This is a genomic window from Agrobacterium genomosp. 13 str. CFBP 6927, from assembly GCA_900012615.1.
In the GTDB taxonomy this organism is placed as follows: domain Bacteria; phylum Pseudomonadota; class Alphaproteobacteria; order Rhizobiales; family Rhizobiaceae; genus Agrobacterium.
This window is the reverse complement of record LT009756.1, coordinates 2,481,966-2,539,636: the sequence shown is the minus strand read 5'-3', so window position 1 is coordinate 2,539,636 and position 57,671 is coordinate 2,481,966. Positions and strand designations below refer to the sequence as shown.

At 59.7% G+C, this 57,671-nt stretch carries 50 protein-coding genes (1 of these 50 only partly in view); 34 read left to right on the top strand and 16 right to left on the bottom strand.

Going from position 1 to position 57,671, the window contains the following annotated elements:
- The 3 genes from AGR13A_RS12635 to AGR13A_RS12625 all read right to left on the bottom strand — a co-directional run.
- On the bottom strand, positions 1–1,412 hold the 5' portion of the coding sequence (locus AGR13A_RS12635; protein ID WP_080835985.1) for an O-linked N-acetylglucosamine transferase, SPINDLY family protein. It extends 631 nt beyond the left edge of the window; 1,412 of the gene's 2,043 nt are visible here — the first part of the coding sequence; it begins with the start codon at positions 1,410–1,412; its stop codon lies beyond the left edge, outside the window.
- A 226-nt stretch (positions 1,413–1,638) separates the two neighbouring features.
- The gene (locus AGR13A_RS12630; protein ID WP_080835983.1) at positions 1,639–2,604 is read right to left on the bottom strand and encodes a glycosyltransferase family 2 protein; all 966 of its coding nucleotides are present in this window, start codon (positions 2,602–2,604) and stop codon (positions 1,639–1,641) included.
- Between the two features lie 102 nt (positions 2,605–2,706).
- Complete coding sequence (locus tag AGR13A_RS12625) at positions 2,707–4,479, bottom strand: hypothetical protein (RefSeq protein ID WP_308400213.1); 1,773 nt, start codon at positions 4,477–4,479, stop codon at positions 2,707–2,709.
- A gap of 788 nt (positions 4,480–5,267) precedes the next feature.
- Between AGR13A_RS12625 and AGR13A_RS12620 the strand changes: the two genes are divergently transcribed.
- From AGR13A_RS12620 to AGR13A_RS12590, 7 genes are all read left to right on the top strand, one after another.
- Complete coding sequence (locus tag AGR13A_RS12620; protein ID WP_080835981.1) at positions 5,268–6,083, top strand: DUF2189 domain-containing protein; 816 nt, start codon at positions 5,268–5,270, stop codon at positions 6,081–6,083.
- Between the two features lie 102 nt (positions 6,084–6,185).
- Positions 6,186–6,572, top strand: coding sequence for a c-type cytochrome (locus AGR13A_RS12615; RefSeq protein ID WP_035224669.1), 387 nt, complete (start codon positions 6,186–6,188; stop codon positions 6,570–6,572).
- Between the two features lie 178 nt (positions 6,573–6,750).
- The gene (locus AGR13A_RS12610) at positions 6,751–7,566 is read left to right on the top strand and encodes a cytochrome c oxidase subunit II (protein ID WP_080835979.1); all 816 of its coding nucleotides are present in this window, start codon (positions 6,751–6,753) and stop codon (positions 7,564–7,566) included.
- 55 nt (positions 7,567–7,621) lie between these two features.
- Complete coding sequence (locus AGR13A_RS12605) at positions 7,622–9,400, top strand: cbb3-type cytochrome c oxidase subunit I (protein WP_080835977.1); 1,779 nt, start codon at positions 7,622–7,624, stop codon at positions 9,398–9,400.
- Positions 9,397–10,098, top strand: a complete 702-nt coding sequence (locus tag AGR13A_RS12600; RefSeq protein ID WP_080835975.1) for a cytochrome c oxidase subunit 3 — start codon at positions 9,397–9,399, stop codon at positions 10,096–10,098. Before AGR13A_RS12605 ends, AGR13A_RS12600 begins: the two co-directional genes overlap by 4 nt.
- Before the next feature lie 12 nt (positions 10,099–10,110).
- Complete coding sequence (locus tag AGR13A_RS12595; RefSeq protein WP_080835973.1) at positions 10,111–10,833, top strand: heme-copper oxidase subunit III family protein; 723 nt, start codon at positions 10,111–10,113, stop codon at positions 10,831–10,833.
- A gap of 14 nt (positions 10,834–10,847) precedes the next feature.
- Positions 10,848–11,180 carry a cytochrome C oxidase subunit IV family protein gene (locus AGR13A_RS12590; protein ID WP_080835971.1) on the top strand — a complete coding sequence of 111 codons (333 nt, stop codon included), beginning with the start codon at positions 10,848–10,850 and terminating at the stop codon, positions 11,178–11,180.
- Between the two features lie 71 nt (positions 11,181–11,251).
- On the opposite strand, the gene AGR13A_RS12585 is transcribed toward AGR13A_RS12590, so the two are convergent.
- On the bottom strand, positions 11,252–12,145 hold the full coding sequence (locus AGR13A_RS12585; RefSeq protein ID WP_167377491.1) for a LysR family transcriptional regulator: 894 nt from the start codon (positions 12,143–12,145) through the stop codon (positions 11,252–11,254).
- A 100-nt stretch (positions 12,146–12,245) separates the two neighbouring features.
- Here AGR13A_RS12585 and AGR13A_RS12580 point away from each other — a divergent pair, with 100 nt between their 5' ends.
- Positions 12,246–13,580 (top strand): aspartate aminotransferase family protein, encoded by a 1,335-nt coding sequence (locus AGR13A_RS12580; RefSeq protein WP_080835967.1) that lies wholly within the window; start codon positions 12,246–12,248, stop codon positions 13,578–13,580.
- Between the two features lie 69 nt (positions 13,581–13,649).
- Here the strand turns inward: AGR13A_RS12580 and AGR13A_RS12575 are convergent, their stop codons facing one another.
- On the bottom strand, positions 13,650–14,720 hold the full coding sequence (locus tag AGR13A_RS12575; protein ID WP_080836842.1) for an aldo/keto reductase: 1,071 nt from the start codon (positions 14,718–14,720) through the stop codon (positions 13,650–13,652).
- Between the two features lie 240 nt (positions 14,721–14,960).
- Here AGR13A_RS12575 and AGR13A_RS12570 point away from each other — a divergent pair, with 240 nt between their 5' ends.
- Positions 14,961–15,881: an AraC family transcriptional regulator gene (locus AGR13A_RS12570; protein ID WP_080835965.1), complete on the top strand. Its 921-nt coding sequence runs from the start codon at positions 14,961–14,963 to the stop codon at positions 15,879–15,881.
- Positions 15,882–15,901: 20 nt separating this feature from the next.
- Here the strand turns inward: AGR13A_RS12570 and AGR13A_RS12565 are convergent, their stop codons facing one another.
- Both AGR13A_RS12565 and AGR13A_RS12560 read right to left on the bottom strand, forming a co-directional pair.
- The gene (locus AGR13A_RS12565; RefSeq protein ID WP_080835963.1) at positions 15,902–18,010 is read right to left on the bottom strand and encodes a sensor histidine kinase; all 2,109 of its coding nucleotides are present in this window, start codon (positions 18,008–18,010) and stop codon (positions 15,902–15,904) included.
- Complete coding sequence (locus AGR13A_RS12560) at positions 18,007–18,753, bottom strand: winged helix-turn-helix domain-containing protein (protein WP_080835962.1); 747 nt, start codon at positions 18,751–18,753, stop codon at positions 18,007–18,009. The genes AGR13A_RS12565 and AGR13A_RS12560 overlap by 4 nt, the downstream gene beginning before the upstream one ends.
- Positions 18,754–18,992: 239 nt before the next feature.
- Between AGR13A_RS12560 and AGR13A_RS12555 the strand changes: the two genes are divergently transcribed.
- The 6 genes from AGR13A_RS12555 (at position 18,993) to AGR13A_RS12530 (ending at position 26,094) form a co-directional block, all read left to right on the top strand.
- On the top strand, positions 18,993–19,991 hold the full coding sequence (locus AGR13A_RS12555) for an ABC transporter substrate-binding protein (RefSeq protein WP_167377541.1): 999 nt from the start codon (positions 18,993–18,995) through the stop codon (positions 19,989–19,991).
- 112 nt (positions 19,992–20,103) lie between these two features.
- A complete protein-coding gene (locus tag AGR13A_RS12550; protein WP_003492136.1) occupies positions 20,104–21,129 on the top strand; it encodes an ABC transporter substrate-binding protein in 1,026 nt (341 codons plus the stop codon).
- Between the two features lie 98 nt (positions 21,130–21,227).
- Entirely contained in the window at positions 21,228–23,459 is a 2,232-nt protein-coding gene (locus tag AGR13A_RS12545) for an ABC transporter permease (protein ID WP_080835960.1), read from the top strand.
- Entirely contained in the window at positions 23,456–24,517 is a 1,062-nt protein-coding gene (locus AGR13A_RS12540; protein WP_080835958.1) for an ABC transporter ATP-binding protein, read from the top strand. The genes AGR13A_RS12545 and AGR13A_RS12540 overlap by 4 nt, the downstream gene beginning before the upstream one ends.
- A 157-nt stretch (positions 24,518–24,674) precedes the next feature.
- Positions 24,675–25,403, top strand: coding sequence for a L,D-transpeptidase (locus tag AGR13A_RS12535; RefSeq protein WP_080835956.1), 729 nt, complete (start codon positions 24,675–24,677; stop codon positions 25,401–25,403).
- A gap of 31 nt (positions 25,404–25,434) precedes the next feature.
- Positions 25,435–26,094, top strand: a complete 660-nt coding sequence (locus AGR13A_RS12530) for a DsbA family protein (protein ID WP_308400212.1) — start codon at positions 25,435–25,437, stop codon at positions 26,092–26,094.
- 78 nt (positions 26,095–26,172) lie between these two features.
- On the opposite strand, the gene AGR13A_RS12525 is transcribed toward AGR13A_RS12530, so the two are convergent.
- Complete coding sequence (locus tag AGR13A_RS12525) at positions 26,173–26,778, bottom strand: DsbA family protein (protein ID WP_167377490.1); 606 nt, start codon at positions 26,776–26,778, stop codon at positions 26,173–26,175.
- Positions 26,775–28,625: a protein-disulfide reductase DsbD gene (dsbD, locus tag AGR13A_RS12520; RefSeq protein ID WP_080835952.1), complete on the bottom strand. Its 1,851-nt coding sequence runs from the start codon at positions 28,623–28,625 to the stop codon at positions 26,775–26,777. The genes AGR13A_RS12525 and dsbD overlap by 4 nt, the downstream gene beginning before the upstream one ends.
- A 155-nt stretch (positions 28,626–28,780) precedes the next feature.
- Here dsbD and AGR13A_RS12515 point away from each other — a divergent pair, with 155 nt between their 5' ends.
- Positions 28,781–29,443 (top strand): response regulator transcription factor, encoded by a 663-nt coding sequence (locus AGR13A_RS12515; RefSeq protein WP_035224384.1) that lies wholly within the window; start codon positions 28,781–28,783, stop codon positions 29,441–29,443.
- Entirely contained in the window at positions 29,443–30,801 is a 1,359-nt protein-coding gene (locus AGR13A_RS12510) for an ATP-binding protein (protein WP_080723198.1), read from the top strand. Before AGR13A_RS12515 ends, AGR13A_RS12510 begins: the two co-directional genes overlap by 1 nt.
- Positions 30,802–30,835: 34 nt before the next feature.
- Here the strand turns inward: AGR13A_RS12510 and AGR13A_RS12505 are convergent, their stop codons facing one another.
- A complete protein-coding gene (locus tag AGR13A_RS12505) occupies positions 30,836–32,872 on the bottom strand; it encodes an NADH:flavin oxidoreductase (protein WP_080835951.1) in 2,037 nt (678 codons plus the stop codon).
- 143 nt (positions 32,873–33,015) lie between these two features.
- Here AGR13A_RS12505 and AGR13A_RS12500 point away from each other — a divergent pair, with 143 nt between their 5' ends.
- The 4 genes from AGR13A_RS12500 (at position 33,016) to AGR13A_RS12485 (ending at position 36,831) form a co-directional block, all read left to right on the top strand.
- The gene (locus AGR13A_RS12500; protein WP_035224392.1) at positions 33,016–33,654 is read left to right on the top strand and encodes a TetR/AcrR family transcriptional regulator; all 639 of its coding nucleotides are present in this window, start codon (positions 33,016–33,018) and stop codon (positions 33,652–33,654) included.
- 156 nt (positions 33,655–33,810) lie between these two features.
- A complete protein-coding gene (locus tag AGR13A_RS12495) occupies positions 33,811–34,485 on the top strand; it encodes a response regulator transcription factor (RefSeq protein ID WP_080835949.1) in 675 nt (224 codons plus the stop codon).
- Positions 34,486–34,520: 35 nt separating this feature from the next.
- Complete coding sequence (locus tag AGR13A_RS12490) at positions 34,521–35,918, top strand: sensor histidine kinase (protein ID WP_308400211.1); 1,398 nt, start codon at positions 34,521–34,523, stop codon at positions 35,916–35,918.
- A 283-nt stretch (positions 35,919–36,201) separates the two neighbouring features.
- Positions 36,202–36,831 carry an outer membrane protein gene (locus tag AGR13A_RS12485; protein ID WP_080835946.1) on the top strand — a complete coding sequence of 210 codons (630 nt, stop codon included), beginning with the start codon at positions 36,202–36,204 and terminating at the stop codon, positions 36,829–36,831.
- 106 nt (positions 36,832–36,937) lie between these two features.
- On the opposite strand, the gene AGR13A_RS12480 is transcribed toward AGR13A_RS12485, so the two are convergent.
- The gene (locus AGR13A_RS12480) at positions 36,938–37,324 is read right to left on the bottom strand and encodes a hypothetical protein (RefSeq protein ID WP_080835944.1); all 387 of its coding nucleotides are present in this window, start codon (positions 37,322–37,324) and stop codon (positions 36,938–36,940) included.
- Positions 37,325–37,429: 105 nt separating this feature from the next.
- On the bottom strand, positions 37,430–37,861 hold the full coding sequence (locus AGR13A_RS12475) for a MarR family winged helix-turn-helix transcriptional regulator (RefSeq protein ID WP_080836833.1): 432 nt from the start codon (positions 37,859–37,861) through the stop codon (positions 37,430–37,432).
- Between the two features lie 206 nt (positions 37,862–38,067).
- On the opposite strand from AGR13A_RS12475, the gene graD reads away from it, so the two are divergent.
- The 7 genes from graD (at position 38,068) to AGR13A_RS12440 (ending at position 44,747) form a co-directional block, all read left to right on the top strand.
- A complete protein-coding gene (graD, locus tag AGR13A_RS12470) occupies positions 38,068–38,607 on the top strand; it encodes an FADH(2)-dependent resorcinol hydroxylase reductase component (protein ID WP_035224398.1) in 540 nt (179 codons plus the stop codon).
- 52 nt (positions 38,608–38,659) lie between these two features.
- Positions 38,660–39,889, top strand: a complete 1,230-nt coding sequence (gene graA, locus AGR13A_RS12465; protein ID WP_080835942.1) for an FADH(2)-dependent resorcinol hydroxylase oxygenase component — start codon at positions 38,660–38,662, stop codon at positions 39,887–39,889.
- Positions 39,890–39,934: 45 nt separating this feature from the next.
- The gene (gene tsdA / locus AGR13A_RS12460; protein ID WP_080835940.1) at positions 39,935–40,918 is read left to right on the top strand and encodes a gamma-resorcylate decarboxylase; all 984 of its coding nucleotides are present in this window, start codon (positions 39,935–39,937) and stop codon (positions 40,916–40,918) included.
- A gap of 3 nt (positions 40,919–40,921) precedes the next feature.
- Complete coding sequence (gene graC / locus AGR13A_RS12455; protein WP_080835938.1) at positions 40,922–41,977, top strand: maleylacetate reductase; 1,056 nt, start codon at positions 40,922–40,924, stop codon at positions 41,975–41,977.
- A gap of 40 nt (positions 41,978–42,017) precedes the next feature.
- Positions 42,018–42,905, top strand: coding sequence for a hydroxyquinol 1,2-dioxygenase (gene graB, locus AGR13A_RS12450; protein ID WP_080835934.1), 888 nt, complete (start codon positions 42,018–42,020; stop codon positions 42,903–42,905).
- Positions 42,902–43,240, top strand: a complete 339-nt coding sequence (locus AGR13A_RS12445) for a YciI family protein (RefSeq protein WP_080835932.1) — start codon at positions 42,902–42,904, stop codon at positions 43,238–43,240. Before graB ends, AGR13A_RS12445 begins: the two co-directional genes overlap by 4 nt.
- Positions 43,241–43,460: 220 nt before the next feature.
- Complete coding sequence (locus AGR13A_RS12440) at positions 43,461–44,747, top strand: MFS transporter (RefSeq protein WP_167377489.1); 1,287 nt, start codon at positions 43,461–43,463, stop codon at positions 44,745–44,747.
- A 101-nt stretch (positions 44,748–44,848) separates the two neighbouring features.
- Here the strand turns inward: AGR13A_RS12440 and AGR13A_RS12435 are convergent, their stop codons facing one another.
- The 3 genes from AGR13A_RS12435 to mprF form a co-directional block, all read right to left on the bottom strand.
- Entirely contained in the window at positions 44,849–46,171 is a 1,323-nt protein-coding gene (locus tag AGR13A_RS12435) for a telomere resolvase (RefSeq protein WP_080835927.1), read from the bottom strand.
- Between the two features lie 234 nt (positions 46,172–46,405).
- A complete protein-coding gene (locus AGR13A_RS12430; RefSeq protein WP_167377488.1) occupies positions 46,406–47,791 on the bottom strand; it encodes a virulence factor in 1,386 nt (461 codons plus the stop codon).
- Positions 47,788–50,388, bottom strand: a complete 2,601-nt coding sequence (mprF, locus tag AGR13A_RS12425) for a bifunctional lysylphosphatidylglycerol flippase/synthetase MprF (RefSeq protein ID WP_080835922.1) — start codon at positions 50,386–50,388, stop codon at positions 47,788–47,790. The genes AGR13A_RS12430 and mprF overlap by 4 nt, the downstream gene beginning before the upstream one ends.
- 279 nt (positions 50,389–50,667) lie before the next feature.
- On the opposite strand from mprF, the gene AGR13A_RS12420 reads away from it, so the two are divergent.
- The gene (locus AGR13A_RS12420) at positions 50,668–50,961 is read left to right on the top strand and encodes a hypothetical protein (RefSeq protein ID WP_080835919.1); all 294 of its coding nucleotides are present in this window, start codon (positions 50,668–50,670) and stop codon (positions 50,959–50,961) included.
- A 58-nt stretch (positions 50,962–51,019) separates the two neighbouring features.
- On the opposite strand, the gene AGR13A_RS12415 is transcribed toward AGR13A_RS12420, so the two are convergent.
- On the bottom strand, positions 51,020–52,060 hold the full coding sequence (locus AGR13A_RS12415; protein ID WP_080836831.1) for a dipeptidase: 1,041 nt from the start codon (positions 52,058–52,060) through the stop codon (positions 51,020–51,022).
- A gap of 238 nt (positions 52,061–52,298) precedes the next feature.
- Between AGR13A_RS12415 and AGR13A_RS12410 the strand changes: the two genes are divergently transcribed.
- The 5 genes from AGR13A_RS12410 to AGR13A_RS12390 are packed head-to-tail and all read left to right on the top strand — an operon-like array spanning position 52,299 to position 57,380.
- A complete protein-coding gene (locus AGR13A_RS12410; protein WP_080835916.1) occupies positions 52,299–53,894 on the top strand; it encodes an ABC transporter substrate-binding protein in 1,596 nt (531 codons plus the stop codon).
- Positions 53,895–53,896: 2 nt separating this feature from the next.
- Positions 53,897–54,910, top strand: coding sequence for an ABC transporter permease (locus AGR13A_RS12405; RefSeq protein ID WP_167377540.1), 1,014 nt, complete (start codon positions 53,897–53,899; stop codon positions 54,908–54,910).
- Positions 54,907–55,809: a nickel transporter permease gene (gene nikC, locus AGR13A_RS12400; protein ID WP_059755113.1), complete on the top strand. Its 903-nt coding sequence runs from the start codon at positions 54,907–54,909 to the stop codon at positions 55,807–55,809. Before AGR13A_RS12405 ends, nikC begins: the two co-directional genes overlap by 4 nt.
- A gap of 3 nt (positions 55,810–55,812) precedes the next feature.
- Positions 55,813–56,643, top strand: a complete 831-nt coding sequence (locus AGR13A_RS12395) for an ABC transporter ATP-binding protein (RefSeq protein ID WP_080835913.1) — start codon at positions 55,813–55,815, stop codon at positions 56,641–56,643.
- Positions 56,640–57,380 (top strand): ABC transporter ATP-binding protein, encoded by a 741-nt coding sequence (locus AGR13A_RS12390; RefSeq protein WP_080835910.1) that lies wholly within the window; start codon positions 56,640–56,642, stop codon positions 57,378–57,380. Before AGR13A_RS12395 ends, AGR13A_RS12390 begins: the two co-directional genes overlap by 4 nt.
- The last annotated feature ends 291 nt before the right edge of the window (positions 57,381–57,671 follow it).

Here is a 57,671-nt window from a genome sequence, read left to right as displayed (position 1 = left end):
TTGACGTCTTCATCGCCCGTCAGCAGCCACAATAGGCTGCCTGGCGTCTGCGACAGGATCGTCATCCATCGTGCAAAGCAGTTTTCCGTGATCTTCTGCATGCCGTTGAAGCTGGCATAAACGAATGCGTCCTCCGGCAGTCCGACGTCTGCTCGGCTCGGTCGCTCCGCGATGGGCCGCTTGCGGTCGAGCGGCTGATCGCACGCGATGCGCAGCACCTTTTCGGTGTAATAGATTTCGTTCTCCTCCGGGATCATATACCCGTCGGAGATCAGATACTGATGGAACGGGCTTCCCATCGATCCGGGGTAGCCGCAGAAGCTGACGATGACCGGCGCAGGCCTATAGGCGAAAATTCTTGCGCGTGCGTCCTTGGTGTAGCCGTTCACGTCGATCAGGATATCGATTTCATCGGAGATGATCTGCGATGCGGCAGAGCTGTCATCCAGGCCGTGAATATCTCGCCAGCAATAGACCGCAGCTTTTATCCTCTGCTGGGTGCTGTCCGTATTGCGTACATTGCCGGAATAATAGGCGAAGACCTCAAGACTGTTCCTATCGTGCAACTCCAGAACCTCGCAGAGAGCGAAGCCCACGGCATGATCACGAAGATCCGATGAGAGGTAGCCGACGCGCAGGCGCTGACCGGTCCCGGACTTGTGTTTCGGCAATCTGCGCGGAAAGCGGGTGAGGTCCGGACGTGCGCCAATCAGCGTTTTGCTCAGGCGATATGCCTTGGCAAGCTGGAACATTGGATCGTCAGCGTAGCAACTCAACGTCAGCGAAGACATGGCGTCGAGCATCTTGCGGGCAGGGACGTGGCTCGAGGGTTCAAGCACCGGCCATTTGCATTGGCGCTGTCGCAACGCTGCCCAGTGCTGGCCTGATTCCGGCGCCTCCGGCCGCAGCTCGAACGCCTGCAGCAAAGCGGCTTCAGCCTCCTCAAGTTTTCCGGCACTTTCGAGGACCCGGCCAATGTTCTGCAGGACCAAATGCCGATGCCCAACCGCTTCGGCATCGAGATTTTTCGTGGCCTCGGCATATTGCGACCACTGCTCCACCGCCTGACCGATCAGGCCGGCATCTTCAAGCACGCGACCGAGATTGATGTGGCCGGGAGCGAATTGCGGATTGGCCTTTAAGCAGGCGTGAAACGCCTGGACGGCGCCTGCGCGATCGCCAAGCTGGCTTAGCACGACAGCGTAGTTGAAGTAGGCGACATGGATTGCGGGATTATTGTCGTTGAATGCGACCCAGGTTTTGTAGAGTTCTCCGGCGGCGGTTAGCTGACCGGCGGCACCAAGAGCCTCGGCCAGACGCAAAAGATCCAGAAGACTGAGTTGCTGGTTCCGTGCCAGATCAAGTGCGCTCGGAGCATCGTCGTTTGAAGTAGAGGCGTGGCTGGCGGTCATGGCATCCTGCGGCAAAACGACAAGGTCGAAAGTAGAAGCGGCCCAGACGGGTCATTTTTAGTTATAGTAGATAACTTGCCTGAGGCTGGATGTGTTGCGGCGGTATTATTGTCAGCATCAATGTCGTGCCAAGCTTACGGCTCGCGCGTGGAAGTTTCTTGACAGTCAGACTCCCGGATTTTGAACCGCTGACGCTGTTATTACGGGCCCAGGCTTTTCACATGTTCTAGCGATGGGAATGTTTCATCCTGTAGCTTGCCAGCGCAATTGATGGATTGATCTGATAGACGCTGTCGAAGTCTTCATCCGTGAAGTATTGGTAGGAATGCGCGGCATGTTCCCGAAAAAGGCCGAGCAGATCATGCCGCATCTGCAGGCTTGCCCATTCCAGCAAACCCGCCTTGAAGATGATGAAGATCGGATAATATTTCGCTCTGAAGATCGGGTTATCGTTGAAAAGCTTCTCGGCGTCCTTCAGGGCCGCGAACATGTCCAGGCGGCGCTCGTCGAAGGTACTCGTGTGCTGCTCGCGACCAGGAACAAGACGGTGTGTCGTCAGGCTGCTGTTAATGGCCAGGAATTGTCCGGCATTCATATAGGCTGCCCAGTGCGGCAGGATGTCTTCGTTGATCCGTGCCGTGGAGAAACGCCAGCCTGTCCTGCGGATGAATGACGTCCGCAAAATCTTGTTCCATGGGTAATTGATCGTCACCAGGAACTGTACGGCCGTATCGAGATCGATCAGTGCCCTGTCGCGCTTACCGAGGACGTCGTCCCAGATATTCCTGTCGATAGGGGGCATCTCCCCGGGTGGGCCATCGGCCGTTCTGAGCACATTATATCTGAATGCCGCGACATCGACATTCGTCTCATCCATCAGGGGCAGGACGGTATCGATGGCTCCTGCAGCCAGGAGGTCGTCGGCATCGTGAAACAGGCAATATTCGCTGTCGATGGTCGCCAGCGCCCTGTTGCGGGCGACGCCCGGCCCGGTGTTCATCTCATTGCGCATCAGCCTTATATTGGCGTATTGCGCCACATATTGCTCAACGATGTCGCAAGTATTGTCGGTGGAGGCATCGTCGATGACGACGATATCCATATCGGTTTCATTGCGCAGAACGCTGTCGAGCGTCTCGCCGATGAGACTGGCTATGTTGAAGGCCGGAATGATGACGGATATCTTTGTCATGATGGAAACTCGATGTCCTCTGGGCGCATTCTGGAATTAAAATGCATCCATGCTACGACGCGACCTTGAGCCGCGTCGTAGATTGTCTGGTTTCTTCGGGCCTTACACTGTCTTGTAGGCCTTGATGATAGCCTCGACCTGTCCATCGTTCATCACCCCGAGCTGTTGGGACGAGAACGCTCCAGCATTGGTGCTGCCGAGACCGGTGAGGGTGGCTGTGGTGAGACCGGCGATAGCATTGATGCTGATGGCCTTGATCTCATCGGTAGAGAAGAGCTTGAGCTCGTCGCTGTTGAGGGTACCGATCTGCGCGGAGCTGAGACCTGCGATCTGGTCCGAAGTGAGCGCCTGTATCCGCTCGGTCGAGAGGGCTTCGAACTGCGTCGAGGAGAGTGCTGCGACCTGTGCTCTGCTCAGGGCGGCGATGGTGCCGGTGGTCATCTTGCTGGCATCGAGGCCGGCAAAGGCCTTGGTGCTGATGGCCTTGATCTCATCGGTGGAGAAGGTGGCGAGGTTGTCGGTCGACAATGCGCCAAGCTGCGTCGAGGACAGGGCTGCGATCTGTGTCTTCGTCAGTGCCGCGGCATTGGTGCTGCTGAGGCCGGAGAGGGCGGCTGCGGAAAGGCCGGTGATGGCATTAACGCTGATGGCCTTGATCTCGTCGGGCGAGAAGAGCGCGAGTTCGGCGCTGCTGAGTGTACCGATCTGTGCGGAGCTGAGACCGGCAATCTGATCCGAGGTGAGCGCCTGTATCCGATCGGTCGAGAGGGCTTCGAGTTGTGCCGAAGAGAGTGCTGCGACCTGTGCTCGGGTCAGGGCAGCGATGGCGCCGGTGGTCAGCTTGCTGGCATCGAGGCCGGCGAGAGCTCTGGTGTTGATTGTCTTGATCGCGTCGGTGGAGAAGGTGGCGAGGCTCTCGGAGGACAGAGCGCCAAGCTGTGTGGAGGACAGGGCTGCGATCTGCGCTTTTGTCAGGGCCGCAGCGTTGGTGCTGCTGAGGCCGGAGAGAGCGGCTGCGGAAAGGCCGGTGATGGCATTGACGCTGATGGCCTTGATCTCGTCCGTTGAGAAAAGCGCGAGTTCGGCGCTGCTAAGGGTACCGATCTGTGCGGAGCTGAGACCGGCGATCTGATCCGAGGTGAGCGCTTGTATCCGATCGGTCGAGAGGGCTTCGAGTTGTGTCGAGGAGAGCGCTGCGACCTGCGCTCGGCTCAGGGCAGCAATGGTACCGGTGGTCAGTTTGCTGGCATCGAGGCCGGCAAAGGCTCTGGTGCTGATGGCCTTGATCTCATCGGTGGAGAAGGCGGCCAGATTGTCAGTCGACAGGGCGCCAAGCTGTGTCGAAGACAGCGCTGCGATCTGTGTCTTCGTCAGTGCCGCCGCGTTTTCGGTGCTGAGACCGGAGAGGGCGGCCGCGGAAAGGCTGGCGATGGCGTTGACGCTGATGGCTTTGATCTCGTCGGTCGAGAAGAGCTTAAGCTCGTCGCTATTCAGGGTACCGATCTGCGCGGAGCTGAGGCCGGCAATCTGAGTAGAATTCAGCGCTTTGATCTGTTCGGTCGACAGGGCTTCAATCTGGCTGACGTACAGCGCCGTGACCTGAGATGCCGACAGGCTGTTGATCTGAGCGGAGCTCAGTTTTGCGATCTGGGACAGGGTCAGTCCCTTGACGGCGCTTACCGAGATGGCGCGAAGGTCTTCGGAGCCGAAAAGAGCAAGGTTATCTGTGCTCAAAGAGGCGATCTGAGACGAGGTGAGTGCCTTGATCCTGTTGCTATCCAGGGCATTGACGTCCGCCGAGGTCAGGCCGGCGATTGTGGACGTGGAAAGCCTGGAAATCTGCACAGCAGACAGTGAAGAGAGAATTGAAGTCATGAACGTGTCCCTTTAACCGGATGGCGACTGGTCACGCCTATCTGCCGCCAGACACCGTTCTTGACGGCAACGGTCCGACATCTGCAAATAAAGCGAAATTGTGAAGAACATGGCTCATGTGAACCTGCGCCGGAAAAGCATCATGCAATTCGAGCCGGAGAATTGGCCCGGATTTTCCACGCTAGCTTGTGCGAATGCCGCTCAATAATTTCTATCGCCTAAGAATTGTTGCGATATGAGGTTCATATCATTTAAACATTTAAAGTCGAGTTAATACTTGATAATTGTAAATTTAATTCTTTTATATTTTTGATTCTATATATTTACAAAGCATAATCTACTTAAATATCATAATTTTATTTTCATATAAATTAATATATTTGCATATTTAATTTGATTAAATCCGCAATATGCCTTATTTCATGCTTATCCAGCAAAGTATAATTCTGAATTTAATCTATGGCTATCGCGCGGATTTTGACGAGAAGATGCAGGGCTTCGTATGACTGCGTTTCTTTTCGATCCCGCAGGCAGTTTCACTCCCCATGACGTGTCACGCTGCCAAGCTCAGGGAGCGTGAAGGTGAGAATCGTCTTCATAGGGTCGGTTTGGGGACTCGCCGGTCATGCCGACGGCAAACATCTATTTTTTCTAATTTAAAGAATAGGCGACAAATACGAGAATATTTGATAGATTCAAAGTTACCGGTTGCGGTTTGACGCATGGATAAAAAGTCACCGGGCGTCCCTATGCCGCCAGCCGGATCATGGCGCAGGAGGAGAGATGCTATGACGGCATTCCATGTCATGGCCGGCGCGAGCGGCGAATTTGCACGCCCCGAAGTCCGGAAGATAAATGTAGCGGATCTTGTGGATGCCCTGAAGTTGGGGCTTGAGGACTTTCGAGAGAAACCCTCCCATTACGTTTTTATCTGTCTTATGTATCCGATCGCGGGTGTTTTTCTCATCATGTGGAGTTCCGGCGCTAATCTGCTGCCGCTGATTTATCCTTTGATGTCAGGTTTTGCCTTGATCGGGCCGATCGCGGCCATCGGTCTTTATGAAATCAGTCGACGCCGTGAGCAGGGGTTGGATAGCTCCTGGCGTCACGCACTGGAGGTTCGGCACTCTCCGGCGTTGCCGTCGATCATTGCCGTCGGTGTCATGCTGTTTGCGCTTTTCGTCGTCTGGCTGATTGTCGCGCAGCACATCTACACCACGAGTTTCGAGGCGGTTGGCCCGGTCTCGTTGTCAACATTTGTGTCAGACGTTCTGACGACCCCGCAAGGGCTGTCCCTCATCATCTGGGGTAACCTGGCAGGTTTCGTTTTCGCGGTCATTGTGCTGGCGACAACGGTGGTGGCTTTCCCGCTGATGCTGGACCGGGATGTCGGCGCGGTCGCGGCGGTGGATGCGAGCATACGCGCCACGCTTGCCAATCCGGTTCCGGTTGCGCTCTGGGGGCTGATCGTCGCAGCGCTGCTCGTCGTCGGCACGATCCCAGTTTTCATCGGCCTTGCGGTCGTTATGCCCATCCTCGGACATTCGACCTGGCATCTCTATCGGAAATTGATCGTTCCCGTTTATCCAAACCGTAAGCCTTGAATTCATAACGAAACCTAGTTGTCGATCATCCTTCCCGCCGTTGCGGCTTCCCCCAAAGGGAGCTGTGCCGGCCGGGATGGCGATGGAGCGCGTGAGGATGTCATGTTGTATCGATTTCTTGCCGTCTGTCTGCTTTTCGCCATTACCCTTCCGCTTGAGGCGCGCGCGCAGGAGGGCGACCCTGCTGCAGGCGCCACCATTTTCAAGAAATGCGGCATTTGCCATGTGGCCGAAACGGACCAGAACAAGGTGGGGCCCTCGCTGAACGGCCTTTTCGGCAGAACCGCCGGCACACATCCGAATTTCGCCTATTCACAGGCGATGCAGGATGCCGGCAAGGCCGGGCTGGTGTGGAACGAGACGTCGCTTCGCGATTATCTGCACGACCCCAAGGCGAAGGTTAAGGGCACGAAAATGGCCTTTGTCGGGCTGAAGGATGACACCGAGATCACCAATCTGATCGCCTATCTTAAGCAATATTCCAAGTAGCGGGATGACGCGTGGAAGAGCCGGGTCGGACCGACGTGATAAGGCCGAAAGAGGGGCGAACCGCCATTGCCGTCGCAATTGCCCGCCCGACGTGTTCATGAGATAATGCTAATACATTTCGCGACAGGATTGTGGAAATATTCGCGGCCGTGTCAGGGAAGTGTCAGGGGAGGAGGCGATGGCTGTCGTTGTGGTTCTCGTTCTACTGGTGGTGGGATCGATCATATTCCATCTTCTCAGCCCTTGGTGGTGGACGCCAATCGCGTCGAACTGGAGCTATATCGACAATACGATCACCATCACCTTCTGGATCACCGGCTTCGTTTTCTCGGCCGTCGTATTGTTTGTCGCCTATTGCGTGTTCCGCTTCAGGCACCGCCCCGGAAACCGGGCCGCATATCAGCCAGAGAACAAGCGCCTGGAATGGTGGCTGGCGGGTGGAACCGGGGTCGGGGTGGCCGCGATGCTGTTGCCGGGCCTCTTTGTGTGGAAACAATTCGTCACTGTTCCGGATGGTGCGGGTGAGGTGGAAGTCGTCGGTCAGCAATGGCAATGGAGTTTCCGGCTGCCGGGGGCGGATGGACGGCTCGGACGTGCGGATACGCGCGCCATTGCGCCTGACAATCCGCTCGGTGTGAACAGAAACGATCCTGCCGGAATGGACGATGTCATCGTCGAGGGCGGCGAGTTGCATCTGCCCGTCGGCACGCCGGTGAAAATGCTGCTGCGCGCGGTCGACGTGGTGCATGATTTCTACGTGCCGGAATTCCGGGCCAAGATGGACATGATCCCCGGTTCGGTCACCTATTACTGGTTCACGCCGACACGGACCGGAACCTTCGAGGTTCTCTGTGCGGAACTGTGCGGCGTCGGTCATCCGCAGATGCGCGGCACCGTCGTTGTCGATACCGAGGCCGACTATCAGGCCTGGTTACAGCAGCAGCCGACTTTCTCGAAATCGCTGGCCCTGGCGGAAAAGTCGGCGGCCAGATGAGCGCCATGCATCGTTGAAGGAAAAACCGCGTCGGAGGAAACAGGGAGGACAGGAGATGGTCGAAATTGGGTCCGGCGCGGGGCAGGTCATCCAGCCAGCCGAGGTCGAGGATGTCGAGCTTTATCACCCGAAAAGCTGGTGGACGAAATATGTCTTCAGTCAGGATGCCAAGATCATCGCCATCCAGTATTTTCTGACCGCGACAGCAATCGGCATGGTGGCGCTGGTGCTTTCCTGGTTGATGCGCCTGCAACTCGGTTTTCCCGGCTATTTCTCCTTCATCGATGCCGAGCACTATTATCAGTTCATCACCATGCACGGCATGATCATGGTGATCTATCTGCTGACAGCATTGTTTCTCGGCGGTTTCGGCAATTATCTGATCCCCTTGATGCTCGGCGCCCGCGACATGGTGTTTCCCTATGCGAACATGCTGAGCTACTGGCTTTATCTGCTCGCCGTGCTCGTGCTGGTCGCCGGCTTCTTCGCACCCGGCGGGCCAACGGGTGCCGGATGGACGCTTTATCCACCGCAGTCCCTGCTTTCGGGAACGCCGGGCGGGCGCGACTGGGGCATCATCCTGATGCTGTCATCGCTGATCCTGTTCATCATCGGCTTCACTTTGGGCGGGCTGAATTACGTCGTCACCGTGTTGCAGGGGCGCACGCGCGGCATGACACTGATGCGCATGCCCCTGACGATATGGGGCATATTCACGGCGACCGTCATGGCGCTGCTTGCCTTCCCGGCGCTCTTCGTCGCCGCCGTGATGATGTTGTTCGACCGGTTGCTCGGCACGAGTTTCTTCATGCCCGCCATCGTCGAAATGGGCGAACAGTTGAAGCAGGGCGGCGGCAGTCCCATCCTGTTCCAGCACCTCTTCTGGTTCTTCGGCCATCCGGAGGTCTATATCGTCGCGCTTCCTGCTTTTGGCATCGTCTCGGATCTGATCAGCACCCATGCGCGCAAGAACATCTTCGGTTACCGGATGATGGTCTGGGCGATCGTCATCATCGCGGCGCTGAGCTTTGTCGTCTGGGCGCATCATATGTATGTCAGCGGCATGAACCCGAATTTCGGGTTCTTTTTTGCTACCACGACGCTGATCATCGCCGTGCCGACGGCGATCAAGGTCTATAATTGGGTGCTGACGCTCTGGCGCGGCGATATCCATCTGAATTTGCCGATGCTGTTTGCGCTCGCCTTCATCGTCACCTTCATCAATGGTGGCTTGACCGGTCTCTTCCTCGGCAATGTCGTCGTCGACGTGCCGCTTTCGGATACCATGTTCGTTGTCGCCCATTTCCACATGGTGATGGGGGTTGCGCCCATCATGGTGGTCTTCGGCGCGATCCATCACTGGTATCCGAAAGTAACCGGCCGCATGCTGAATGCGGCGATGGGGCATATCCATTTCTGGATCACCTTTCTCGGCGCCTATGCCATCTTCTTCCCGATGCATTATCTTGGCCTGATGGGCGTACCGCGCCGTTATTACGAACTGGGCGAGACTGCATTCATTCTGCCCTCGGCGCATACGCTCAACATGTTCATCACCGTCGCCGCGCTGATCGTCGGCGCGGCGCAACTGCTGTTCCTGTTCAATCTCGCCTGGAGCCTGCGCTGGGGCAAAGAGGCGGGCGGCAATCCATGGCGGGCAACGACACTGGAATGGCAGACGCCACAAACGCCGCCGGTTCACGGAAACTGGGGCAAGGAACTGCCGGTCGTCTATCGCTGGCCCTATGACTACAGCGTTCCTGGCGCGGCTGAGGACTTCCTGCCGCAAAACCAGCCGGCTGCGGCGGGACCGTCCGAGAGGGCGTTGTCATGAGCGCCATTCTCATTTTCATGGCCGGTATTGCCGGCATTATCGGCTGGTGGATGGCCAGCCAGCGGTTAACCTCGAAGCCCTGGCTGGAAGCGGGCGTGTCAGACGATGCGCAGGGGATGCGGGGCTCATCGGAAACAATCGCGAAACTTGGGCTCGGCATTTTTCTTGCTGTCGTCGGCGCCCTGTTCACACTGTTCATCAGCGCCTATCTCGGCCGCATGGGCGGTGCCGACTGGTGGGGTATCCCGATCCCGCGGTTGCTGTGGGTAAATACGGTGGCCCTTGCCGCCAGCAGCGTCGCGCTGCAATGGGCGAAAACCGAAGCCCGCGTAGATCGGCGCGAAATGCTGGACGTGGCGCTTGCCGTGGCGTTTGTTACGGCTGTTCTCTTTGTTGCCGGGCAGGGTCTGGCGTGGCGGCAACTGGCGTCCGCGGGTTATGTGCTGGCGGATAACCCATCGAACAGCTTCTTCTACATGATCACCGGATTGCATGGCCTGCACATATTGGGCGGGCTTTTCGTGCTCGGGCGCACGGCAATCCGCGCCCGGATCGGCGCTGCTGCGGGAGTTCGCCTGAGCGTGGATCTCTGCGCCATCTACTGGCATTTCATGTTCGTCGTCTGGCTGATCCTTTTTGCAATCTTCGCCGGCTGGGCGAATAGTTTTGTCGATCTCTGCCGTCAATTGGTCACGTGAGGAGTGTCGATCATGACCGCATCCACGGAAAGACCCTTAAGCGATCCACATCTGCGGCCCACGGGACTGCGCGGCGTGGCCGCTGATCTGTCATCGGACCAGCGGGCGTTCAAGAGCGTCTCCTGGGGCAAGGCGATGATGTGGATTTTCATCCTGAGCGACACCTTCATTTTCGGCTGCTTTCTTCTGGCCTATATGTCCGCACGCATGTCGACCACCGCCACCTGGCCCAATCCGAGCGAGGTTTTCGCCCTGACGATCGGTGGCAAGGAGATTCCGCTGATCCTGATTGCGATCATGACCTTCGTCCTCATCAGCAGCAGCGGCACGATGGCCATGGCCGTCAATTTCGGATACCGCCGCGATCGGCGCAAAACCGCCGCGCTGATGCTGGTGACTGCCGCCCTCGGCGCGACATTCGTCGGAATGCAGGCATTCGAATGGACGAAACTGATCGGGGAGGGTGTTCGCCCCTGGGAAAACCCCTTCGGTGCCGCGCAATTCGGTTCGTCCTTCTTCATGATCACGGGTTTTCACGGCACCCATGTTTCGATCGGGGTGGTGTTCCTTCTGATCGTGGCGCGAAAGGTCTGGCGGGGAGATTTCGATCAGGAAAGACGAGGATTTTTCACCAGCCGGAAAGGCAATTACGAGATCGTCGAGATAACCGGGCTTTACTGGCACTTCGTGGATCTGGTGTGGGTCTTCATTTTTGCATTCTTCTATCTGTGGTGAGGGAGCATGGCATCATGGCGCAGCAACAGTCACAACAGGGACAGCAGCATCCGATAAAACTTTATATGGTGGTCTGGGGACTGCTTTTTATCCTCAGCGCCTGCTCCTATCTCGTCGACTATCTCGGCATACAGAGCTATCCCAGATGGTCGCTGATCCTCCTGTTCATGGCGCTGAAGGCCGGGCTGATCATTGCGATTTTCATGCATATGGCCTGGGAACGGCTGATCTTGATCTACGCCGTCCTTCTTCCCCCCGTCCTCGTTCTGGTTTTCACAGCTTTGATGGTCTCGGAATCCCACTACACGCTCCTGACCCGTCTGGCTTTTCTGGGGGCTGGTTCATAGCAGGCCCATCTCTGGGCTTTTGCCGCGCGCTGGACAGGTCTGGACGTGAAGGCGATGGATGCTGACTTACATCAGGAACTCGCCAATGATCCTGCTGTGGATCGCTCGGAAGATGTAACGGTGTTCAAGCCCGGAAGAACGGCGCGGATATGGTCGCCGAGAACTCGGACGGTCGAGGATGTCTGCGGATCGGCAAATTCCATCGCAATACCGATGGTCGGCAGGGGCGGCAGCCCCTTTTCCACGATATGAAGATCGGGCGGAACGGCTGTCCTTGTCAGGACGCTGATCGCATGGCCGGAGCGGGCGATGGCGATGAGGCCGGCAAGGCTGTTACTGGCAAAGGCAACACGGTAACGGCGATTGGCAGCTTCCATGGCATCACAGGCCGCACGGTGGTCAAGTGTCGCCGGTGCCGAGAGAGCGAGCGGCAGAATGTCCTTGGCAAGCAGATTCGGTTCCGGCTTATCCGCAACCCAGACGAAGCTCTCCCTGCGCAGGACGCCGTCATGGTCCGGATCGGATTGCGAGACCAGCGCGATGTCGATCTGCCGCCGCTGGAGGAGTGGACGCAATTCTATTGTCGGTGCGCAAACCATGCGCAGTTCGACCTTGGGGTGGCTGGCGCAGAAGCCGCGCAGCAGCTCCGGCAGGAAGGCAATCGAATAATCCTCAGGGCACCCCAGGCTTACGGCGCCCTGCAATGTCTCCCCGCTCATGTCGGCAAGGATCTCGTCGTGCCGGGCAAGGAGCGCGCTGGCATGGGCGAGAAGTTTCTCGCCGGCAGCAGTCACCCGCACGCCGGAGCCCGTTCGCTGAAGCAGGGTGTGGCCGACCAGTTCTTCAAGCCGCTGCATCTGCGTGCTCAGCGCCGATTGCGTGCGCCCAACCTGCATCGCAGCCACGCTGATGGAGCCGGCACGGGCAACGATGACAAAGTTCTTCAGGAGTGTCAGGTCGAGCATGGCGATATCAAAATTATCAATATCTGAGTAAAATACTATCAATTAGACTGGGACGGCAAGCGCTTGTTATTCTCCGGGAAGATAAATTGGGGAACGCATCATGGACAATCTCGCAAAAAGCTTTGCCTCGCTCAATGAAGACCCGGCCTTCTGGGCGGCCGCCAACAAACATCTGACCCGTTACGGACCCGCCTTCGAGGATATCATTGTCGAGCGCGCCGAGGGCAGTTTTGTCTATGATGCGGATGACCGCGCCATTCTCGATTTCACTTCGGGCCAGATGAGCGCTTTGCTCGGACACACCCACCCGGATATTGTCACTACCGTCAACCGGCAGATGGCCTCGGTCGCGCATCTCTTTTCCGGCATGCTGTCACGCCCGGTGGTCGAGCTTGCGACGCGGCTGGCGGCTCTGGCACCGGGGCTGGACCGCGTGCAATTGCTGACGACGGGGGCCGAATCCAATGAAGCGGCGATCCGCATGGCAAAGCTCGTCACCGGCGGTCACGAGATCGTCGCTTTCGCGCAGAGCTGGCATGGCATGACGGGCGCTGCGGCTTCGGCCACCTATAGCGCCGGCCGGCGGGGTTATGGCCCGGCCACGGCCGGCTCGCTGGTCATACCGGCCCCGAATGCCTATCGCCCGCGCTTCAAGAACCCCGATGGATCGAACGACTGGCAGGCGGAACTGGACGATGCTTTCGAGCTGATCGACCGTCAGTCGACCGGCAACCTGGCTGCCTTCATCGCCGAACCCATCCTGTCGAGCGGCGGTATTCTCGAACTCCCGCTCGGGTATCTCGCCGCCCTGAAAAAGAAATGCGAGGAACGCGGCATGCTGCTCATCCTCGATGAAGCCCAGACCGGCGTCGGCCGTACCGGGCACATGTTCGCCTTTCAGCGCGACGGCGTGACGCCTGATATCATGACCCTGTCGAAGACGCTCGGCGCCGGCCTGCCGCTTGCTGCCGTCATGACCAGCGCAGAGGTCGAGCAGAAGGCATTCGAGAGGGGCTTTCTGTTCTATACCACCCATGTTTCCGATCCGCTGCCGGCGGCTGTCGGTGTGACGGTTCTCGATGTCGTGGCGCGCGATGGCCTGGTCGAGCAGGCGATCGTCCGTGGAAACCGTCTGAAAGACGGTCTCCTGTCGCTGCAACAGCGGTTCGAATGTGTCGGCGATGTGCGCGGGCGCGGGCTTCTGCTCGGACTGGAAGTTGTCGCCGACCGGCACACGAAAGCCCCCGGTTTCGAGCTTGGCGCCCGTATCATGCAGGAGGCGATGCTGCGGGGCATGAGCATGAATATCGTCAAGTTGCCCGGCATGGGCGGCGTCTTCCGCATTGCACCGGCCTTGACCGTTTCGGATGCCGAGATCGATCTTGGACTGGAGATATTGGCGTCGTCAATCGAAGCGGCGCAGAAGGCCGGCTAGGTTTGCCGCAGTCGTGATTTGCCTCTCGCCGGTGTCCGCAAACGCCGGCGAGAGGCAGGGTTACGTAGATTATGCCTGTTTGCTGACGGTGTTCGTTCCGAAGATGAGCTGCTGCGCCATCGGCCGGCCGATAAAGCGCTCCGGGAAGATCGGCTGTGGAGCGCTGGCCCTGTTCAGTCGCTCAAGCTGATCCTGCGTGAAGGAAATGCTCAAGGCGCCGAAATTATCCTCGGCCTGCTCAAGGGTGCGTGCGCCCATGACCGGGGAAACGACTGCGGGATTGATCAGCGTCCAGGCAAGGGCGACCTGCGATCGCGAAACGCCGAGTTCCTCCGCGACTGCGCCGACGACATCGGCGACGGCGAGCGAGCGTTCATTGAGGTGGCCGGTCGATGCGATCACGCCCTTGCGGGTTGCCGCGACATTCGCCCCATTTTCGTCGCTCAGATCCGCGCGGCCATATTTGCCCGTGAGGATGCCGCCGCCGAGCGGGGACCATGGAAGAACACCGAGGCCCAGCGCCTTGGCCATGGGCATAAGCTCATGTTCGACGGTCCGCTCGACCAGGCTGTATTCGATCTGAAGCGCCACGAAGGGTGACCAGCCGCGGAGATCGGCAAGGGTCTGCATCTGCGCCACGCGCCATGCGGGCGTGTTACAAATGCCAACATAGAGGATCTTGCCGGCTCTCACGAGGTCATCGAGCGAGCGCATGGCTTCTTCGGGCGATGTCGTGAAATCCCAGGCATGCAGGTAAAGGAGATCGATCCGGTCCGTGTCCAGTTGGCGCAGGCTCGTTTCTACCGACCGCACGAGGTTGAAACGATGGTTGCCGCCGGAATTGATATTCGCCGGATCGCGGGCCATCGTAAATTTGGTCGCAAGCACGATATTATCGCGCTTTTCTTTGATGAAGCCGCCAAGAAGGCGTTCCGAGGCTCCGTTGGTGTAGTTGACGGCGGTATCGATGAAGTTGCCGCCTCTGTCGACATATGCATCGAAAATGCGCCTCGCCTCGTCAGCGTCGGCTCCCCAACCCCAGTCAGACCCGAAGGTCATCGTGCCAAGCGAGAGCGGCGAGACACGCAGCCCGGATCGGCCTAGCAGTCTGTATTGATCGAGTGATTTCACTTCAGCCATGTTGGTATACTCCATTGGTCTTCGTTGAAGCGCTGGGATGCGCCGGGTGGGTGACACCTTTTTCCGCGAAAGACCTGTGAGGGCGGTAGACCGGATTTCCGGAATTCTTGCACGATTATCTCAAGTGGGCAGGCCAGGACTGCCTTGTCGGACCGAAATATTGTCCGTTATTCTTGCACGATTGTCCGAGAAGCGCGGTTCAGACTTTCGTCGCGCGGACGCATATGAGATAAGTGGCGAATGACCCCGGACCACCATATCGTCGATATCATCACCCGACACGCGCCGCGAGACGGCACTTTTGAATGCCGGTTACCGGGGGTGAAGCTCATCCGCTGCTCCCACCCGACCCTCCCCATGCCGGTGATCTATGAGCCGACGCTTTGCCTTGTGGCGCAGGGCCGCAAGCAGGCTATGCTGGGGCAATCGGCCTTCATCTATGACAAATCGCGTTATCTGATCGCCTCCGTCGATCTTCCCGTCATGGGCTCCGTCATCGAGGCGAGCGCGGAAGAGCCATATCTGTGCATGCAGCTCGATCTCGATACGGTCGAGCTGGCGGAACTGGCGATCCGCTATCCGTCGAAATCTCCCGGAAAATCCCGACCGCCGGCCGGTCTGCTGCTGAATGCGACCAATCCCGGGGTGCTCGATGCGGCGGCACGCCTGTTGAGCCTTCTGGATACGCCTGACGATATTGACGCGATTGCGCCTCTGGCGCTGCGGGAAATACTTTATCGGCTGCTGACCGGGCCGGGCGGTGACGTTGTCCGGCACATGGCGCAGGCGGGTACCCATCTCCATCAGATTGCCCGGGCAATCGTCTGGATCAGAGGCCATTTCCGCGAAGCCTGCCCCATCGAGACGGCGGCCGAAATAGCCGGAATGAGCCGCTCCACCTTTCACGCTCATTTCAAGGCGATCACCTTGATGAGCCCGTTGGAATTCCGGGCGGAACTGCGATTGCAGGAGGCAAGACGCCTGATGCTCAGCGAAGGGCTGGATGCGGCAAGCGCGGGGTTTCAGGTTGGCTATTCAAGCCCGTCGCAGTTTTCGCGCGAATATGTTCGGGTTTTCGGAATGCCGCCATCGAAGCACGCCAATCTCCTGCGTCATCCTGTCGATGATCGGCCAGTGCCGCAGAGCACGGCAGCCAGCTAGGCAATAGCTGGGCCGGCACCCTATTTCATGTGGTCGGTGCCTGCCGGAAAAGTCAGCTGCACCCTTGCGCCTTCGCCGGGTTTTGAACGGATATGCGCCTCGCCGCCGCTCTGGCGGACGAAGCCGTAGACCATGGCGAGGCCGAGACCCGCGCCGCCATATTCTTCGCGTGTGGTGAAATAGGGTTCGAATGCCTTGTCCACGGCCTCGGGCGTCATGCCGATGCCCTCGTCGGTAACGGCAATGACCAGCACATCCTTCTCGGCCGTGGCCTCGATCAAGATCAGGCCGCCGTCCGGCATGGCCGCTGCGGCATTCAGGCAGAGATTGAGGATGGACTGTTCGAAGAGCGCAGGATCGAGTTGGATCGACGGAAGGTCGTCATCGAGATCAAGCGCGATCCGGCATTTAGGGCCGACCGCGATCTCGAGAATATCGGCCATGCCGCGCAGCAGGTTTGCGACGTTGATGTGGCTGGCATGGATCGGCTGCTGGCTGCCGATGGTCAGCATGCTGCTGGCGAGAGACCGGCCGCGATCCGCCGCCTTGCGGATACGGGCGATGTGCCGTTTCTGGCGGTCGTTGAAACCGGCTTCCCGCTCCAGGAGGCCGAGACTGCCGGTGATGATGCCGATCATGTTGCCCACCTCATGGCTGACCTGGTGGGTCATGCGCATGATACCGTCCAGTCGCTGGGCCTTTACGGCTTCTGCTTCCTGGCGATCGAGAGCCGTCACATCACGGGCGAGCAGGACGATGCCGCCATCCGGCTGGCGTGACATCGAGACTTCGATCACCAGCTGATCTGCGGTGCGATGGCGCACGACGGCGCGGTCCATCAACTCGCCGTGCCCGCTTTCAAAGGGCAATAATGCGGGGTCGATTTCCGGGATCGGTTCGACAAAACGGCGAAGCGGCAGCTTTCGCGATGAGCCGGAGCGTCCGACAAGCTCGATGATGCGGCGGTTCATGGTGATCGGCCGGCCAGCCGGATCGAACAGCGCTATTCCCTCATTCATGTTGCGGAAGGTCGAGCGGATGGTGCGCGCCGCCGCTTCCGCCGTGCGTCTGAGGCGCGAGACCCGGTCGACGCTGTCATGGAAGGCACGGAAGGCATCGAGCAGGCGGATCAACTCCGTCTCGGGCCCGGTGTAGGAAGGCGGGCCGACATCCTTCTCTCCCTTGGCAAGCGCGTTCATGCCGTTGGAGAGAGAGGCGATACCGCGCGAGACGCGCATCACCGAGCGGATCGAGAAAATCGCCACCACCAGAACCAGAAGCGATGCGACGGCGACGATGACCAGCAGCCGGCTAAGGGCATCGGAGGTCGAGATCAGGTCCTCGTTCAGGCTGCGGGCAACCGCGTCGCCCTGGGTTTCCGTGACATGGGAGAGATCGCGCGACACGGTGTGAAGCCGCGATACCGACGCGCGGATTGCGAACATTTCAAGAAGATAGCGGCTCTGGGCCTCGAAGACCCGCTCATAGGGCTGCATTTCCGCCACGGGAAGCCGCTCGCCGGGATAACCTTCCTGACGTGCCGTGGTTTCGGCGACGTAGCGGCGGCGCAGTTCGCCCAGCTGGAAGAGGCTGTCGGATGCGGATGCGGCCTGCACGATGCCGTTCATTCGCCGGCGCAGTTCAGGATCGACGATACCCCGGCCGGTGGCGATTTCGCCGAGCGCCGCTGCCGCGTCCGCCTTGTGGCCCTGCGCCGCATCGGCATCCTTTGCCAGATCCAGCGTCTGCGCCCTGATAAGCTGGAGAAGTTCGACAATGCGGTCGTTGGAAAAGCCGCGTGTGACCCGATCGTCGCTGCCCGGCCGTGTCATTTCCAGCAGAATATCAACCTGCTGAACGACGGACCGGCTCTCGCTGGAAACGCGATAGGGAGAGGCGGCGTTCATCAGGAAGGGGGCGCTGGAGACGAGGTCCGAGACCTGTCGTGAGACCAGGGACGCCTTGGCGAGGCTGGAAAAGGCCTGCAACCCATAGGCCGCCATTTCATCACGGGCGCGCTGCAGGCCGTAAATGGCGATGGCCGAGAGGCTGAAAACGAGGATGCAGATGAAGACGATCGCAAAGGGCAGGCGAAAGGCGATGGATGAGAGGAAGGAGCGGCTGATCACGGGGAAAGCTCGCCCTCGTCGGTATGCAGCACATAACCCTTGCCGCGCCGCGTCTTGATGTGACGCGGCAGGTCCGGATTACGCTCGATCTTGCGCCTCAGCCGCAGCACCAGCACATCGACATTTCTGTCGATGTAGCGGTCGCTTTCGGAACCCAGTCTGTCGAGTATTTGCGAGCGGCTGACGGGCTGGTTGGGCGTTTCGGCCAGAATCTCCAGAAGCGCGAATTCGGCGCTCGTCAGCGTCTTGCTGCGATCGCTGAGGCAGACCGCCCGCCGCGCATCGAGATCAATCGCCCAGTCGCCGAGGTTGAGTGTAGCGCGGCCATGATCGCGCTCGCTATCCTTTTCCTGTTTCAGCGAGGGGATCGTCCGGCGCAGAACGGCCTTGATCCGGGCCGTGAGTTCGATGGGTTCGAAGGGTTTGACCACGTAATCGTCGGCGGCCGTCTCGAGGCCCAGAACCCGGTCGGCGGCGCTGCCGGCAGCTGTTACCATGACGATGCCGATGTCGATGTCGGCCTTGCTGCGCAGTCTCTGGGCAAAGGTCCGACCTGATGTGCCGGGCAGATTGTGGTCGACCAGCACAAGCTGCATCACGTCCTTCGCCAGTATCTCGTCCGCCTCCTCGGCGGACCGGGCGCAGGTGGGCAGCCAGCCTTCGGCCTCGACAAGGTCCGAGATGAGCTCTGCCATATCCGGATCGTCCTCGACGATCAGAATGCGAACCTTCTGATTAAGCACTGTATCTTCCTCCCGCCATCATCATAGGCACGGTGACGGCGATCTTCAAAGGCTCGCTGGTTATCTCTCCTGTCATAATTGTAATATCTGTAATCTTGTTCGGCGGTGCGGTGAAAGATTGGTAACCATTCTTCGATTGCGGCGCGGGCAGGATGTGACATGCTGTTGGTGGAGACTGGAACGGGGAGGTTCCAGGCAGGGAGGCTTAATTGAAAGCATTGACCGCACTTGCGGCGAGCATGGTCCTATGGCTGTGCGGCGCAGGGCATGGCATGGCCGAGCCGAAGTTGAACGTCCTTTGCGGCGTCGACGAGGCTTGGTGTTTGACCATGCAGCGGGCTTTCGAAGCCAAGGCAGGTCTCGAGATTTCGATGGTGAGGAAGAGCACCGGCGAAATTCTCGACCAGATTCGTGCCGAACGAACCCATCCCACCGTCGACGTCTGGTGGGGCGGTACTGGCGATACCCATTTGCAGGCCGGCTCGGAAGGCCTGCTGGAAGAGTACACGCCCGTGCATCAGCGGGATCTGCTGCCCTGGGCGCAGAATTTCTATGCGATGTCCGGCTCGAAATCGGCTGGCATCTATGCCGGTGCACTTGGTTTTGCCTATAATTCGGAACTGCTCGCGAAGAACAACCTGCCTGCACCGACCTGCTGGAAGGACCTCGCGAAGGATATCTATCGCGGCCACATCCTGACCGGCAATCCGAACTATTCTGGCACGGCCTTCACCATGCTGGCCACCCTTGTTCAGCTCTTCGGCGAGGAGGAGGCTTTTGGTTTCATGGCGAAGCTCAATCAGAACGTCGTGAGCTATACCAAGGTTGGTGCAGCGCCGGTCAAGGCGGCGGCGCGGGGCGAGATCGTGATCGGCATTTCTTTCATGCATGATGCCGTGACCCAGAAGATCGAAGGTTTCCCGCTGGTGATCGTCGCGCCCTGCGAGGGGACGGGCTATGAGATCGGGGCGGTCAGCATCGTCAAGGGCAACCACAATGATGCGCTGGCACAGGCCTTCGTTGAATTCGCGCTGAGCCCGGAGGGGCAGGCGACCGGGGCCAAGGCCGGGCAAAATCAGGTGCCATCAAACGCCCGGGCGACATTGCCGCTGACGGCGCCTGACATATCGATGATCAAGATGGTGGATTACGACTTCGCCACCTTCGGACAGCCGGAAGAGCGAAGTCGGTTATTGAGCCGCTTCGATAGCGAAATCCACCCGAGCCAGACCCAGTAGGGTCAGAAACCAGCACCTCAAAAAGACAGCGCGCGCCGCAGGGCGCCGCGACCGGCAGCGCCATGTCTGCGCGCCGCCCAAGAATTCAGACGCAAGCTACAGGAGGATAACCATGCGACTGACGATACTTTCTACCCTGCTTTTTGCCGGCACGGCATTGAGCGCCGTTTCCGCACAGGCGGCGGGAGAACTCAACCTCATCTGCTCGGCCGATGTCGTCATCTGCGAGCAGATGAAGGGCGATTTCGAAAAGTCGCACGACATCAAGGTCAATATGGTGCGCCTGTCTTCCGGCGAAACCTATGCCAAGGTGCGTGCGGAAGCCCGCAACCCGAAGACCGATATCTGGTGGGCCGGCACCGGCGATCCGCACATGCAGGCGGCGTCCGAAAACCTGACGCTGGAATACAAGTCGCCAATGCTCGACCAGTTGCAGGACTGGGCCGTGAAACAGGCCGAAAGCACGGGTTACAGGACTGTCGGCGTTTATGCCGGTGCGCTGGGCTGGGGCTACAACACGGAAATCTTCAAGTCGAAGGGTTACAAGGAGCCGAAGTGCTGGGCTGACCTGCTGGCGCCGGAACTGAAGGGTGAAATCCAGATCGCCAATCCCAACTCGTCGGGCACAGCTTATACAGCGCTTGCCTCGCTCGTGCAGATCATGGGCGAAGATCAGGCGATCGACTATCTGAAAAAGCTCAACGCCAATATCTCGCAATATACCAAGTCCGGTTCGGCACCGGTAAAGGCGGCGGCACGTGGCGAAACGGCGCTCGGCATCGTCTTCATGCATGATGCGGTAGCGCAGACGGCAGAAGGTTTCCCGGTCAAGTCCATCGCGCCCTGCGAAGGTACCGGCTATGAAATCGGCTCCATGTCGATCATCAAGGGCGCCCGCAATCTCGACAATGCGAAGACCTGGTACGACTGGGCGCTCACGCCGGAAGTGCAGTCGCGCATGAAGGACGCCAAGTCCTTCCAGCTTCCCTCCAACAAGACGGCGGAAGTGCCGAAGGAAGCGCCGAAGTTCGAGGACATCAAGCTCATCGACTATGACTTCAAGACCTATGGCGATCCGGCCAAGCGCAAGGCGCTGCTGGAACGCTGGGACCGCGAGGTCGGTGCGGTCGCCAACTGATCTGAAACACTGATCTTAACTCCGGCGACAGGCATCCCGGCTTTTTAAGCCGGGGTGTCCGCCACTCTTTCATCGGCATGAAACAAGCGAGGTCGGCCATGACACGTGGCAATCGCAGGCTGGACATCGTCCTGGCGCTCGGGGCTTTTGCCCTCATTCTTCTTCCCTGGTATCGCATCGAAGGCGGCTTTTTCAGCTTTCGCTGGCTTTCCGGATTTTTCTCGTCGGCCAGCAATGCGCCCGGTGTGCTGCAGATCCTGTCCTATGGAAAACCATGGCTGGTCGGCATCGTTGTCTTTTTCCTCGCCGCGTGTCTTGTTCGGCCTATCGGCGAACCGATGCGGCGCGGCAGGCTGCTTGCCATTATCGGCGCCGCCGGCCTCGTTTTCCTCGCCTTGCAGGGGCTGGCCATCGGCTTTACCGGCTGGAGCTGGACGGTGAGCGAAAACCTCTTCGGCATGCTTGCCGATGGTCAGCCCTCCATGGGGGCAGGGGCCGTCGTCATGTCGTTCGTCTTCGTGCTGCTTTTCGCCTTCGGGCTTGCCGAACGCGGCGTCATGAAAGGCGACGCCTTCGTCGTCGGCGCCATTTCCGTTCTGGTTTTCCTCGTCACGGTTTTTGTCTTCTATCCGATCGGCAGCATGCTGGTCGCTTCCGTTCAGGATTTCGACGGCTCCTTCAATGCCGATGGCTTCATTCGTAATATTCAGGATCCCGGCATCTGGAGCCTTGGCTGTGTCACAGGCGAAGAGCGTTGCGGTGTTGCCTGGCGCACGCTGTTGCTCGCCCTGATGACCGCCTTCGGCTCGACCGTGCTCGGTCTCGGCTTTGCACTGATCGCCACCCGCACCCGCTTTCCCTTCAAGAAAGGCCTGCGGCTTCTCACCGTTCTGCCGATCATCACGCCGCCTTTCGTCATCGGCCTTGCCCTGACGCTGCTTTTCGGTCGCGCCGGTGTCGTCACCGAGTGGCTTTCCTATCTCTTCGGCATTGAGCCGGGTCGCTGGCTTTATGGCATGACCGGCATCTGGATCGCGCAGGTTCTTTCCTTCACGCCCATTTCGTTTCTGGTGCTGATCGGCGTGGTCGAAGGCGTCAGCCCGTCGATGGAAGAAGCCTCGCAGACGCTGCGTGCCGACCGCTGGCGCACCTTCTGGCGGGTGTCGCTGCCGCTGATGAAACCCGGTCTCGCCAATGCCTTCCTTATCGGCTTTATCGAGAGCATGGCGGATTTCGGCAATCCGCTGGTGCTTGGCGGCACCCATGGCGTGCTGTCGACGGAAATCTTCTTCGCTGTCGTCGGCTCGCAAAACGATCCCTCGCGTGCGGCGGTTCTGGCGATCATCCTCCTGTGCTTCACGCTTTCGGCCTTTCTTGCGCAGCGCTTCTGGCTGGCGGGCAAGAATTTCGCGACGGTGACGGGGAAGGGCGACAGCGGCGCGCATATCGCCCTGCCGCGCGGCCTGTCCATTGGTGTTCACGCCATCGTCGTGCCGTGGATGGTCTTCACCATCGTCGTTTATGGCATGATCCTTGTGGGTGGTTTCGTGAAGACCTGGGGTCTCGATAATTCCCTGACCTTCGATCACTACATCCGCGCCTTTTCCGTCAGCTTCTCGAACGGCTCGATCGCCTGGACGGGTGTTGCCTGGAACTCGTTCTGGACGACCATGGAGATCGCGCTGGTTTCGGCACCGCTGACCGCTGCCGTCGGTCTTCTGACGGCCTATATCATCGTGCGGCAGAAGTTTGCCGGGCGGAACCTGTTCGAATTCGCGCTGATGATGAGCTTTGCCATTCCCGGCACGGTCATCGGTGTCAGCTACATCATGGCCTTCAACCTGCCGCCGGTGGAAATGACCGGCTCGGCGCTGATCCTCATCGCCTGCTTCGTCTTCCGCAACATGCCGGTCGGCGTGCGCGGCGGCATTGCGGCGATGAGCCAGCTCGACAAGAGCCTCGATGAAGCCTCGCTGACGCTGCGGGCCAATAGTTTCCGCACCATCCGCAAGGTCATCCTGCCGCTCTTGAGGCCCGCAATCACGGCCGCACTGGTCTATTCCTTCGTGCGCGCCATCACTTCAATCAGCGCCGTCATCTTCCTTGTCAGCGCGCAGTACAACATGGCGACGTCCTATATCGTCGGTCTCGTCGAAAACGGCGAATACGGTGTGGCGATCGCCTATTCCTCGATGCTGATCGTTGTGATGATCACGGTCATTACCGGCTTCCAGCTTCTCGTGGGTGAGCGCCGTCTGCGTCGCGAAAACCGTGTCGCCGGCCTGCCGTCCGCTTCCTCCGTTCCTCTCGCTCAGGAGAAAACCGCATGATTTCCGTAAAGCCCGGTTCCGTCACCTTTCAGAATGTCCGCAAGACTTTCGGGGCCTTCACCGCCATTCCCGACCTCTCGCTCACCATCGAGCCCGGCACGCTGGTGACCCTGCTTGGCCCCTCCGGCTGCGGCAAGACGACGACGCTGCGCATGCTGGCGGGCCTCGAACACCCCACCTCCGGCCGCATCCTCATCGGTGACAAGGATGTCACCATGCTGCCGGCCAATGAGCGCGATGTCTCGATGGTCTTCCAGTCCTATGCGCTTTTCCCGCACATGACCGCGCTCGACAATGTTGCCTATGGCCTGCAATCCTCGGGATTGCGCAAGGCGGAAGCGCGGGAAAAGGCGGAAGAGGGGCTGAAGCTCGTCGGCCTCGCCGGCATGGGCCACCGCCTGCCTGCCGAACTCTCCGGCGGGCAGCAGCAGCGCGTCGCGGTTGCCCGTGCGCTGGTGCTGGAGCCGCAGGTGTTGTTGCTCGATGAGCCACTATCCAACCTCGATGCCCGCCTTCGCCGCCGGGTCCGTACCGAAATCCGCGAATTGCAGCAGCGGCTCGGTTTTACCGCCGTTTATGTGACGCATGATCAGGATGAGGCGCTGGCGGTTTCCGACCGGATCATCGTGATGAAGGATGGCGAGATCGCCCAGTCGGGTGCACCACGCGACCTTTATGAAGCACCGGCCTCCGCCTTCATCGCCGATTTCATGGGCGAGGCGAATGTCGTTGGGTGTGAAGTGTTGAGCCTTGAGGGGCCAGATGCGCTCATCCGCGTCGGCGGTGTGGATCACAGGGTTGCAGCACGCAACGCCCGGCCTGGCCCGGCAAAGCTTGCGGTTCGCCCCGGCTCGATTTCCATCGGCCAGCCGGGCGGGCAGGGGCTTGCGGGGCGGGTGCTGCACAGCGCCTATCTCGGCGGTCATGTCGAATATGAAGTCGAGACCGATATCGGCACGCTCTTCATCGTCGACCATGCGGTTGAGACCAGTCTGCCGCCGGCAAGCGATGTCACGCTCGGTTTCAGGAACCGTGGCATTGCCTTGATTCAGGCCTGAGTTTTTCACCGATCTCACCCAGGGAGGGGGCAGGCGTGGTTCTGCCCCCGGCATTTTTCCGTCCGGTCATGTCAAATAAATGTCTCACCGGGTCGCCTTAAGACTGGCTTAAGGTGCCGGCTGACTGTGTGTCGCCAAACAGGAGACATGCCGCAGAATGCACGACAGACCAATATTCATCAGCCGCAGAAATCTTCTCGCTCTGGGAGCCGCAAGTCTTCTGGCAAGCTGCGCCACATCCGGCCAGCCGCCGATGACGGCAACGCCGGTAAAGAGCGACGAACCTTTGCCAGAGGCCGCAACGCCGGTGACCCCGGCGATGTATGCGGCGATGCCGGACGAGACCTTCCCTATCCCGGCGGTAAACATCAAGCAGGTGGATCCGAAATACTGGCGGCAGGTCGTTGATTATCCGACCGAAGAGAAGCCCGGCACGCTGATCGTCGATACGCCGAACAAATTTCTCTACCACGTGCTTCCCGGCGGGAAGGCGACGCGTTACGGGATTGGCGTCGGGCGTGACGGCTTTTCATGGTCCGGCCGGGCGACGGTCGCCTACAAGCGTGCGTGGCCGAAATGGACGCCGCCGGACGAGATGGTGGCGCGGCAACCCGCACTCCAGCCCTATAGCATCGCGAATGGCGGCATGCCCCCCGGTCTTAAAAACCCTCTGGGCGCGCGTGCGCTTTATATTCATCAGGGCGGCAGGGACACGCTTTATCGCCTGCATGGAACGCCGGAGGCCTTCTCCATCGGCAAGGCGGTATCCTCGGGCTGCATTCGTCTGCTGAATCAGGACGTCATCGATCTCTTCAACAATGTCAGGGATGGCAGCCCCATCGTGGTTATCCCCGATCCCTCGAAGCGCTCGCAACTCGGCGTCTGACTGCCGGCATATGAACGAGAGACCTATCACCATGAATGACATTCGAAACCGCGCGGATGAGGCAGGCTTTGCCGGCCTCAGACGCCGCGCCTTTCTCCTTGGCTCGCTTTCGGCTGTTTCCGCCGCTGCTTTTCCGGCTGCCGCATCCGCAAACAGCCTCAGGCTTGAGATGATCCTGCGTGATCCCGCGGCACCCGTTTCCGGCAATCCCGCCGGCAAACTCAACATGGTCACCTTCCTCGATTATAATTGCCCGTGGTGCAAGAAGACGGCCATTCCCATGCGCGATGCGGTCTTGAAGGACGGGGATATCAGGGTGGTCTACAAGGACTGGCCGATCATTACGAAAGATTCCGTCGAGGGCGCCCGTCTGGCGCTGGCGGCAAATTACCAGGGCGGTTACGAGATCGTGCATCATGCGCTGATGGCGATCAAAGCCCGCAGGGCGGAAGCAGAAGAGATGCGCGCTGCCGTGCGCGCGACAGGCATTGATTTTGCGCGCCTTGAGAGTGATCTCAAATCCAGGGAGACGGAGATCAACGCGCTGATTGAGCGCAATCATGAACAGGCAATGTCGCTGCAGCTGACCGGGACACCGGCCTTCATCATCGGCAAGTTTCTCGTTCCCGGCGCTATTCGGAGCGCAGAGGAATTCACCAGCCTTTTCGAGAAGGCACGCGAGCAGGTTTAGTTTTGCCGGATAATGGTGGTTTCAGGTCCGGTCGGATATGACGCCACCATTCTGCCAATCTAGCATCTGCGTTTTTCGCTAGCCTCGCGCCTTTGCGATTGCCTCCGTCAGGCCCTTGCGGTCGAGGACGCCGGCAAAGCTTGTTGATCCCACGACAAATGAGGGTGTGCCGACGAATTTAAAGGCGGCGGCCTGGATCCAGTTCCGATCCAGCAGGCCGGAAATCCATGCCTGATGCTGGACCACGGCCTTGCCGACGTCCTCGAAGGTGAGGCCTGCCTTTGCAAGGGCGTTTTCGACATCGTCCTGCTGCAATTTATTCGGTGTATGAAACATTGCATCAAGTGTTTTTTCGTATTTGCCGAGCTTGGCGCTTGCAAGCACCGCCTGCGCCGCCATGACCGATGCACCGCCGAAGACCGGCCAGTCTTTCAGCACAAGCTTGACCTTGCCGTCTTTCTCCACCACGTCGCGGACCATCTCGTAGGACGTTTTGCAGTAGGGGCACTGGTAATCGAAATATTCCACGACCGTCACGTCGCCGTTCGGATTGCCGAGCACCGGCGCCTGCGGATCGTGCAGCACCATTTCCCGGCTGGTCGGGTCGCTTTTGGCGGCAGCGAATGACGGCGCTATGGTCGCAAGGCCGGCCATTGCGACGAGGTTTCGGCGTGTGAGGGTCATTGGCGAATTCCTGAGATGTTGGTAATTGCGGGTTTCACGGAGGCTTGCTGCGTCTGCGTGGCCGCATCGATGACGGATCGCACCGAAATCTCGCCCACCATGCGGGCCGAGGAGAGTTCCGTCCCGCTTCTGTCGAAGAACAGCATGGTCGGCGGGCCGATAACGTTGTTGTCTTTCATCAGTTGCTGTTTTTCGGGCGTGAGGTCTGAAAGATCGACGGAGACGAGGTTCGTATCCGCAAGGCTTTGAGCGACCTGCGGATCGGCAAGGACCGAGCGCTCTATGACCCTGCAGGAAACGCACCAGTCCGCGGTGAAATAGACGAGGCTTGGCTTTCCCGCCTCACTTACCGCGGCTCTCAGTTCATTGTCCGAAGCGACGGTGCTGAAGCTTGCCTTTGTCAGGCCGGTCGGGGAAGAGGCAATGACAGAATTTGGGGAGCCCTGGAGCGGCTGAAGCATGTTCGTGCCGCCGCTTGCCGCGCCGAAAGCGAGGAACGCACCATAGAGCACGGAAAGAAGACTTGCGGATTTCATGAGCCGGCGACCGACACCCGCCTGTGGTGACAGCGTATCGAAAGCGCCGAAGAAGACACCAAGGGTCACGAGCAGTGCTGCGGAAAGCGCAAGTGTTGCGGGTGCGGGAATGAGCCGGTCCAGATACCAGATGGCCGTGCCGAGAAAGATGAAGCCGAACAGCCAGCGGACCTGCGCCATCCAGGCACCCGCGCGCGGCAGGAGTGCTGCGCCGGAGGTACCGATGAGGATGAGCGGAATGCCTTTGCCGATGCCCAGTGCAAAGAGCGCCGCCGCGCCGAGCAGCATGTTTCCGGTCTTGGCGATATAGAGCAAAGCGCCTGCGAGCGGCGCCGTCACGCAGGGGCCGATCAGCAGCGCCGAACTGAAACCGAGAATGGCGGTCGAGCCGAAGGATCCGCCGAGCGAGCGTTGCGACCGCGCCAGCCGATCCCGCAGCCCCGATGGAAGCTGTACCTCGACCACCCCAAAACTGGCGATGGCAAGGAGGATGAAGACAGCGGCGGTGATGAGGATGGCCACCGGCGATTGAAGGGCAATCTGAAAGCTCTGGCCGAACCATGCGGCAAGGATGCCGAACAGGCTGAAGGCGGCGGCAAGGGCAACGACATAGGTTGAGGACAGCATGAAGCTGCGTCCAGGCGACAGGGAGGCTCCCTGACGACCCAGCGTGGCCGCAAGGATCGGGTACATGGGAAAGACGCAGGGCGTGAAAGCGAGAAGCACGCCGAGGCCCATGAAGGAGACGAGCAGAAGCGCTGTGCCGCCCTGATCCAGCATCCCCTCCACCATTCCCGGCTCGGCGGCGGGCACAGGCCGGTCTATTTTTTCCGACTGTGCGGCGGGGGACATGGGGATGAAGGACTGGAATGCCGGCGGCGGTGACGGGTTCATCCCGAACGGCGCATCCACCTCGATCCGCGATCCGGTGATGGTGACGGTTCGCACCGGATAGCAGATGCCGCCATCCTGGCATCCCTGAAATGTCATTTTCATCGTCTGGGGCGCATCGGCGAGCGTGGCGGCCGCCTGCCCGAAATAGACCTCCGTATTGCCGAAGCCGGGATCGTCCTTCATCTCGCCGGGTAATGTCTGAAGATCGAGTTGTTTTCCGTCGTTGTCAGTGGCGTTGAGGGCGTCTCGATAGAGATAATATCCCTCTGCTATTTGCCAGCGGAAGGTGGCGGCTGTTCCCGTGCGGTCGATCGAGAGCTTGAACGCATCTGCCATGTCCATCGGGGGATTGAGCGCGAAGGCGGGTCCGCAGACGGTGAAGAAGACGAGGAGCACGAACGAAAAATTGAGACGCATTCTTTTTCCTTATGGGATAGGCCTTTTAGGAGAGGCCTACGGGATAGTCCATGAGTGGCGCAGGCTTCCGGTGGCAAGCTTAAGCCAGCCTTAAGGTTCGTTTTTCAGGTTCCCGCACGTCAAAACATCCGTGCACCGGAATGATGGAGTAGTTTATGCGTCTGTTAGTGGTCGAGGACGATGATGTCCTGCTGGATGGTCTTCGTGTCGGGCTGCAGCTTGCCGGCTTCACCGTCGATGCCGTCACGACCCTTGAAGATGCAAAAACGGCCATCGACAGTTGCCGTTTCGACGCCGTCGTTCTCGACCTGATGCTGCCCGACGGTTCCGGCCTCGATCTTCTGCGTCACACCCGCAATGAGCGCAATCGGGTGCCGATCCTGCTGCTGACGGCGAAGGACGCGACCACGGACAAGATTTGCGGCCTCGATGCCGGTGCCGACGATTATCTGGGCAAGCCCTTCGATCTGGACGAAGTCGCCGCCCGCCTGCGGGCCATCATCCGCCGCGGCGAAGGCCGTTCGGAGGGGACGCTGTCCGCATTGGGCGTGACGCTCGATCCGGCGAAGATGGTGGCGAAGAGGGCCGACAGCATCATTCCCCTGTCGCGTCGTGAATTCGCGATCATCCATGCCCTCATGCAAAATCCCGGCATGATCTTCTCCAAACCGGTTCTCGAGGAGAAGCTTTATGGCTGGCAGGAGGATGTGGAAAGCAACACCATCGAGGTTCACATCCACAAGCTTCGCTCGAAGCTGGGTGCCGGCTTCATCGAAACGGTGCGGGGCGTGGGCTACCGTGTCGGGAGGGCTGCGTGATGTCCATTCGGGCAAGATTGTTCACCGTGCTGCTGTTGATGACGGGCGTCGTCTGGCTGTCCGGCTGCGTGTGGATCTATACCAGCACGAAGGCGCGGCTGGAGCATGTTCTGGATGCGCGTCTGATGGAATCGGCAAGCATGGTCGCTTCTCTCGTCGGCCACCGTCCGGTCGATATTGGCGTTGTCGGCCACATGCCCGCCACGGATGGTCATGCGGATGACGATGCGGTCGCGTCGATACCTTCTTATGAACGCCAGCTTGCCTGCCAGATCTGGTCGGTCAACGGTCGTCTCCTGAGCAAATCGGACAGTGCGCCCACCGCTTCCCTGTCTGAACATGTCTCGGGTTTTCAGAACACAGTGATCAATGGTGTCGAATGGCGCGTTTATGCCGTGGTCAAGCCCGATCTCGGCGTCAGGGTTCTGGTGGGAGACAGCATTCAGGTCCGCGACCGTCTTGTCGATGATGTGATCAAGGGACTTCTCTATCCGGCGCTTTTCATCATGCCGTTGATGGCCGGCCTCATCTGGTTCTGTGTTTCGCGGGGTCTTGCTCCCCTGCAGAAGCTCGCGAACGGTCTGAAAGCACGCGATGCAACCGAGCTTCATGCCTTCGCCGACAGGGGAACGCCATCGGAGCTTCGGCCGATGATCCACGCCTTGAACAGCCTTCTTGCGCGCGTTCAGGCAACGCGGGAAAGGGAGCGTGAATTCACGACCTATGCGGCCCATGAGTTGAAGACACCGCTTGCCGGCCTGAAGACGCAGGCGCAGGTGGCCATGCGCTCGACCGATCCCGAGGTTCAGCAACAGGCGCTCAGGCGCATCGAGCAGAGCGTCGACCGGACAAGCCGGATGGCGAAGCAGCTTATCGATCTGGCCGCCGTCGATGCCACCGAAACGCGGACGGCGAAAACCGGCGTGGATGTTCCCCGGCTCATTCTGGATGTCATTCAGGAACTCGAGCCGCTGAGACGATTGCGAGAGGTGGATATTGCCTGCCAGCTCCCGGAAGAGGCGGATACGATCCTCGTCGAGGCGGACCGCTCGCTCCTTCGGCTTGCCATCAGGAATGTCATGGAGAATGCCGTGCAGCACTCGCCGAAGGGCTCGACAGTCGAATGCCGCGCCGAGTTGATCGGCGGCAAGGTCAACGTCGTTGTCATCGATGAAGGGGCGGGGATCGCCGTGGAGGAGCAGGAGCGTGTGCTGCAGCGTTTCTACCGTTCGCCGCGATCGGAACCGGGCGGAAGCGGCCTTGGGCTTGCGATCGTCAAGATGGCCGTCGACCGTCTGGGAGGGCGATTGCAGTTCTTGAGATTCGATCAACGGTTTGCGGTGTCTCTGGAGGTTTGAAACGAGAGCCGCGATGCTGTGGCTCCCATTTGTATCAAAGGTCCTTTGCGAGACGCAGCGCATCGTAGATCGCCGCATGGGTGTTGCGCGCGGCAACCGCATCGCCGATGCGGAACAGCCGATAGGTTCCGGCAGGATTGCGCTCGACGGTCTGGGCAGTGCCCCCAAGCAGGGCGTCATAGGATATTTCGCCGAGGTTCTTCGAGCCCGGCTTGAGTTCGAAATAGAGATCGTCCAGCGGGATCGTGCCGTGATTGACGACGATCTGGTCCACGGTCCTCGATTTCGTCACGCCACCATAGTCGCTGCCGATGTGGGCAATGAGCTGGTTGCCGCTTCTTTCCGCGGCCTCCAGGCGGTAGGTGACGGTGAAGGTGACGTCGCGTTTTTGCAGCGAGCGCATGTAGGGAACGAGGTTCATCGCCATGACCTCAGGGGCAAAGGCGCGGTCCGGCGTCATGATCTCCACTTTCGCGCCTGTCTTCGCGAGACATTCGGCGGCCTGCAGGCCCGCATGGTCGCCGGCATCGTCGAAAACCAGCACATTGGTGCCCGGCTTCACGTCGCCGGAAATGATATCCCATGCCGAGACGATGAGATCGTTGCCTTTTGAAAGTACGTCTGTATGCGGCAGCCCGCCGGTGGCGATGATCACCACGTCGGGATTTTCCGAAAGAACCGTGTCCGCTTCCGCCCATGTGTTGAAATGGAAGGTGACGCCGAGCCTTTCGCACTGGCTCATGCGCCAGTCGATGATGCCAATCATTTCGCGGCGGCGTTCGCTTTGCGCGGTCAGGCGGATCTGGCCACCGGAATTGTTTGCGGCCTCGAAGACGATGACCTCATGGCCACGCTCGGCACTGACACGCGCGGCCTCGAGGCCAGCCGGGCCGGCGCCGACGATGACTATCTTCTGCCGTTGCGCCGCCTTGGTTATCTCATGCGGCATGGTTTCCTCGCGGCCCGTTGCTGCATTGTGAATGCAGAAAGCGAGGCCGCCCTGATAGATGCGGTCGAGACAGTAATTGGCGCCCACGCAGGGGCGAATGTCGTCCTCCCGCTTTTCCATGATCTTGCGCACGATATGCGGGTCGGTCATGTGGGCGCGCGTCATGCCGACCATATCGACCTTGCCGGAGGCGATCGCATATCGGGCGGTGGCGACATCCTGGATCTTGGCGGCGTGAAAGGTGGGGAAGCTGGTCGCGGCGCGGATTTCACCGGCAAAGTCCAGATGCGGGGCATTCGCCATGCCCTGAATGGGAATGACGTCGGTCAGACCGGGATCGGTATCGATATGGCCGCGAATGACGTTCAGATAGTCGATCAGGCCACTCTCCTTCAGCCGTCTGGAGATTTCCAGGCCCTCTGCCTTTCCGGTGCCGCCCTCAAGACATTCGTCGGCTGTATAGCGCACGCCGAGGATGAAATCGTCGCCGACGCGTTCGCGCATCGCCTTGAAGACGTCGAAACAGAAGCGCATGCGGTTTTCCAGCGAACCGCCATAGGGACCGTCCAGCTCGTTTGTCAGCGGTGAGACGAACTGGTCGATGAGATGGCCATAGGCCTCCAACTCGATACCGTCCATGCCGCCTGCTTTCATGCGTTCTGCGGCATCGGCAAAATCCTTGATGATGCGCTCGATATCCCAGTCCTCGATCTTCTTCGGGAAAGCCCGGTGGGCAGCTTCGCGGTGATGGGAGGGGGCGAGGATGGGCAGCCAGTCACCCTTGTCCCAGCGGGTGCGGCGGCCAAGATGGGTCAGCTGGATCATGATTGCCGCGCCCTCTTCATGCACGGCGTCGGTCATTTCCCTGATCCACGGAACGATTTCATCCTTATAGGCCAGCAGGTTGTTGAAGACGGGTGGGCTGTCCTTCGAGACGGCGGCGGAACCGGCCGTCATCGTCATCGCCACCCCGCCTTTCGCCCGCTCGACCGTATAGGCGCGGTAACGTTCCTTCGGCATGCCGTCTTCCGGATAGGCGGGTTCATGCGAGGTGACGATGATGCGGTTGCGCAGGGTGAGATGCTTTAGCCGGTAGGGCTGAAGAAGGGGATCATTCGACATTGCCATTCTCCGGATGGTGCTGATGGGAGAAGGCTAGGTGGAAATGTACATAAGTGTCAATTAATAAAACACAGGTGTTTATGGTTTCGACAGGGGTGGACATTCGGCTTGTCGCAACCAGGCCTATTTGATAGGAAATCACCATGGAAGCGACATTGAACGAAACCGGTTGGCGCGGATCGCAGGAGGGGTGGCTGGAGGCTGCCTATCAGGCTCTGCTCGAGTCCGGTGTGGACTCCGTCAAAATCCTGCCGCTGGCGAAAAAGCTGAGCCTGTCGCGTACCAGTTTCTACTGGTTCTTCCGGGATCGGGAGGAATTGCTGGCAGCACTTGTATCCCGCTGGCGCGAGAAGAATACCGGAAGCATCGTCAGGCAGTCGGAGGCCTATGCGGAAACATTAGCGGAAGCGATGCTGAATGTTTTCGATTGCTGGCTGGATCCCGGCCTTTTCGACAGCAAGTTCGAGTTCGCGGTTCGCAGCTGGGCGCTTCAGTCGGATGATATTCTTGCCGAGGTGCGCAAAGCCGACCAGACGAGGATGGATGCGCTTTCGCGCATGTTCATGCGTTTTGGCCATTCCGAAACCATGGCGGATGTGCGCGCCCGGACCACCTATCTCGTCCAGATCGGCTATATCTCCATGCAATCGGAGGAGGATGTGGCCGTGCGGATGAAAAGGATTCCGGACTATATTGCGATTTATACCGGCGAGGTGCCGCAGCAGCGCGAGCTTGACCGATTTTATGCAAGGCATGGATACAGGTCCGGGCCAAATACCTAGCATGTGTTCGGCAGACGCTTTCTGAGAAGTCGCGCGATGCCGGTCGGCTTGTGTCTGGCAAGGTGCTAAAGAAGAGTCCGGCTCCCGCCTGCAATGTAACTGCAATATTCACCGACCAGTGGTGGGCTGCAAGAACTCACCTTTGAGGAAAAGTCGTTGCGAATCCTGCTGCTTGAGGATGAACCCGAAATGGCGCGAGCACTGCTCGAGGCCCTGCGCCGGCGCGATGTGCTTGCGGATCACGTCAGCACCATCAGCGACGCCGATGCTCTTGCCCGCGACGGGGCCTATGATGTGCTCGTTCTGGATCGCCGCCTTCCTGATGGTGAGGGGCTGAACCTCGTGTCGTCGCTTCGTCGACGCAAACATTCCGTGCCGATCCTTGTGCTGACGGCGCTTGGCAGTGTCGATCACCGCGTTGATGGGCTCGATGCCGGAGCGGATGATTATCTCGCCAAGCCCTTTGCAATCGAGGAATTGCTGGCTCGCCTTCGCGCGCTGCACAGGCGCGGCCCTTCACTTTCCGATAAATATGTGAGTTTCGGGAATCTGAGCATCGATCCGAAAAGCAACGAAATCAGTATTGCCGGTTCCGTCATCGAGTTTCGGCGCCGGGAGTATCTGGTGCTTGAAGCCCTGATGCGACGGCCGAACCGTATCGTGACACGATCCAATCTGATCGAGGCGGTCTACACACTGGACGACGAGATCGAGTCGAATGCTCTCGATGCCCATATCTCCCGGATCAGGAAGAAGCTTGCACAGGCCGAAGCCACGGTCGAGATAAGGGCCGTGCGCAACATCGGCTATCTCATCCGGTCGACGACATGAAGGAAAGACGCAATCGATCCCTGCGATGGGCGCTTATGAAGCGCCTTTTCGCCTTGCAGGCGTTCCTGCTCGTTCTTTTTGTCATCCTCCTCGTCGGCTGGATCTGGATCATCGATCCACGGCTGGAGGGCGCCAATGAAGAGGCTGCCCGCATTATTGCGGAAAGTGTGACAAAGGATGCGCAGGGCCGGGCGCAGGTGTCGGCCACGCCCGGATTGATGGCGCTGAAACAGCGGTATCCAAATCTGTGGTTCGTGGTGCGGGATGCCGATAAAATCGTCCTGCAATATGGGGAAATCCCGGCACCGGCCCTGGCGGCGGCATTCCCCCGGAGCATTGAAAGGGCGCGCGTGGAAGCCGGGGAAACAGTCCGGGCCACCATGGAGAACCGCGATACGCCTGCGGGGCGGCTGCAATTCATTGCCGGGACGGAGAAAGGCTTCCCGAATGATGGCCTCAGTCTCTGGATCAACATCCAGCTGGATCTGGAAAAGGATGCCAATGGCGATATACGCTGGCTTACCGTGCTGCCGGGTGTAGGCTTCATCATCCTTATCGTCGTCGTGCCCATGCTGATCCTGACCGGCATCGCGACGTTGCTCGTAACCCCGAGAGCGGTCGGCCGTTCATTGAGTGGTCTGATTGAAACGGTCAAACAGGCGAAGTCGATCAATTTCGAAAACCGTTCCGCCCGTATCGACCGTTCCAAGGTGCCCAGTGAAATCATTCCGCTGGTGGACGCCTTCAATGTCGCGCTCTCCAAGCTGGATGAGGGATATAATCGCCGTAACCGCTTTCTTGCCGATGCGGCGCATGAGTTGCGAACGCCGATTGCAATTGCGCGTGTCCGGGCCGACCTTTTGCCCGACGACGCGCTGAGCCGGCAGCTCCGGGCCGATATTGATCGTCTCACACGCGTCGCCCATCAGCTGCTGGAGATGCAGGCGGTCGGCGCGGTGGAATTGCCTGCCGTGCAGCAGGATCTGAACACACTTGTCGAGCGCATCGCGACCGATCTTGCCCCGATCGCGATGGATGCCGGTTACGAGTTTGATTTCGAACCGAGCGAAAGCCATGTCGTGTTGACGATGCAGACGTCGATTGTTGAGATGGCGGTCGTCAACCTCGTCCGCAACGCCATCGATCATGGCGGCGGCAAGGGCGCTATCATGATCCGGGTTGGTGCTGCGGGCTTCATTGATGTTTGCGATGAAGGCCCGGGCATTCCCGTCTCCGAGCGCGAGCAGGTGTTCGAGCCGTTTCACCGCATCAACACGAATTCGCCGGGAGCAGGCCTCGGTTTGAACCTGGTCCAGAAAGCGGCCGAGCTTCATTGCGGACGCGTGCTGTTTGTCGATCTCGATCCCGGTTTTTGTGTGCGGCTGGAAATTCGATCCGTCTCATCGAAAAACGTTGCAGTTGGAAGCGAATAGGCTGCGCACGGCGCGATGAATCGCGTCAGCGACAATGAAATTCCTTACGATTTAGTTAAAGAAATTCTTCTAAGTATATTAAATAAATCACTTATTTTGATTAAAATTTACGGCGTGCAATGCAGGCGTAACTCTCGCGGGGAAAATGCCCTTATCTGCTGAGCTCATCCGCATCTCTTGCTGATTTGCGCAAGCAGGCTAACGGGAGCCGGTTTCCGGTTCTTCAACGCGAACTGAAACCCTGCAAGCGCCTGTGGCGCATCGGTTTCCCCTGGAGTCATTCATGTCGATCATCAAAAAATCGCTTGTCGCCGTGACCATCGCCATTGCGGCTGCAACAGGCGCCTATTCCGCCGATCTTACGAATTACAATACGCAGCAATCCTTTGATTACGGCAATCAGCCCGCCTTCTCATGGGGCGGCGCCTATGTCGGTGCGCATGGCGGCGTCGCCTCCCCGAGGTTGAACCCATTGGCCAGCGGCCGTGGACTGACAGGGGGCGTGCAGGCCGGTTATAATTTCCAGTTCGGCTCCGGCGTTGTCGGCGCTGAAATCGAAGGTTCTTACCTCGGGAACGACGCGCGCGTGCCGAACGGCCGGTTGAGGGAGCGTTTCCGTGGTGCGGCGAAGATGAAGGCCGGCGTGGCGCTGGACCGCACGCTTGTTTACGGCACCGCCGGCCTGACCACCACGAAGTTCAAGGATGGAAATGGCGTCACGGGTCCCGATGGCTGGAAGCAGGGCTATCTGGTTGGTGCGGGTGTTGAGCAGAGCTTCGGCGGCGGCCTGTCGGCCAAGTTTGAATATAATTATGTCAGCACCGGAAATGTGTCGACAACGACAGCCAGCGGCAGGTCGAAGACCGATGTGAGTGATCATGTCATCAAGGCCGGCCTGAACTATCGCTTCTGACCGGTTCATCCGATGACAGATTTCAGGGAGAATGTTCAAAAGAACGCCGCCGCTTCAAGTATCAAAGCGGCGGTCAAACAGGCTGGAGTTTAAAATCCCGAAACGGTCATTCGCATTCTAGCGAAGGCTGCCGGAAACTCGTGACATACCATTCTCCACCGGAATTGCGTGTGAAGAACGTGTAGAAGCACTCTATGCGCTCCACATAACCCGGCGTCTCGGACACTTCGTAACGCTCGCCACGCCGTGTTGTCCGTACCTCACCACTCGACGATCCCGCGACAGCCTGCGTCTTGTTTTTTCGCCACTGATAGGCCTGCTGTCCTGCGCCGAGGCTGTAAATATTGTCCGGCGGCCCGTAATCCAGCATCACGCTGCTGATGGGCGCGCCGATGTAGCTTTTCATGACTGTCGAGGCACAGGCCGAAAGCAGGATCGACGCGGTGACGAGGGCGATCGCCGCCGGGAAGGCGGGTGACGGTCTGTCGGACATGGGTAATTCTCCTCCGCTGCGGTAAGTTTCCACAGGGATAGGAACCAGCCATTACAAGTACATTGCACGTGAAGACCGCGATGCGGGCAGTGAGTTTCCGGGTGATCAGAGACTGGCGATGTTGCGGCCGATATGGCGCAGGATGCTTTTGAAAAGTTTCACTTCCGCAGGGTCGAGGCCCTCGATTGCGGTTTTTTCGAACATGGCGGCGATGGGCATGAGTTCGTCGGCGAGTTCCTCGCCCTTTGGCGTCAGCGTGATACGCACGATGCGGGCATTATCGGCCGGCCTGACGCGGCTGACGAGGTTGCGCCTGACGAGCAGGCCAACGAGCCGTGAGAGCGTGGAAATCTCCACCGACACCATGTCGGAAAGCTCCGTCAGCGTTTTGCTCTCATCCTGTCTCAACGCCGCCAGCACACGGTACATCGGCAGGGTCATGTCGTAGGATGCCAGCCTCACGGAGAAGCGCTCTCCAAGCCGAACGCCCACCCAGTTGAGCAGGTAGGGTACCGAGTCAGTGAACTGATAGGACACAAGCAAAACCCCGTTTGAGAACCACGTGCGCAGATGATGTGGCGCACCCATCGGCTGTACCGGCATAATCCATCAGTTTCAATAGCTTCGCTCCAGAAGATGGGGGGATGCGAGGCAAATTCGCGGCATTTAACAGTGGAAAAACATTTGCATTGACAAACGTTGCAAATGAAAATAACTAAGAATGCAGGATTTGGGAGGATCTCATGACATCAGCATTGTTTGGCCTGAACAATCTTGCGCCTGAAGGTGTCGGCCAGAATTTCCGTACAACGATGCGCCGTTTTCCGGCGACCGTGACGGTCATCACCGCCTGTGCCTCGGGTGATCAGCGCGATCACGGCATGACGGTCACGGCCGTCACCTCCGTCTCGATGGAGCCGCCCTCTCTTCTGGTTTGCCTGAACAACCGCACGCTGCTGCACGAATTGCTGCTCTGCCGGCCGGATTTCATCGTCAATGTGCTGACGCAGGATCAAATCGCGCTGTCGGATGCCTTCAGCGGCAAGGTTTCGCCGGAGGAGCGTTTCCGCGATGGCAACTGGCAGCGCCATGACAACGGCGTTCTCTATCTGCCCCAGGCCCATGCCGCCATTGCCTGCCGCCGTGTCGCGGCGATGCCCTATGGAACACATACGGTCTTCATCGGGCAGGTGGTTTCGGCCGATGTCAGCGAAACGACGCGGCCACTGCTTTACGAGAACGCGCAATATTGCGCCGCAAGCCCGGCACACGTGCCCGCCTGATATTTTTCGGCCGCATAATTCCCGGCCCAGTCATTTCCGGAAGGAGACAATCATGAACGATATGAGCCATGCGCCGCAGCCGGCGCAAACGAACCCGCGTGTTCGCCTCGCCAGCCGCGTTGCCGGCATAGCCGATCTTTTCCGGTCCAGCGCCAGACAGACAGAGGAAGCGCGGCGCGTTCCCGCCGCACATATCGAGGCGCTGCGCGGCATCGGCTATTTCGATATCGTCAAGCCCCGGGCTTTCGGTGGCAGAGGCGGTGACTTCGCCGAGCTTGTCGAAGCCAATATCGAGCTCTCAGCTGCCTGTGCGTCGACCGGCTGGGTGGCCGGCCTGCTTTCCGCCCATCAATGGCTGCTGGCGATGTTTCCTGCGGAGGCGCAGGCTGATGTCTGGGGTGAAAATCCTGACGCGCTTCTTTGCGGTTCCTATGCGCCGGTAAAGATGGCGGAGGTAGCCGATGGCGGTTATCGCCTGAGCGGCAAATGGGCCTTCGCCTCGGGCTGCGAGAATGCCCAATGGTCTCTCTGCGCCGCCATCCTGCCGCCGCAGGGCGAGGGCAAGCCGGTTCCCGCTTTTCTTCTGGTTCCCGCCAGCCAATATGTCATTGAAGATACCTGGCATGTGGTGGGACTGGCCGGCACGGGTTCCAAGACGCTGGTTCTTGATGATGTCTTCGTTCCCAAGCATCGGGTTCTGACCTTTCCCGACGCCACTAGCGGCAAGACGCCCGGCGGGCAATATTATGCCGAGGAAGGCCTCTTCAACATGCCGCTTCTGACCGGCATCCCCTCCTGTCTCGCGGCGGCCGGCGTTGGCGCGTCCAAGGGCGCTCTTGCCGCCTATGTCGACCATGTCGGGGGCCGGGTGACACGCGGTGCAGTGGCGGGCGGCAATAACCGCATGGCTGAATTTCCCACCATCCAGCTGCGTGTTGCGGAAGCGGCAGCGAGTGTGGACGCGGCCTGCGAAATCCTGCTGCGCGATGTTGCCCGGGCACAGGCGCTTTCGCAGGCGAGGGTCGAGGGCCGGGCGGAATTCACGGTGGATGACCGCCTTCTCAGCCGTCGTGGCCAGTCCTTTTCGGTGTCGCTGGCGCTGCGCGCCGTGCAGGCGCTCAACGATTCCACCGGCGGCGTCGGGCTTGATCTTTCCAATCCGGTGCAGCGTGCCTGGCGGGATGCGAATGCGGTCGGCCGTCATATCAGCATGAACTGGGATGCCGTGGGCACCATGATCGGCCAGAGCATGCTGGGTCTCGAACCCAAGGGCCAATATTGACCGCATATCTGGCGGCACATGAACAGCGATTTCGGAGGAAACAACATGCAAGGCAAGGTCGCTCTCGAGGAGCATTTCGCAATCCCGGAAACACTTCAGGATTCGGCCGGGTTCGTGCCCGGCGATTACTGGAAGGAATTGCAGCACCGCCTGCTCGACATTCAGGATACGCGCCTGAAGCTGATGGATGCACATGGCATCGAAACCATGATCCTGTCGCTGAACGCGCCGGCGGTGCAGGCCATTCCCGATACAAAAAAGGCGATCGAGATCGCGCGACGCGCCAATGACGTTCTGGCCGAGGAATGCGCCAAGCGGCCGGATCGCTTCCTCGCCTTCGCAGCGCTGCCTTTGCAGGACCCGGATGCGGCGACCGAGGAATTGCAGCGTTGTATCAACGATCTGGGTTTTGTCGGTGCGCTCGTCAACGGCTTCAGCCAGGAAGGTGACGGCCAGACGCCGCTTTATTACGACCTGCCGCAATATCGTCCGTTCTGGGGCGAGGTCGAAAAGCTCGACGTGCCTTTCTACCTGCACCCGCGTAACCCGCTGCCGCAGGATTCGCGCATCTATGACGGCCACCCCTGGCTGCTTGGTCCCACCTGGGCATTCGCGCAGGAAACGGCGGTCCATGCGCTGCGCCTCATGGCGTCCGGCCTGTTCGACGAGCATCCGCGCCTCAACATCATTCTCGGCCATATGGGCGAGGGCCTGCCCTACATGATGTGGCGCATCGACCACCGCAATGCCTGGGTGAAGCTGCCACCGCGCTATCCGGCCAAGCGCCGTTTCGTGGATTATTTCAACGAGAATTTCCACATCACCACCTCGGGCAATTTCCGCACCCAGACGCTGATCGACGCCATTCTGGAAATCGGTGCCGACCGCATCCTGTTTTCCACCGACTGGCCCTTCGAGAATATCGACCACGCCTCCGACTGGTTCAACGCGACGAGCATCGCCGAGGCCGACCGGGTGAAGATTGGCCGCACCAATGCGCGCCGCCTGTTCAAGCTCGACGGGACCTGAGCCATGCAGCCCTTCGTCTATATGGCGGCCCCGGCCCGCATCGTCTTCGGCGCGGGTAGTTCGGTGGGCGTGGCGGAGGAAATCCGTCGCCTTGGCCTGTCTCGGGCGCTGGTGCTTTCCACGCCGCAGCAGAAGGGGGATGCGGAGGCTTTGGCGGCCCGGCTTGGCCGGCTTGCCGCAGGTGTCTTCTCCGATGCGGCGATGCACACGCCGGTCGAGGTGACGAAAAGCGCGGTCGATGCTTATCGCGCCGCCGGTGCGGATTGTGTCGTGTCGCTCGGCGGCGGCTCTACCACTGGTCTTGGCAAAGCGATCGCCTTGCGCACCGATGCGGCACAGATCGTCATTCCGACGACCTATGCCGGCTCTGAGGTGACGCCCATTCTCGGCCAGACGGAAAATGGCGTGAAGACCACCATGCGCGGGCCGGAAATCCTGCCGGAAGTGGTGATTTACGATGCGGAGCTGACACTTGGTCTGCCGGTTGCCATCAGCGTGACGAGCGGATTGAACGCCATGGCCCATGCGGCCGAGGCCCTTTATGCTCGGGATCGCAATCCCATCGCCAGCCTGATGGCGGTGGAAGGGCTGCGGGCGATGGTCGAGGCGCTTCCCGGTGTGAGGGCTGCGCCGCGGGATATCAGTTCGCGTGAAGGCGCGCTTTATGGGGCATGGCTATGCGGCACGGTACTGGGTGCCGTCGGCATGTCGCTGCATCACAAGCTTTGCCACACGCTTGGCGGCAGTCTCGATCTGCCGCATGCGGAAACCCACGCGGTGCTGCTGCCGCACACCATCGCCTATGTGGAAGAGGCGGTGCCGGATCTGCTGGCGCCGCTGGCGGCACTGGTTGGCGGCAGGGCGGGAGCGGGGCTTTACGACTTCGCCGCCCGGCTCGGTGCGCCGGCCAGCCTCGCAGCCCTCGGCGTGCGGCCGGACGATCTCGACCCCATGGCCGAGCTTGCAACGGCCAATCCTTACTGGTGCCCGCGGCCAATCGAAAGAACCGCGATCCGCACCCTGTTGCAACGCGCCTTCGATGGTGCGCGGCCGGAGTGATCCGGCAAACAGGGCGCGGCAATGATGGGAGGAGAAGATTATGGACATGAAAACGACCGGTGACGACGGTTATTTCGTCGAGGAACGGTCGGCCGAGACCGTGATTGCCCGTATGCGGGACTGTGATGATCCGCGTCTCAAGGAGATCATGGCGGTTGTCACCCGCAAGCTCCACGAGGCGGTGAAAGAGATCGAGCCGACCGAGGAAGAATGGATGAAGGCCATCCATTTTCTGACCGAGGTTGGCCAGATCTGCAATGAATGGCGGCAGGAGTGGATCTTGTTCTCCGATATTCTCGGCGTTTCCATGCTGGTCGACGCCATCAATCACCGCAAGCCCAGCGGCGCGTCCGAATCCACCGTTCTTGGGCCTTTTCATGTGGCCGATGCGCCGGAAATGCCGATGGGCGCCAATATCTGCCTTGATGGCAAGGGCGAGGATATGGTGGTGACCGGCCTCATTCTGGATACTGACGGGGCGCCGGTCGCAGGTGCGCGCATCGATGTCTGGCAGGCCAATGATGAAGGTTTCTACGACGTGCAGCAGAAGGGCATTCAGCCCGATTTCAACCTGCGCGGCGTCTTCATCACCGGCGAGGACGGGCGCTACTGGTTCCGCGCCACGAAACCGAAATATTACCCGATACCGGATGACGGCCCTGTCGGGCAGTTGCTGCGGGCCATGGGGCGTCATCCCTACCGGCCGGCGCATCTGCACTATATCGTTTCGGCGCAGGGCTTCACCACGCTTGTCACCCATATTTTCGACCCCGATGATCCCTATATCCGTTCGGACGCGGTTTTCGGCGTGAAGGAAAGCTTGCTGGCCGATTTCCAGCGAGTGGAAGATGCGGAAAAGGCTGGGGATCTGGGTTTCACCGGCGACTGGTTCTGGTCGGTGAACCACGATTTCGTGCTCGCCAGATGACCGGCGCGAGTGATCGTCCGAGGTTTTACGTACGTTTTGCCGAAAGCGATCCCGCTGCCGTGGAGCAACGGGCGACGCAGATGGATGCCCACAAGGCTCATTTGCGTAACGAGGTCGGTTTGCCGCAAGGGTTCAGAATTCTTGCATCCGGGCCGATGCAGGCTGAGAGCGGCGGTTCTGCAGCCGCCCTCATCATTGCCGAAGCTCTCTGCATCGAGGATGTGATTGCTTTCAGCGACGCCGATCCTTTTGTCATCCACGGCGTCTATAACCGCATCCGTATTTTGAACTGGACGCCGACGCTATCGAGGATTTCAGGGCTCCAGCGCGACTGAAACCCACGTCAGTCATGGCAGCTAATGGGCGTTAATATTTCAATTGCAATTTTTGCAAACGCAACATTTAATCGAAGACGGGTGATATCGGCGATAGGTGTCTTGACAGGAGCGGGACACACATCAGGGTGGAGCAAGCCGGGTACCCACGGAGCAATCGCAAGAACGGGAAGACGCCGATCCATTCCGGATGGCGCGGTCATGCGTGAAAGGGAGGAATATGTCCACGAATTATATGAGCGCCGCTTCAGTGCGGACGAAGAACCCGGCCGGCGTCATCGCGACATGCGGTCTGATGATCATGTTCGATGGGTACGATCTGGTCGTTTACGGCGCGGTTGCACCGGCATTGCTGAAAGAAGGCGCATGGGCGCTCAATCCCGCCATGGTTGGGCGGGCCGCGGCGCTGACGCTGTTCGGCATGCTGCTCGGCGCATTATTCGCCGGCACCATGGCGGACCGTATCGGCCGCCGGAAGGTCGTTCTCATCAGCCTCGCCGGATTTTCAGCAATGATGATCGCCTCGGCCATGACGCCGAACTTCCTCGCTTTTGAAATCACGCGGTTTCTCGCCGGTCTGGGGCTCGGCGCTCTCCTGCCGACGGTGACGGCGCTGGTGCTGGAATTCTCGCCGCCCAAACGCAGAGCGCAGGCAAATTCCCTGTCGTTCCTCGGCTACCTTATCGGCGGCATCATTTCCGGCCTCATGGGCATCTTTCTTCTGGAAAGCTATGGCTGGCGTCCGCTGATGCTGATCGGCGGCCTGCCGCTCATTCTTCTGCCGCTGTTCATGCGGTTCCTGCCGGAATCGCCGGAATGGTTGGCAAGCAAGGGCCGGCAGGCGGAAGCTAACGGAATTTGCGATACCTACGGCCTGCAACGCATCGTGCCGCATGCCAAAATTCAAAAAGGCGGCGTTGGTGCCCTGTTCTCGGAAGGCCGGCTGCTTTCGACACTGAATGCCTGGGGCATTCACTTTTGCTCGCTGCTCTTGACCTTCGGCATGGTCAACTGGCTGCCCACCATCATGAACAAGATGGGCTACGATATCAGCTCGGCACTCAGCTTCTCGATCATGCTCAATGTCGGGGCTGCAATCGGCATTCTCGTGGGCGGACGCTTTGCCGATAAGGGGAACGTCAAGGTGGTCGTGGCGGTTCTCTTCGCCATCGGTGCCGCCTCCATCTGGGCTCTGACAGTCAACAAGGGGCCGCTTCTCTATTTCTTCGTCGCCCTTGCCGGTGCCGGAACGATTGGAACCCAGATTCTTGCCAATGTTCTGGTTGGACGGCTTTACCCCGTCCATATTCGTGGCACGGGTCTCGGCTTTTCGCTGGCAGTCGGGCGGCTGGGCGGCATTGCCGGTCCCATGATCGGTGGCCTCGTCCTGCAACGGGGGCTGGCGCCTGAGTGGAACTTCTACATTTTCGGCTCGGTGGCGCTGCTGGGGCTGGCGCTGACCGTCCTGACCCTGCTTTACCGGACGTCCAACGACGGACGAGCTTGACGGAGACCCTGCTGGCCGCGGGATGAAACCTGCGGCCAGCAGGGGCGAAAACAGTGCCTCAAGCGCGCATTACCGATGACCGGCTGCCGCGCTACGGGATTTTACCTGGAGACGGGCGCGATGGCAGCCATTTGCTGCAATGTCCGTTCATTCGTGCGCTTGGCCCGTGCCAGCGCATCGTCGCGATCTTCCGGTAGCGTGTAGGTCATATAGGATAGCGATGTTTCGAGGTCGTTGTTGTTGTGGCCGAGAATGGCGGCGAAATAGCTGTTCTTGGTGACGTGGGGCGGCGCGAAATTATGATAGGCCACCTCGGCGTATAGGTGTCTGAGGCCATAGGGCTTGGGAAGTTCTTGCCGCGGCCAGAGATCCTCGAACAGATTAAAGACCGTGTCCCGCAGCAGCAGGCGGGTTTCGGATGAAAAATCGTCGATCGACATGCCGTGCCACAGTTTTCCCTGCCCGCTCGTGCGCAGGCGCTCATAGGCGGACAGAATGGTGGCGGAGCGGGCAAGAACCGGAATTTCGTAGGTAATCCCGAACTTCGTTCCTTCGCCCTGTTTCGTCTTGGCCTGGCCGTTGAAAAGGATGCTCCATTTGGAAACGCCCTTGCCATAGGGCGCCGGTGAAAACTCGGCCTGGGTAAAAATCTCATAGGGGCGTCGCCCCGTCATGCCGATCAGGCCGATGCCGATCATCAGGGGATCGGCGGACAGGAGTTTATCGGCGCAAATCTTCAGAACCTGCTGGTAATTGTCGAAGGTGATCAGCGCGCCATGCTTGTTGGCGATCTTCTCCATCTTCACCCGGCGGGCGTCTTCATACATGGCGGCATCGCCGGTGGCGATCTTCAGCATCGGGTGATCGTCGCCGAAGGCTTCGCGGATGGCGTTGCGATATTTGGTGATGTAGGAAATGATCGTCGTCTGCGCCCGGCCCTTCATGGTGTCGATTTCAGCGTTCCACAAAGCCTGCATCTCTTCTTTCGCACCCATGCCGTTCATTGCCGAAATGAAATCGGCGATGCGCAGAAGAACGGTCGGCTTGCGACCGGCGGTGTTGAATTCCGCCCGTTCGATTTTTTCGACAATGGATGTCGCCACGCCGGTTTTCGGATAGTCCGCCCGCTCGATATAGGCGTTCAGCCGCTCGCGCAGCTTTTTCATGTTGCAGATGGCAAGCGGCGTGCTCTTTGGGCCGAACTCGGCCTTCAGGGCATAGCGATATTTCATGATGTAAAGTTCAAGCGTTTTTTCCGTGCGGCCATTGTCGAAATGGTAGCGAACCTCGGCGTCCCACAGATCGCGGATTTTCCGGTTTCGCAAGGTGTCGTCGCTTTTCATCGCCTCCCTGACCCGGCCGACGAATTGATCGATCCGTTCCACGAGAACTGGTGTTTTTGTCTTTCTTTTTGACGTGGACATGCGGCGGCTCCCTGAACCGGTCGGGAAATATAAATCTGTGGTTGGCAATCAACAGAAGCATGGTTGCGGGAATACCATGAACATCCAGCGCCGGCCGGTTTCTTTTGAATAATACTTTAAGCGATTCCGCAAGCAGGGCCGCGAAGCGGGGACCATCAGGCAAGGTATTGGAACCGCATCGGCCATTCGGCGATGCCTGAAAGCCGCCAGTCGGGGACGGTCAGTCTGGTCAGTTTATTTGGGAAGCCGGGTCTTCAGCGATGTCACGATCCTGTTGGCAAGCGCTTCGTAATCCTCGTCGAAATGGTGGCCGCCTTCAATGCCGAGCGTTTCCACGCCCTTCGCCTTCAGGCCGGGGCAGGGGTCTTCATCCTCTTCCTCCGTGCCGTAAATGCACTGCACCAGTTTCGGATCGATCTTGGCGATGTCGTCCACCGTCTTGCCGCCCTTGCCTTCGCCGGCCACGCCGAGCCAGCCCTGAACGGAAATCTCGAAATCCACCTCCGTGGACAGCCCCATGAGCGTGAGTTGCACGACATGCGATTTCGCGCGTTCCGGCAGCAGGTTGAAGGTCGCCGGAATGATATCGGCACCGAAGGAATAGCCGATCAGCACAACGTTTCGAACCTTCCATTCCTTGCGGTAGGTGTCGATGATGCGTGCAAGGTCGCCTGCGACTTCCTGTGGCTGTTTTTCTTTCCAGAAATAACGCAGGGCATCGACACCGATCACGGGTATGCCCTGCTTCTGCAATGCGCCGCCCACTTCTTCATCGAGATCGCGCCAGCCGCCGTCACCGGAATAGATCACCGCCATGGTGTCCATCACAGGGCTTGTTTCCAGAACCTTGATCGGCAGGCCGAGCGGGCTGTCGGTATCGCCGGCGGCATCGACCTGATCGGACAGGGTCTGGGTCAGGACCTCGTCCGCCTTGTCGGTCACGTCCGTCACGTCGATATCGGGATGCAGCTTCACAAGCGCATTGACGTGGTCGCGGCCCTTCTGGTCCGCAGCGGGGGTGAAAAGCACGCTGACGGGCGCAGGCAGCGGGCCGTCGGTCAGGCCATAGACCGTTTCACCATCCACCTTGTCCTTGGTGGCGGGGGTGCAAAGTATCTTTTCAAGCGGCAGGCCCGCCTTGGGGTCGACGGCGATGGCTTCCCGCACGGTGGAGACCGGGCTTTGCGCGATCATCGCCAGCGCCAGCGTTCCGCCCTTGCCGATGCCGGTGAGGATGGGCTGGCGGTAGCTGCTGGTGCCGGCGGTGCGCTGGATTTGCTGCGAGAGCGACTCGATGTCCGAGATCATATAGATGCACTCGTCCTCATCGGCCTCGAGCGCCTTCAGATATTCCTTGAAATCGATACCGACCACGGCGGCACCTTTTTCCACCAGCGCCTTGGCGCGGGTCTCATCGGCAGCCGTCCATCCGTCAGCATCGGAAATCAGGAAGACGCTGGCGAGAATTTCGCCATCCGGCACCATGATATGCTCGGAGGGGATCATGCCGGTCTCATAGGCCGGCTTATCCTGCGCAAAGGCGGCGCTGGACATGAACAGCGAGGAAGCGAACAGGGCGGAAGCGGCAAGCGCGGCCTTCAACATGGTGGGTTTTCTCATTTTCCGATCACTCCTCTGACGCCGCCGCTGATCAGAACCGTCGCATCCATCAACGCCAGAGCGGCGTCCGCACCGTTTTGCACGGCGAGGTAACGGGGTTCCCATTTCGGGTGGAACTTCGCCTTGAAGGCGCGAAGGCCCTTGAAGTTGTAAAAACGATCGCCGTGTTCGAACAGCGTGCTGCCGATGCGGTCCCAGACCGGCGCCGCATCACGTTTCGACATGCCGGACATGGGCGCCATGCCGAGGTTGAAGCTTTCATATCCAGCCTCGCGCAGATGCTGCATGATGCTGACGAAGAGGAAATCCATCGCGCCGCGTGGCGCATCCGGCGAAAAACGCATGAGATCGACGGTGGCTTCCTTTTTCGTGTCCGTCACCATCAGATTGGCGAAAGCGGTGATCTTTCCATCCTTGCGCAATACGGCGACGGGCTGCGACAGGATGTAATCCGGCTCGAAAGCGCCAAGCGAAAAGCGCTTTTCCCGTGTGTTGTGATGCGCAAGCCAGCTGTCGGAGACCTGTTTCAGCTCGTCCAGAATATCCGCCACATGCGCCTTTTCGACGACCTCGAAGCTCAGCCCGTCCCGGGCACCGCGGCTCAGCGACTGGCGAAGGGTCGCAAGCTTGCCGCCCTTCAGCTCGAAGGCGGTGAGATCGACCAGCGCCAGTTCCCCAAGCTTGAAGGCGCGCAGGCCCGCATCGGCGCAATGGGAGAGCAAGAAAGGCGAAATCTGGTAAAAGGCGGCGCGTGCGCCCGCCGAACGTGCGGCTTCGACGAATTGCCAGACCAGATCAGGGAAATCCTCTTCGTCGCCCACCGGGTCGGCGAAGGCGATCCAGGAGCGGCCCTGAATACCGTACATGATGAAGGCATTGCCGCTTTCCGAGAACATCACGTGCTTGTCGCCCATACGCACCAGATTGGCGTCGGCCGCGTCCTGTTTCAGCACGATGTCGGTGGCGCTTGCCACGTCGTCGGCCTCGATTGCGTCCGGCCTGTAGGCCACCGGCCGCATGAGGCTGAAGATGGCGATTGTGGAGGAGGCGAGCACGAGGCCGAGAAGGGCGCGCAATCCGCGCGGCGCTTCCTCGGAGAATTCGAACTGCCACCACAATGTCTGACTGTAATCCGTATCGCGATAGACGAAGAGCAGAATGGTTGCCGCACCCGCGACGATGACCGCCATGGCCGCAAGCCAGCTCGGGCCCAGCGCCTGTTTCACCAGCGAGGCATGGCGATTGAAGCTGCGCATATTGGCGGCAAGGGCGGCGATGAAGACACCGAGAATGGCCGCTTCGAAAACCGCGATGGCCTTGAGGAGGGACAGAACCAGCGCCAGCGACGCAGCCACGAGGGCGATCCACCAGGCGCCGTCCAGCCGCTGTCCGAGGCCACGCGAGGCGACGACGAGCACGAGGCCGAGAATGCTGGTGAGAAAATGCGCCGCCTCGATGATCGGCAGCGGCACGAAATTGGACAGGAAATCCAGATTGCTGTCCGGCGTCGGCGTCACGCTCGAGAAGATCAGCATGGTGCCGAGGATCATCGCGAAGGTTGACAGCAATGGCGGGGCAAGGCGCACGGCAAGCTGGCTGATGTCGGAGACAACAGGCTTTGCCGCAAACTGCTTCATCTCCGAGACGAGCATCACCAGAATGGCGACCACCAGCGGCAGGACGTGATAGATCACGCGGTAAAGCACGAGGCTTCCGAGCAGCTGGTCAACGCTGATGGCGTTGCCGAGCCCTGCGACCATCACGGTTTCGAAAACGCCGAGACCGGCCGGCACGTGGCTGAGGACGCCGAGGCCGACGGCGGTGGCGTAGATCGCGAAGAATGTCGGCCAGCCGAGATGGGTGTCGGGCAGGAGCACATAAAGCACGGAGGCGGAGGCGGCGATATCGAAGGCCGAGACGAGGAACTGGCGGGAAGAGGTGCGGCTGTCCGGGAGGCGCAGACGCCAGGCGCCAAGCTTGATCGTGTGGCCGTTGCGTCCGATATAGGCCGCAATGACAAGCGCCGCGATGACGGCCAGCGCGGCCCCTCTGAGGATCAGGGCATCGACGCCGATGATGGAGGCGATGCGCGGTGCGACGATGAAGGTGGAGATGGCGCTGACCGAAAGCAGACCAAGCCCGAAGGACAGGGTGACGAAGGCGATGACGCGGGCGATTTCGCCGGGTGAAAGCCCAAGCCGCGAATAGGCGCGAAAGCGGATTGCGCCGCCGCTCAAGGGTCCGAAACCGGCGGTATTGCCGATGGCGTAGGCAGCAAAGGCGGTTGCCGCCATGGGCGGAAACGGCAGCTTGCGGCCGATATATTCGATGGCATTGGCGTCGTAGAGTATCAGCGCGAAAAAGCTGAGCGCCGTGAAGACGATGGCGAGCAGGACCGCGGAGGTCGAGGTCTGCGTCAGCGCGTCGATGACATCGTCATAGCGGACTTCCGACGTCAGGTGGTAGATGGCAAAGGTCATCATCACGAAGACCAGCGTGATGGCGATCGCGGTCAGATAGGGTCGGTTTCTGGCAAAGAAGCTTTCAACCGCGGATTCTGCGAGGTCGGTCTGTGTGATTTCGCTCTTGTCTGCCATGTGCTTTATCCAGCGCCCGTTCCCAAGGTTGGCGAACCACAGGAATGTGTCGCTAATTCGTTTCGGTTGAGGAAATGTGATTAGCAGAAAAGCATGAAGTGTCGATGTGAAGTTTGTGACCGATTATCCCTGAATTGCGCTAAGTCTAAAGGCAAAAATGCAACTATGGAATGCATGATCTGCAGGATTGTTCCGAAAGGCGGCCAATTGACCGTCACGGTTGCTTGGTGGTGAGGTTTGATGCGACTACACGCTCCTTTCAATTGAAGGAGAATGCAAATGAACATGCCCACAAGAATAGTGCTTTCGCTCGTCGCCGCCATCGTGGCGGGCGGCGGCTTCATGACCTATGACAAGATGCGGGGTGCCGAATGGGTCGTTTCGCCGCAGCAGATCGACGACGCCAGGGCCAGCGGGCAGGCCGGTTATGAATCGCGTCCGGGCACCGTGACCGTTCGCCCGATCCGCAGTGAAACGGCGGATGTGCTGCCGATGAAATGGGCGATGTTTGCTCTGGTCGCAGGCCTTCTTGCCTTCCGGGCGACGGGCAAGAAAAAAGCGGCGAAGGCTTAAGGCCTGCCGCTTTATGTCTCCGGCGTTTCTGCGCCGGAGATGAATCTCAATTTATGCCTCAGGCGCCCCAGGTCTTTTCCAGCACACGGATCCAGTTGCCGTGGCAGATCTTGGCAAGCGCCTCGTCGTCATAACCGCCCTTGCGCAGCGCCTCGACCAGCAATTGCAGGTCGGCCGCATCCTTCATGGCGGCGGGAATGGTGGTTCCGTCGAAATCCGAACCGAGGGCGACGTGATCGATGCCGATGCGATTGACGATATAGTCCACGTGGCGGACCAGTTCGTTCAGGTCCGTATTCGGGTTCTTCACGCCATCCTGACGCAGGAACAGAACGCCGAAATTGATGCCGGCAAGGCCGCCCGTGTCGCGGATGGCGTCCAGCTGGCGGTCCGTCAGGTTGCGGCTGTGATTGCACAGCGCATAGGCGTTGGAATGCGATGCCACCAGCGGCGCATCGGAAATCTTGGCGATATCCCAGAAACCCTGCTCGTTCATGTGCGACAGGTCGACCATGATGTTCAGTTCGTTGCAGGTCTTCACCAGCCGCTTGCCGGCGTCCGTGAGACCGGGGCCGATATCCGGGGTTGAGGGGAAACGGAAAGGCACGCCGTAAGCGAAGATGTTCGGGCGGCTCCAGACCGGCCCGAGCGTGCGAAGGCCCGCTTCGTAGAGAACGTGGAGCGCATCCAGATCGGCGCCGATCGCCTCCGCACCTTCGATATGGAAGACGGAAGCGAAAGCGCCCTCGGCTATCGCGTTGCGGATATCGGCGGCCGTGCGGCAGACCTTCAGAGCGCCATTCGACTGCTTCTCGGCCCGGAACAAAAGGGCGGCCATGGCAAGCGTCGCCTTCAGCGCATCCGCCTCGTTGGGTGTCGAATAATCGCCGTTGGCGTCCTTGTCCATGCTGGGCGAGGGCACATAGGCGGCGCAGAGGCCGCCGGCCAGGCCGCCCTTCTTGGCGCGCGGCAGGTCGATGTGGCCGACCGTATCCCCTTCGATGAGAAGCGTTTCGGGAGAAGCGTTGCCCGATCGCCATAACCGCAGAAGCACGTCGTTGTGGCCGTCGAAGACGGGTACGGTTTTTTCATCGGTCATGGTCATTCACCTTTGGATATGCGGAGCCGCGCGGGCGCGCGTCCGTCAGACTTTGTGGGAATTGGTAGAGGAAAGGTCAAGGCGGGAGCAAATGCAATCCGTGCATAGGCTCTGCCAAATTTGGAATTGGTCGCGCCTCGTTTGCTCATGGTAATCGCGGGGAAACATAAAAAAAATGACTGGATTGGGGCAGACCCATACCGTTTTCCGAAAAATAAGGTCCGAAAGGGGATTTTCGATGATTTCAAGACGCAACCTGTTGATTGCCGGCGCAGCCGTACCGTTCCTGTCCTATGCGCGCATTCCGGCATTTGCCGCGACACCCAAGGATATTCTGGTGGTGGCCCAGCAGCTGGACAATATGACGAGCCTTGACCCGCATGAAGGTTTCGAAGCCGTCGGCGGTGAAATCATCTCCAACATGTATCAGAAGCTGGTGCGCGCCAATCGCGAAGATTCCACCAAGGTAGATCCGGTGATCGCGAAATCCTGGGAAGCCGATGCGGACAGCAAGGTCTTCACCTTTGTGATCGGTGACGAAGCGACGTTCTCCAGCGGCGCGAAAGTGACTGCGGAAGACGTGGCCTTCTCGCTGCAGCGCGCCATCAAGATGAACAAGAGCCCGGCCTTCATCATCAGCCAGTTCGGCTTCACGCCCGACAATGCCGAAACAACCATCGTTGCCGCCGACGACAAGACGGTGAAGCTGACGACGGCAAAGCCGACCGCCATCTCCTTCCTGCTGTATTGCCTCTCCGCCAATATCGGCGCGATCGTCGAAAAGAAGGCGGTTCTCGCCAATGCTTCCGGCGAAGACCTTGGCAATGGCTGGCTGCAGAAGAACAGCGCCGGTTCCGGCGATTTCGTCCTGCAGGCCTGGAAGCCGAGCGAAAGCGTCGCGCTGACAGTCAACCCGAACGGCCCCTACAAGGGCAATATCAAGCGCATCGTGCTGCGCCACGTCACCGATCCGTCTTCCCAGCTTCTGATGCTGCAGAAGGGCGATATCGACATTGCCCGCGACCTGACCTCGGAACAGCTGCGTACCGTCAAGAACGACGAGAACATCGAACTCGAGCGCAAGAGCATCGCTTCGCTGGTTCTGATCTCGCTCAACCAGGGCAATGAGAACCTCGCCAAGCCGCAGGTCTGGCAGGCGATCAAGTGGGCGCTGGACTACAAGGGCATGCAGGAAAACATCGTGCCGCTGACGCATGAAGTGCACCAGAGCTTCGAGCCGGAAGGCTTCCCGGGCGCCGTCAACGATATCCCGTTCCAGCGCGATGTCGAAAAGGCCAAGGCACTGATGGCCGAGGCCGGCCTTGCCGACGGTTTCGAAATCAGCATGGATCACTATTCCGCCCAGCCTTACCCGGATCTGGCGCAGGCCATCCAGGCAAACCTTGCCGATATCGGCATCAAGGTTCGTCTGCAGTCGGCTGAAAACCGTCAGGTTCTGACCAAGATGCGCGCCCGCGAACACCAGATGGCGCTTTCCGCATGGGGCACGGATTATTTCGATCCGCATTCCAACGCCGATGTCTTCAACATCAACAAGGACAATGGCGACGACGCCAAGTCGAAGCCCTTCCTGTGGCGTTCGCGTTTCAAGAACGACGATTTCGCCGCCAAGGCGGAAGCCGCCCGTGACGAGAAGGACCCGGCAAAGCGCGTGGAGCTTTATGAAGCCCTGCAGCGCGAGCACATGCAGAACAGCCCGTTCGTGTTCATGTTCCAGACCACGAAGACGGCTGCCTTCCGCAAGGGCGTATCCGGTTTCGAACTCGGTGTTCTCTCCGAGGGCAATTCCTACCACGATGCGAAGAAAGCGTGACATTGAACAAGCGCGTCAAAAGCATATCGTCGATACTGGGCAGCGTCATTCTGACGCTGTTCGGTTTGATGGTCATCACCTTCATGATCGGGCGCGTCATGCCTGTCGATCCCGTCATCGCGGCGGTTGGCGACAACGCGCCTGAAGACGTCATCGTGCGCGTGCGTGCGGAAATGGGCCTCGACCAGCCGCTGGTCGTGCAGTTCTTCCATTATGTCTCGCAGGTCCTGCACGGTGATTTCGGCAATTCCATCCTGACCCGCAATCCGGTCTGGGTGGATATTACCCGTGTCTTCCCCGCCACGTTCGAACTTGCCACGGCAGCGCTCATTCTTGCAGCCCTGATCGGCATTCCGCTCGGCGTCTGGGCCGCAGTGAAGCAGGGCAAGCTGACGGACCAGATCATCCGCGTCGTCTGCCTTGCCGGCCATTCGGTGCCGGTCTTCATGCTGGCGCTGATTTCGCTGCTCGTCTTTTATGCCACCCTCGGCGTCGCACCGGGGCCAGGCCGGCAGGACATCATCTATGACGGCATGATCACGCAGGTCACCGGCCTGATGACGGTCGACACGCTGCTTGCCGGTGATTGGGACGCCTTTTACGACGCCATCGCCCATATGGTGCAGCCGGTCTGCATTCTCGCCTATTTCAGCATGGCCTATATCACCCGCATGACGCGCGCCTTCATGATCGACGCGCTGAAGGGTGAATATGTCATCACCGCCCGCGCCAAGGGGCTTTCGGCCATGACCGTCATCTGGGGGCACGCCTTCCCGACGGTCGCCGTGCAGCTCGTTACGGTTCTGGCGCTCACCTATGCCGGCCTTCTCGAAGGCGCCGTGGTGACGGAAACCGTCTTCAGCTGGCCGGGCCTTGGCCAATACCTCACCGTCTCGCTCATGAACGCGGACATGAACCCCGTCGTCGGAGCAACCCTGTTGATCGGCCTGATCTATGTTGGCCTCAACCTGCTCGCAGACGTGCTTTACCGAGTAATGGATCCCCGCGTTCGATGATGTTAGCTAATTTCAGAAACTGGGCTCTGGATGAGACGCCGCATTCCCGCACACAGGCTGCCTGGGGAAACCGGTATCGCATCTGGCTCAACCTCAAGTCCAACCCACTGGCGGTGATCGGCCTGACCATCATCGTCGTCTTCATCGCGCTGTCGCTGCTGGCGCCGTTCATCGCGCCTTACGATCCGGCCGCGCAGAACCTCGGCAACCGCCTTGCCTTCCCGAGCGCCGAGCACTGGTTCGGCACGGATGAGCTTGGCCGCGACATTCTTTCGCGCATCCTTTATGGCGGCCGAGTCACGCTCGGCATGGTCATTGCCGTCGTCGTTCTCGTGGCGCCCATCGGCCTCGCCATCGGCTGCATCGCCGGTTATTTCGGCGGCATCGTCGATACGGTGCTGATGCGGGTGACGGACGTATTCCTGGCCTTCCCGCGCCTCATCCTCGCGCTTGCCTTCGTCGCGGCGCTGAAGCCCGGCGTTGAAAGCGCCATTCTCGCCATCGCGCTCACCGCATGGCCGCCCTATGCGCGTCTGGCGCGCGCTGAAACCATGACAGTGCGCGGCAGCGATTTCGTTGCGGCCTATCGCCTGACCGGCGCTTCCGCCTGGCGCATCATTGCCCGCCATATCGCGCCGCTCTGCGTGCCGAGCCTTATCGTGCGTATCACGCTCGACATGAGCTCGATCATCATCACCGCTGCCAGCCTCGGCTTCCTTGGCATGGGCGCGCAGCCGCCTTCGCCGGAATGGGGTGCGATGATTGCCACCGCCAAGCGCTTCATCTTCGAACAATGGTGGGTCGCCACCATTCCCGGCATCGCCATCTTCCTCGTTTCGCTTGCCTTCAACTTCCTTGGCGATGGCCTGCGCGACGTTCTCGACCCGAAGGGACATTGAGCCATGCTGGTCGAAATCGAAAATCTGAAGATCGCATTCCAGACCCGCACCAGCCGTTTCGAGGCGGTGCGTGGTGTTTCCATGAAGCTTGGCACAGAAAAGCTCGGCATCGTCGGCGAATCCGGCTCCGGCAAGAGCCTCACGGCGCGGGCACTGATGAAGCTTCTGCCTTCCAATGCCGATATCCGCGCCGACAAGCTCTCCTTCGATGGCATCGACGTGCTTTCCGCCGGTGAAAAGCAGATGCGCCAGATCCGGGGAAAACGGGCGGGTTTCATTCTTCAGGATCCGAAATATTCGCTGAATCCGGTCAAGACCATGGGCGCACAGATCGCGGAAGCCTGGCGCGCCCATAAGGGCGGCAGCAAGCGTGCCGCGATGGAAGCGGCAATTGCCCTGCTCGATCAGGTGAAGATCCGCAATCCGCGTCAGGTTGCCTCGTCCTATGCGCATGAGGTTTCCGGAGGCATGGGCCAGCGCGTAATGATCGCCATGATGCTCGCGCCCGATCCTGAACTTCTGATCGCTGACGAACCGACCAGCGCGCTCGACGCCACGGTACAGGCGGAAATCCTGCGGCTGATCGAGGAGCTGGTATCCGAACGCGGTATGGGCCTTATCCTCATCAGCCACGACCTGCCGCTCGTTTCGCATTTCTGCGACCGCGTGGCCGTCATGTATTCCGGCCGGGTCATGGAGGAGCTGAAGGCTTCCGAACTCCTGAAAGCCGAACATCCCTATACAAAGGGACTTCTGAACTGCATTCCCTCGCTGACGCATCCGCGCGAGCGTCTTCCCGTTCTCAACCGTGATGCAGCGTGGTCCAGCCAATGATCGACGTCGATAATCTCCGTATCAAGTTCGGCGACCGCGAAGTGGTGAAGGGCGTGTCCTTTTCGGTGGAAAAGGGCGGCAGCTTCGGCATCGTCGGCGAAAGTGGCTCGGGCAAGTCCACCATCCTGCGCGCCATGGCCGGCCTTAATGAAAGCTGGGAAGGGCGCATCGCCTTTGCCGGCAAGGATGCACCGCTGAAGCGCACGCCGGAATTCTTCCGGCAGGTACAGATGGTGTTTCAGGATCCCTATGGTTCGCTGCATCCGCGCCAGACCATCGACCGCATTCTCAGCGAATTGCCGCTGGTGCACGGCATGGACAATATCGAAAAGCGCATCCAGCAGGCGCTCTCGGATGTGGCTCTGCCGCAGGCCGTGCGTTTCCGGTTCCCGCACCAGCTTTCCGGCGGCCAGCGCCAGCGCGTGGCGATTGCCCGCGCGCTGATCGCCGACCCACAGGTGCTGCTGCTCGATGAGCCGACTTCGGCGCTTGATGTGTCGGTGCAGGCGGAAATCCTGAACCTGTTGCAGGACCTGCGTGCGGCACGCAACCTCACCTATATTCTCGTCAGCCACAATCTGGCTGTTATCGCGCATCTGTGCCCGCAGGTTGGTGTGATGCTCAACGGGGAAATGGTGGAGCAGCTGAGTGCGGGCGATCTGCGTAAGGGACGGACCAAACATCCTCATACGGAAGAGCTGCGCAGCCTGAGCATCCGGCTGGAAGAACCGGCTTAACGGCCGGTCACCTAGCCTCCGTTACACATGGATCGAGCGGGTGCCGCCCGCTTCTTCTCCCCGAGGGGGAGAAGTCCGCGGCAGCGGGATGAGGGGGCAAGGGTGCGGTCTATCGCTGGCGTTGCCCCCTCATCCGACCCTTCGGGCCACCTTACCGTCAGGCCGTCAATGCGAACCGATCTTGATGATGGTGATGACGTAGAACAGCACCACCAGACCGGCGAGCAGGACGCCGAGCGCAATATTGCGCCCGCGTCTCGATTTTTTCTGCGCCGCGCTCAGTTCCACCGT

Excerpts from the sequence above, each read along its gene's own strand:
- AGR13A_RS12555 (WP_167377541.1), top strand. The coding sequence starts at position 18,993 with ATGGTCCTATGGCTGTGCGGCGCAGGGCATGGCATGGCCGAGCCGAAG.
- AGR13A_RS12480 (WP_080835944.1), bottom strand. The coding sequence starts at position 37,324 with ATGTCCGACAGACCGTCACCCGCCTTCCCGGCGGCGATCGCCCTCGTC.
- graB (WP_080835934.1), top strand. The coding sequence starts at position 42,018 with ATGGACATGAAAACGACCGGTGACGACGGTTATTTCGTCGAGGAACGG.
- AGR13A_RS12410 (WP_080835916.1), top strand. The coding sequence starts at position 52,299 with ATGATTTCAAGACGCAACCTGTTGATTGCCGGCGCAGCCGTACCGTTC.
- AGR13A_RS12500 (WP_035224392.1), top strand. The coding sequence starts at position 33,016 with ATGGAAGCGACATTGAACGAAACCGGTTGGCGCGGATCGCAGGAGGGG.
- AGR13A_RS12395 (WP_080835913.1), top strand. The coding sequence starts at position 55,813 with ATGCTGGTCGAAATCGAAAATCTGAAGATCGCATTCCAGACCCGCACC.
- nikC (WP_059755113.1), top strand. The coding sequence starts at position 54,907 with ATGATGTTAGCTAATTTCAGAAACTGGGCTCTGGATGAGACGCCGCAT.
- AGR13A_RS12590 (WP_080835971.1), top strand. The coding sequence starts at position 10,848 with ATGGCGCAGCAACAGTCACAACAGGGACAGCAGCATCCGATAAAACTT.
- AGR13A_RS12600 (WP_080835975.1), top strand. The coding sequence starts at position 9,397 with ATGAGCGCCATTCTCATTTTCATGGCCGGTATTGCCGGCATTATCGGC.
- AGR13A_RS12585 (WP_167377491.1), bottom strand. The coding sequence starts at position 12,145 with ATGCTCGACCTGACACTCCTGAAGAACTTTGTCATCGTTGCCCGTGCC.
- graC (WP_080835938.1), top strand. The coding sequence starts at position 40,922 with ATGCAGCCCTTCGTCTATATGGCGGCCCCGGCCCGCATCGTCTTCGGC.
- AGR13A_RS12515 (WP_035224384.1), top strand. The coding sequence starts at position 28,781 with ATGCGTCTGTTAGTGGTCGAGGACGATGATGTCCTGCTGGATGGTCTT.
- AGR13A_RS12615 (WP_035224669.1), top strand. The coding sequence starts at position 6,186 with ATGTTGTATCGATTTCTTGCCGTCTGTCTGCTTTTCGCCATTACCCTT.
- AGR13A_RS12605 (WP_080835977.1), top strand. The coding sequence starts at position 7,622 with ATGGTCGAAATTGGGTCCGGCGCGGGGCAGGTCATCCAGCCAGCCGAG.
- AGR13A_RS12550 (WP_003492136.1), top strand. The coding sequence starts at position 20,104 with ATGCGACTGACGATACTTTCTACCCTGCTTTTTGCCGGCACGGCATTG.
- AGR13A_RS12435 (WP_080835927.1), bottom strand. The coding sequence starts at position 46,171 with ATGTCCACGTCAAAAAGAAAGACAAAAACACCAGTTCTCGTGGAACGG.
- dsbD (WP_080835952.1), bottom strand. The coding sequence starts at position 28,625 with ATGCGTCTCAATTTTTCGTTCGTGCTCCTCGTCTTCTTCACCGTCTGC.
- AGR13A_RS12430 (WP_167377488.1), bottom strand. The coding sequence starts at position 47,791 with ATGAGAAAACCCACCATGTTGAAGGCCGCGCTTGCCGCTTCCGCCCTG.
- AGR13A_RS12505 (WP_080835951.1), bottom strand. The coding sequence starts at position 32,872 with ATGTCGAATGATCCCCTTCTTCAGCCCTACCGGCTAAAGCATCTCACC.
- AGR13A_RS12415 (WP_080836831.1), bottom strand. The coding sequence starts at position 52,060 with ATGACCGATGAAAAAACCGTACCCGTCTTCGACGGCCACAACGACGTG.
- AGR13A_RS12595 (WP_080835973.1), top strand. The coding sequence starts at position 10,111 with ATGACCGCATCCACGGAAAGACCCTTAAGCGATCCACATCTGCGGCCC.
- AGR13A_RS12490 (WP_308400211.1), top strand. The coding sequence starts at position 34,521 with ATGAAGCGCCTTTTCGCCTTGCAGGCGTTCCTGCTCGTTCTTTTTGTC.
- AGR13A_RS12545 (WP_080835960.1), top strand. The coding sequence starts at position 21,228 with ATGACACGTGGCAATCGCAGGCTGGACATCGTCCTGGCGCTCGGGGCT.
- AGR13A_RS12390 (WP_080835910.1), top strand. The coding sequence starts at position 56,640 with ATGATCGACGTCGATAATCTCCGTATCAAGTTCGGCGACCGCGAAGTG.
- AGR13A_RS12540 (WP_080835958.1), top strand. The coding sequence starts at position 23,456 with ATGATTTCCGTAAAGCCCGGTTCCGTCACCTTTCAGAATGTCCGCAAG.
- AGR13A_RS12580 (WP_080835967.1), top strand. The coding sequence starts at position 12,246 with ATGGACAATCTCGCAAAAAGCTTTGCCTCGCTCAATGAAGACCCGGCC.
- AGR13A_RS12535 (WP_080835956.1), top strand. The coding sequence starts at position 24,675 with ATGCACGACAGACCAATATTCATCAGCCGCAGAAATCTTCTCGCTCTG.
- AGR13A_RS12610 (WP_080835979.1), top strand. The coding sequence starts at position 6,751 with ATGGCTGTCGTTGTGGTTCTCGTTCTACTGGTGGTGGGATCGATCATA.
- AGR13A_RS12625 (WP_308400213.1), bottom strand. The coding sequence starts at position 4,479 with ATGACTTCAATTCTCTCTTCACTGTCTGCTGTGCAGATTTCCAGGCTT.
- AGR13A_RS12575 (WP_080836842.1), bottom strand. The coding sequence starts at position 14,720 with ATGGCTGAAGTGAAATCACTCGATCAATACAGACTGCTAGGCCGATCC.
- AGR13A_RS12440 (WP_167377489.1), top strand. The coding sequence starts at position 43,461 with ATGTCCACGAATTATATGAGCGCCGCTTCAGTGCGGACGAAGAACCCG.
- graD (WP_035224398.1), top strand. The coding sequence starts at position 38,068 with ATGACATCAGCATTGTTTGGCCTGAACAATCTTGCGCCTGAAGGTGTC.
- AGR13A_RS12570 (WP_080835965.1), top strand. The coding sequence starts at position 14,961 with ATGACCCCGGACCACCATATCGTCGATATCATCACCCGACACGCGCCG.
- AGR13A_RS12525 (WP_167377490.1), bottom strand. The coding sequence starts at position 26,778 with ATGACCCTCACACGCCGAAACCTCGTCGCAATGGCCGGCCTTGCGACC.
- mprF (WP_080835922.1), bottom strand. The coding sequence starts at position 50,388 with ATGGCAGACAAGAGCGAAATCACACAGACCGACCTCGCAGAATCCGCG.
- AGR13A_RS12630 (WP_080835983.1), bottom strand. The coding sequence starts at position 2,604 with ATGACAAAGATATCCGTCATCATTCCGGCCTTCAACATAGCCAGTCTC.
- AGR13A_RS12530 (WP_308400212.1), top strand. The coding sequence starts at position 25,435 with ATGAATGACATTCGAAACCGCGCGGATGAGGCAGGCTTTGCCGGCCTC.
- AGR13A_RS12485 (WP_080835946.1), top strand. The coding sequence starts at position 36,202 with ATGTCGATCATCAAAAAATCGCTTGTCGCCGTGACCATCGCCATTGCG.
- AGR13A_RS12510 (WP_080723198.1), top strand. The coding sequence starts at position 29,443 with ATGTCCATTCGGGCAAGATTGTTCACCGTGCTGCTGTTGATGACGGGC.
- AGR13A_RS12420 (WP_080835919.1), top strand. The coding sequence starts at position 50,668 with ATGAACATGCCCACAAGAATAGTGCTTTCGCTCGTCGCCGCCATCGTG.
- AGR13A_RS12445 (WP_080835932.1), top strand. The coding sequence starts at position 42,902 with ATGACCGGCGCGAGTGATCGTCCGAGGTTTTACGTACGTTTTGCCGAA.
- tsdA (WP_080835940.1), top strand. The coding sequence starts at position 39,935 with ATGCAAGGCAAGGTCGCTCTCGAGGAGCATTTCGCAATCCCGGAAACA.
- AGR13A_RS12620 (WP_080835981.1), top strand. The coding sequence starts at position 5,268 with ATGACGGCATTCCATGTCATGGCCGGCGCGAGCGGCGAATTTGCACGC.
- graA (WP_080835942.1), top strand. The coding sequence starts at position 38,660 with ATGAACGATATGAGCCATGCGCCGCAGCCGGCGCAAACGAACCCGCGT.